Annotated in this window: 52 protein-coding genes, 1 tRNA gene and 1 pseudogene; 42 read left to right on the top strand and 12 right to left on the bottom strand. The window is 44.1% G+C overall.

All coding sequences use genetic code 11. From position 1 onward, the window contains the following. Nucleotides 1-198: 198 nt before the first annotated feature. From KSZ58_RS19095 to KSZ58_RS19050, 10 genes are all read left to right on the top strand, one after another. Nucleotides 199-681, top strand: coding sequence for a hypothetical protein (locus KSZ58_RS19095; protein WP_008818851.1), 483 nt, complete (start codon nt 199-201; stop codon nt 679-681). A 287-nt stretch (nt 682-968) separates the two neighbouring features. Next, the gene (locus KSZ58_RS19090) at nt 969-1,367 is read left to right on the top strand and encodes a hypothetical protein (RefSeq protein ID WP_008818852.1); all 399 of its coding nucleotides are present in this window, start codon (nt 969-971) and stop codon (nt 1,365-1,367) included. Nucleotides 1,368-1,511: 144 nt separating this feature from the next. Then, entirely contained in the window at nt 1,512-1,937 is a 426-nt protein-coding gene (locus tag KSZ58_RS19085; RefSeq protein ID WP_008818853.1) for a MarR family winged helix-turn-helix transcriptional regulator, read from the top strand. 16 nt (nt 1,938-1,953) lie between these two features. Then, nucleotides 1,954-3,381 carry an MATE family efflux transporter gene (locus tag KSZ58_RS19080; RefSeq protein ID WP_008818854.1) on the top strand — a complete coding sequence of 476 codons (1,428 nt, stop codon included), beginning with the start codon at nt 1,954-1,956 and terminating at the stop codon, nt 3,379-3,381. Between the two features lie 346 nt (nt 3,382-3,727). Next, nucleotides 3,728-5,092, top strand: coding sequence for a PTS mannitol transporter subunit IICB (locus KSZ58_RS19075; RefSeq protein WP_009270926.1), 1,365 nt, complete (start codon nt 3,728-3,730; stop codon nt 5,090-5,092). Between the two features lie 56 nt (nt 5,093-5,148). Then, nucleotides 5,149-7,254, top strand: a complete 2,106-nt coding sequence (locus KSZ58_RS19070) for a transcription antiterminator (protein WP_002607534.1) — start codon at nt 5,149-5,151, stop codon at nt 7,252-7,254. 13 nt (nt 7,255-7,267) lie between these two features. Next, nucleotides 7,268-8,035, top strand: a complete 768-nt coding sequence (locus KSZ58_RS19065) for a PTS sugar transporter subunit IIA (RefSeq protein ID WP_009270924.1) — start codon at nt 7,268-7,270, stop codon at nt 8,033-8,035. Beyond that, nucleotides 8,032-8,970 (top strand): 1-phosphofructokinase, encoded by a 939-nt coding sequence (gene pfkB, locus KSZ58_RS19060; RefSeq protein ID WP_009270923.1) that lies wholly within the window; start codon nt 8,032-8,034, stop codon nt 8,968-8,970. Before KSZ58_RS19065 ends, pfkB begins: the two co-directional genes overlap by 4 nt. A gap of 1 nt (nt 8,971) precedes the next feature. Further along, nucleotides 8,972-10,222: a zinc-binding dehydrogenase gene (locus KSZ58_RS19055; RefSeq protein ID WP_009270922.1), complete on the top strand. Its 1,251-nt coding sequence runs from the start codon at nt 8,972-8,974 to the stop codon at nt 10,220-10,222. A 450-nt stretch (nt 10,223-10,672) separates the two neighbouring features. Continuing rightward, entirely contained in the window at nt 10,673-11,512 is an 840-nt protein-coding gene (locus tag KSZ58_RS19050; RefSeq protein ID WP_009270921.1) for a hypothetical protein, read from the top strand. Nucleotides 11,513-11,800: 288 nt separating this feature from the next. Here the strand turns inward: KSZ58_RS19050 and KSZ58_RS19045 are convergent, their stop codons facing one another. Beyond that, nucleotides 11,801-13,516 (bottom strand): [FeFe] hydrogenase, group A, encoded by a 1,716-nt coding sequence (locus KSZ58_RS19045; RefSeq protein ID WP_008818861.1) that lies wholly within the window; start codon nt 13,514-13,516, stop codon nt 11,801-11,803. A 221-nt stretch (nt 13,517-13,737) separates the two neighbouring features. On the opposite strand from KSZ58_RS19045, the gene KSZ58_RS19040 reads away from it, so the two are divergent. The 5 genes from KSZ58_RS19040 to KSZ58_RS19020 all read left to right on the top strand — a co-directional run bounded on the left by KSZ58_RS19040 (nt 13,738) and on the right by KSZ58_RS19020 (nt 17,931). Further along, nucleotides 13,738-14,064, top strand: coding sequence for a PTS lactose/cellobiose transporter subunit IIA (locus KSZ58_RS19040; protein WP_002607523.1), 327 nt, complete (start codon nt 13,738-13,740; stop codon nt 14,062-14,064). Beyond that, a complete protein-coding gene (locus tag KSZ58_RS19035) occupies nt 14,054-15,433 on the top strand; it encodes a glycoside hydrolase family 1 protein (protein ID WP_002607522.1) in 1,380 nt (459 codons plus the stop codon). Before KSZ58_RS19040 ends, KSZ58_RS19035 begins: the two co-directional genes overlap by 11 nt. A gap of 17 nt (nt 15,434-15,450) precedes the next feature. Next, a complete protein-coding gene (locus KSZ58_RS19030) occupies nt 15,451-15,741 on the top strand; it encodes a PTS sugar transporter subunit IIB (RefSeq protein ID WP_002607521.1) in 291 nt (96 codons plus the stop codon). A 23-nt stretch (nt 15,742-15,764) separates the two neighbouring features. After that, entirely contained in the window at nt 15,765-17,066 is a 1,302-nt protein-coding gene (locus tag KSZ58_RS19025; RefSeq protein WP_002607520.1) for a PTS sugar transporter subunit IIC, read from the top strand. Nucleotides 17,067-17,136: 70 nt separating this feature from the next. Next, nucleotides 17,137-17,931 carry a Nif3-like dinuclear metal center hexameric protein gene (locus KSZ58_RS19020; protein WP_008818863.1) on the top strand — a complete coding sequence of 265 codons (795 nt, stop codon included), beginning with the start codon at nt 17,137-17,139 and terminating at the stop codon, nt 17,929-17,931. Here KSZ58_RS19020 and KSZ58_RS19015 read toward each other — a convergent pair. Then, nucleotides 17,928-19,805: a transcription antiterminator gene (locus KSZ58_RS19015; RefSeq protein ID WP_008818864.1), complete on the bottom strand. Its 1,878-nt coding sequence runs from the start codon at nt 19,803-19,805 to the stop codon at nt 17,928-17,930. The two genes, KSZ58_RS19020 and KSZ58_RS19015, sit on opposite strands and share 4 nt — an antisense overlap. A gap of 786 nt (nt 19,806-20,591) precedes the next feature. On the opposite strand from KSZ58_RS19015, the gene murI reads away from it, so the two are divergent. The 3 genes from murI to KSZ58_RS19000 all read left to right on the top strand — a co-directional run bounded on the left by murI (nt 20,592) and on the right by KSZ58_RS19000 (nt 23,172). After that, complete coding sequence (murI, locus tag KSZ58_RS19010) at nt 20,592-21,371, top strand: glutamate racemase (protein WP_008818865.1); 780 nt, start codon at nt 20,592-20,594, stop codon at nt 21,369-21,371. A gap of 78 nt (nt 21,372-21,449) precedes the next feature. After that, a complete protein-coding gene (locus KSZ58_RS19005; protein ID WP_009270920.1) occupies nt 21,450-22,826 on the top strand; it encodes an aminopeptidase in 1,377 nt (458 codons plus the stop codon). Nucleotides 22,827-22,983: 157 nt separating this feature from the next. After that, nucleotides 22,984-23,172: a hypothetical protein gene (locus tag KSZ58_RS19000; RefSeq protein WP_009587734.1), complete on the top strand. Its 189-nt coding sequence runs from the start codon at nt 22,984-22,986 to the stop codon at nt 23,170-23,172. Between the two features lie 60 nt (nt 23,173-23,232). Here the strand turns inward: KSZ58_RS19000 and KSZ58_RS18995 are convergent, their stop codons facing one another. From KSZ58_RS18995 to KSZ58_RS18960, 8 genes are all read right to left on the bottom strand, one after another. Then, nucleotides 23,233-26,487, bottom strand: coding sequence for an SNF2-related protein (locus KSZ58_RS18995; RefSeq protein WP_008818866.1), 3,255 nt, complete (start codon nt 26,485-26,487; stop codon nt 23,233-23,235). Between the two features lie 453 nt (nt 26,488-26,940). Continuing rightward, complete coding sequence (locus tag KSZ58_RS18990; protein WP_009270919.1) at nt 26,941-27,879, bottom strand: carbohydrate kinase; 939 nt, start codon at nt 27,877-27,879, stop codon at nt 26,941-26,943. Further along, nucleotides 27,876-29,180: a glycoside hydrolase family 32 protein gene (locus KSZ58_RS18985; RefSeq protein WP_008818868.1), complete on the bottom strand. Its 1,305-nt coding sequence runs from the start codon at nt 29,178-29,180 to the stop codon at nt 27,876-27,878. The genes KSZ58_RS18990 and KSZ58_RS18985 overlap by 4 nt, the downstream gene beginning before the upstream one ends. A gap of 4 nt (nt 29,181-29,184) precedes the next feature. Beyond that, nucleotides 29,185-30,075, bottom strand: a complete 891-nt coding sequence (locus tag KSZ58_RS18980) for an alpha/beta hydrolase (protein ID WP_008818869.1) — start codon at nt 30,073-30,075, stop codon at nt 29,185-29,187. A 1-nt stretch (nt 30,076) separates the two neighbouring features. After that, nucleotides 30,077-30,967 carry an alpha/beta hydrolase gene (locus KSZ58_RS18975; RefSeq protein WP_008818870.1) on the bottom strand — a complete coding sequence of 297 codons (891 nt, stop codon included), beginning with the start codon at nt 30,965-30,967 and terminating at the stop codon, nt 30,077-30,079. A gap of 60 nt (nt 30,968-31,027) precedes the next feature. Then, the gene (locus KSZ58_RS18970; RefSeq protein WP_009270918.1) at nt 31,028-32,425 is read right to left on the bottom strand and encodes a PTS transporter subunit EIIC; all 1,398 of its coding nucleotides are present in this window, start codon (nt 32,423-32,425) and stop codon (nt 31,028-31,030) included. Nucleotides 32,426-32,507: 82 nt separating this feature from the next. Continuing rightward, complete coding sequence (locus tag KSZ58_RS18965; protein ID WP_008818872.1) at nt 32,508-33,353, bottom strand: PRD domain-containing protein; 846 nt, start codon at nt 33,351-33,353, stop codon at nt 32,508-32,510. 5 nt (nt 33,354-33,358) lie between these two features. Further along, the gene (locus KSZ58_RS18960) at nt 33,359-33,841 is read right to left on the bottom strand and encodes a PTS glucose transporter subunit IIA (RefSeq protein WP_008818873.1); all 483 of its coding nucleotides are present in this window, start codon (nt 33,839-33,841) and stop codon (nt 33,359-33,361) included. A gap of 763 nt (nt 33,842-34,604) precedes the next feature. On the opposite strand from KSZ58_RS18960, the gene KSZ58_RS18955 reads away from it, so the two are divergent. Together KSZ58_RS18955 and gltX are read left to right on the top strand one after the other, a co-directional pair. Continuing rightward, a tRNA-Gln gene (locus tag KSZ58_RS18955) sits at nt 34,605-34,680 on the top strand. Nucleotides 34,681-34,796: 116 nt separating this feature from the next. Further along, nucleotides 34,797-36,257 (top strand): glutamate--tRNA ligase, encoded by a 1,461-nt coding sequence (gltX, locus tag KSZ58_RS18950; protein ID WP_002609395.1) that lies wholly within the window; start codon nt 34,797-34,799, stop codon nt 36,255-36,257. 129 nt (nt 36,258-36,386) lie between these two features. Here the strand turns inward: gltX and KSZ58_RS22940 are convergent, their stop codons facing one another. After that, the gene (locus KSZ58_RS22940) at nt 36,387-37,364 is read right to left on the bottom strand and encodes a PRD domain-containing protein (protein WP_224727311.1); all 978 of its coding nucleotides are present in this window, start codon (nt 37,362-37,364) and stop codon (nt 36,387-36,389) included. Further along, nucleotides 37,361-38,719: a hypothetical protein gene (locus KSZ58_RS22935; protein ID WP_224727310.1), complete on the bottom strand. Its 1,359-nt coding sequence runs from the start codon at nt 38,717-38,719 to the stop codon at nt 37,361-37,363. The genes KSZ58_RS22940 and KSZ58_RS22935 overlap by 4 nt, the downstream gene beginning before the upstream one ends. 397 nt (nt 38,720-39,116) lie before the next feature. Between KSZ58_RS22935 and KSZ58_RS18940 the strand changes: the two genes are divergently transcribed. The 22 genes and pseudogenes from KSZ58_RS18940 (at nt 39,117) to KSZ58_RS18840 (ending at nt 57,614) form a co-directional block, all read left to right on the top strand. Continuing rightward, nucleotides 39,117-39,884: a PTS sugar transporter subunit IIC gene (locus KSZ58_RS18940; RefSeq protein ID WP_002609399.1), complete on the top strand. Its 768-nt coding sequence runs from the start codon at nt 39,117-39,119 to the stop codon at nt 39,882-39,884. A 3-nt stretch (nt 39,885-39,887) separates the two neighbouring features. Further along, nucleotides 39,888-40,736, top strand: a pseudogene (locus KSZ58_RS18935) (PTS system mannose/fructose/sorbose family transporter subunit IID). Nucleotides 40,737-40,759: 23 nt separating this feature from the next. Next, the gene (locus KSZ58_RS18930; protein WP_009270914.1) at nt 40,760-41,413 is read left to right on the top strand and encodes a bifunctional 4-hydroxy-2-oxoglutarate aldolase/2-dehydro-3-deoxy-phosphogluconate aldolase; all 654 of its coding nucleotides are present in this window, start codon (nt 40,760-40,762) and stop codon (nt 41,411-41,413) included. 4 nt (nt 41,414-41,417) lie between these two features. Beyond that, nucleotides 41,418-41,894, top strand: coding sequence for a PTS sugar transporter subunit IIB (locus KSZ58_RS18925; protein ID WP_100933685.1), 477 nt, complete (start codon nt 41,418-41,420; stop codon nt 41,892-41,894). Between the two features lie 15 nt (nt 41,895-41,909). Next, complete coding sequence (locus KSZ58_RS18920) at nt 41,910-42,335, top strand: PTS sugar transporter subunit IIA (RefSeq protein WP_002609408.1); 426 nt, start codon at nt 41,910-41,912, stop codon at nt 42,333-42,335. Nucleotides 42,336-42,351: 16 nt separating this feature from the next. Next, the gene (gene dat / locus KSZ58_RS18915; RefSeq protein ID WP_009270912.1) at nt 42,352-43,242 is read left to right on the top strand and encodes a D-amino-acid transaminase; all 891 of its coding nucleotides are present in this window, start codon (nt 42,352-42,354) and stop codon (nt 43,240-43,242) included. 2 nt (nt 43,243-43,244) lie between these two features. Continuing rightward, nucleotides 43,245-44,390, top strand: coding sequence for an alanine racemase (gene alr, locus KSZ58_RS18910; protein ID WP_009588609.1), 1,146 nt, complete (start codon nt 43,245-43,247; stop codon nt 44,388-44,390). Continuing rightward, a complete protein-coding gene (locus tag KSZ58_RS18905) occupies nt 44,387-45,259 on the top strand; it encodes a YitT family protein (protein WP_009270910.1) in 873 nt (290 codons plus the stop codon). Before alr ends, KSZ58_RS18905 begins: the two co-directional genes overlap by 4 nt. A 6-nt stretch (nt 45,260-45,265) precedes the next feature. Continuing rightward, nucleotides 45,266-45,754: a hypothetical protein gene (locus KSZ58_RS18900; protein ID WP_008818882.1), complete on the top strand. Its 489-nt coding sequence runs from the start codon at nt 45,266-45,268 to the stop codon at nt 45,752-45,754. A gap of 198 nt (nt 45,755-45,952) precedes the next feature. Next, a complete protein-coding gene (locus KSZ58_RS18895) occupies nt 45,953-47,107 on the top strand; it encodes a hypothetical protein (RefSeq protein WP_008818883.1) in 1,155 nt (384 codons plus the stop codon). 252 nt (nt 47,108-47,359) lie between these two features. Next, entirely contained in the window at nt 47,360-48,007 is a 648-nt protein-coding gene (locus tag KSZ58_RS18890) for a hypothetical protein (protein WP_009270909.1), read from the top strand. 69 nt (nt 48,008-48,076) lie between these two features. Next, the gene (locus KSZ58_RS18885) at nt 48,077-48,517 is read left to right on the top strand and encodes a PaaI family thioesterase (protein WP_008818885.1); all 441 of its coding nucleotides are present in this window, start codon (nt 48,077-48,079) and stop codon (nt 48,515-48,517) included. A 96-nt stretch (nt 48,518-48,613) separates the two neighbouring features. Then, on the top strand, nt 48,614-48,736 hold the full coding sequence (locus tag KSZ58_RS22930; RefSeq protein ID WP_009270908.1) for a LysR family transcriptional regulator: 123 nt from the start codon (nt 48,614-48,616) through the stop codon (nt 48,734-48,736). A 3-nt stretch (nt 48,737-48,739) separates the two neighbouring features. Then, on the top strand, nt 48,740-49,531 hold the full coding sequence (locus KSZ58_RS18880; RefSeq protein ID WP_009270907.1) for a LysR substrate-binding domain-containing protein: 792 nt from the start codon (nt 48,740-48,742) through the stop codon (nt 49,529-49,531). A 135-nt stretch (nt 49,532-49,666) separates the two neighbouring features. Beyond that, nucleotides 49,667-50,197 (top strand): hypothetical protein, encoded by a 531-nt coding sequence (locus KSZ58_RS18875; RefSeq protein WP_008818888.1) that lies wholly within the window; start codon nt 49,667-49,669, stop codon nt 50,195-50,197. Nucleotides 50,198-50,298: 101 nt separating this feature from the next. Beyond that, the gene (locus KSZ58_RS18870) at nt 50,299-51,123 is read left to right on the top strand and encodes a signal peptidase I (protein WP_008818889.1); all 825 of its coding nucleotides are present in this window, start codon (nt 50,299-50,301) and stop codon (nt 51,121-51,123) included. Nucleotides 51,124-51,172: 49 nt separating this feature from the next. Next, the gene (locus KSZ58_RS18865) at nt 51,173-51,604 is read left to right on the top strand and encodes a hypothetical protein (protein ID WP_008818890.1); all 432 of its coding nucleotides are present in this window, start codon (nt 51,173-51,175) and stop codon (nt 51,602-51,604) included. Between the two features lie 112 nt (nt 51,605-51,716). Continuing rightward, complete coding sequence (locus KSZ58_RS18860; RefSeq protein WP_008818891.1) at nt 51,717-53,510, top strand: aminopeptidase P family protein; 1,794 nt, start codon at nt 51,717-51,719, stop codon at nt 53,508-53,510. Nucleotides 53,511-53,691: 181 nt separating this feature from the next. Further along, nucleotides 53,692-54,306, top strand: coding sequence for a CpXC domain-containing protein (locus KSZ58_RS18855; protein WP_009588567.1), 615 nt, complete (start codon nt 53,692-53,694; stop codon nt 54,304-54,306). 49 nt (nt 54,307-54,355) lie between these two features. Beyond that, the gene (locus tag KSZ58_RS18850; RefSeq protein WP_008818893.1) at nt 54,356-55,186 is read left to right on the top strand and encodes a hypothetical protein; all 831 of its coding nucleotides are present in this window, start codon (nt 54,356-54,358) and stop codon (nt 55,184-55,186) included. A gap of 480 nt (nt 55,187-55,666) precedes the next feature. Continuing rightward, nucleotides 55,667-56,740, top strand: a complete 1,074-nt coding sequence (locus KSZ58_RS18845) for a hypothetical protein (RefSeq protein WP_009270906.1) — start codon at nt 55,667-55,669, stop codon at nt 56,738-56,740. 256 nt (nt 56,741-56,996) lie between these two features. Further along, entirely contained in the window at nt 56,997-57,614 is a 618-nt protein-coding gene (locus tag KSZ58_RS18840) for a hypothetical protein (RefSeq protein ID WP_254884735.1), read from the top strand. Nucleotides 57,615-57,671: the final 57 nt, after the last annotated feature.

The following is a 57,671-nucleotide window of genomic DNA, read 5'->3' as shown; positions in this document are numbered from 1 at the left end:
ATATCGGTATGGTTATCAGCAGCTCGCAGTTCATGAACGTAAAAAGAGAGGACAGAAAAGCATGCTTCTGATACGATGTATGCAGGCATGAAGCTGTGTGGGATGGAGAAACAGAGGTGCGTATTTCAAAATTGGTAAGACGATTTAAAATGGCATCCATGATAACATGCCCGCACGCGGCGAATGGAGGAAGTATATATGTGTGGAGAATTTGATCTATTTGTGGATCGTGTGGATCCCCGCTATCAGAGCCATGTTTCGGAAATTCATTCAGAATTGATGAAGCGGGGATGCAGGCTTGAGATGAAGACAGCCAAAAGCGGTTTTGTTGTTTCCTATATACGTAAGGATACGAAAAGAACACTGGCTACCTTTGTTCAACGTAAATCAGGTATAAAGCTTCGAGTTTTCGCAGATCATATCGCTGAGTTTCAGGAGCTTTTAAATGCATTTCCAAGAAGAATGAAAACGGAAATCCGTAAGGCCTCAGTATGTAAACGGCTGCTGGATCCAAATGACTGCAATCCAAGGTGCAGGATGGGCTACACCTTTGTAATGGAGCGTGAGCAGTATCAGAAATGCCGCTACATGGCGTTCCTTCTGACCTTAAATGAGGAAAGTCATCCGTATATTTTGCAGCTTTTACATAAGGAACTCGACCGTGTGGACAGCGAAAGCTGAGGATAGGAGAGTGGCCTTTACCGTTTGTCGGTGAATGATCGGCAGGGGAGGATGAAACAGTATCTATGATAAGAAGTCACAGCCACGGACATACCCGACAGGCTGTGATTTTATCGTGCTTCAGTGTCTATGCGCTTGTCTGTTCTTTTTTTGCTTATACATGAACAGGTTAAGGCGATACCTAAGCGCTGAATAGAATTTCAAAATGTTGAATAAGATATTGAAGAAAAATAAGAATAGTAATATAATGAGGGTGTAAGAAGGGGAAACCCGGAAAGGAGAAGGCGATGAATCCGAAATTTACTCCCAGTAAAACTGTTCGCGATGTTATTCAATTTGATAAGGAGCATAAGCAGTTACGTTTTCTGATGGATGAGGAGAAGGTCATACCCTACCGGGAAATCAGCAGCTGTTCATTGAAAAATCAGTATTACAAGAAAAGCTCGGTATCTCAGCTTGCCAATCTGTTTACAATCAATGGGATCCTGGCAAGTGAAAATCAGGAGCTTCGGGTTTGCATTGAAGTGAAGCTGAAGGATGATACCAGGGTATACGGGTATGTTTCCAGGGACATCATACGTCCCAATCTTTCACCATATCATGAGGATGTAGCGACGGGGCGATATATTCTGAAGCTTATTCGCAAGGTCATCGCAAGAGAACAGCAGACAGCATCAGCCGCATGAAGCCATGCGGTTTTTTCTTTTTCGGCATGTGTCAGCTTGTGGAAAAGCCCTGCTTATCGGATTGGTAATATTTTATATAAATAGTTGCATGCGCAACTATTGTCTGCTATACTAAGGTAGTTGTTTTTTATGAGAGGTAGGACAATGGCACATATCAGTAAAAATGCTTCCATCGTATATCGCAGCTCACAGGCCTTTTTCGATGAAACGCTGGCGCCGTATCAAATTGGCTGCGGCCAGCAGTTTTTTCTGATGCGAATTTATGAACAGCCGGGAATCAGTCAGTTTGAGCTGGCGGAAACCGGAAGCTTCGATAAGGGAACCTGTGCCAGAGCCGTAAAGAAGCTGGAGGAGCTCGGCTATCTGCGGCGGGAAACAAGAAGCAGTGACCGAAGAAGCGTGCAGCTGTACCTGACAGGGCAGGGAGAGCAGCTGGTACCGGTGATACAAGGTATGCTTCTGGAATGGAATGCAATCCTTTGCCGTACCCTGCAGGCGGATGAAAAGGAACAGGCAGAAAGGCTGCTGGATGAAATTGCAGGAAATGCAGCAGCGTACATAAAACGATGAAAGGGAGTGCAGAATTATGGAACAGACCATGAAGGAAATAAGAACAAAGAATCCGCTGGGATATCAGCCGATTGGCAGACTGCTGATGAAATTTGCCATCCCGTCTGTGATTTCTATGCTGGTGAATGCAGTATATAATATCGTGGATCAGATATTCATCGGACAGGGAGTAGGCTATCTGGGGAATGCGGCTACAACGGTTGCATTTCCTATTGTTACGATTATACTGGCGGTAGGAACCATGCTGGGGGCAGGCGGAAGTGCCTATGCGGCAATCAAGCTGGGGGAAAAGAAGGAAGAGGAAGCGGAGAATACACTGGGAAATGTATTTATTCTGCTGGTGGGAATCGGGATTGTACTGACCGTGATCGGTTTGGTTTTTCTGGATCCGATTCTGACAATTTTCGGTGCAACGCCGAAGAATATGGGGTATGCGAAGGATTATGCGAGCATCATACTGCTTGGTACGGTTTTTAATCTGCTCGGTATCGGTCTCAGCAATATGGCGCGTTGTGATGGCAGTCCGAATGTTGCCATGTACAGCATGGTCGCAGGGGCATTGTTAAACTGTGTTCTGGACCCGATTTATATATTTGTATTTCACTGGGGTGTGCAGGGAGCTGCGATTGCGACCATCACCTCACAGATTATCGCAACAATAATCCTGCTGTATTATTTTACGCGAAAGGGAAATATGCGCCTGCGTCTGACACATACGCGGTTGAACCCAACCATTTGTAAAATGGCGTTTTCTCTGGGAATCTCCAGCTGTATCACACAGCTGTCCTCGACAATTCTGCAGATTGCCATGAATAATTCGCTGGTATATTATGGAAATCAGACAAGCGTCACTGGGGATGTTGCACTTTCCGCAATGGGCATCGTCATGAAGATATCCATGATCATCGTATCCATCTGTATCGGTATCGGTATCGGTGCACAGCCGATTTTGGGCTTTAACAGAGGAGCGAATCAGCCGAAGCGTATCAAGCGATGCTATCGGCTCGCAAGCAATATCGCAACAGCTGTCACAACGGTAGGCTGGGCGATGTTTATGCTGATTCCGCATATCATTCTGATGCTGTTTGGTAGTGCAGATGCCAATTTTACAGAATTCGCAATCAAGGCGATGCGTATCTTTGATCTGGGAGTATTCTGCGCAGGCTTTCAGGTAACCTCCACCTCCTATTTCCAGGCGACCGGACAGCCGATGAAGGCAAGCATACTGTCTTCTCTGCGACAGCTCGTACTGCTGATACCGCTGATTCTCCTTCTGCCGCTGCATTTCGGGCTGGACGGTATCCTGTATGCCGGACCGATTGCGGATATCACGAGTGCTGTCATCATTTTCTTCTTTATTCATCATGAAATGAAGAAGCTGGATGTGCAGATAGTACAGGAAAGCGGAGAAGAGCTTGGGGTATACAGTGAACCGATTGCATGATATAAGATAACTTACATATCTGGAAAAGACGCGGAATGCGTCTTTTTTAACAATCTAGGAGAAATCTAGTTGTTTTAAGTATATATAAGAACTGCAGACAGTAGTAAATAAGTGATAAAGTTGGAACATGTTTATCTTGTCAATACTATTCAGGATAGCGTTTTCATAGTATAATAACTATAATAAAATTCATGAAAACACGGTAAATACAGGCTTATTTTAAAATGTTAAAAATTGTCATACAAGGGTGTGCCAAACATGAATTTCATTTCGTTGTTTTTCCCCTCTCCCCCTTTTATACTGTAAGTGTAAAGAGGAAAGGTTTACAGAAAGAAGGGAACTATTTATGAAAGAAAACGTACAGAGGTCTGGCCGCTTCCTGAGTGGAATGGTCATGCCGAACATCGCAGTATTCATCGCCTGGGGATTTATCACTGCTTTGTTTATTCCAACCGGCTGGATGCCGAATGAAACACTGGCACAGATGGTTGCGCCAATGCAGCGCTTCCTGCTGCCGACACTGATTGCCTATACCGGAGGTAAAATGGTTTATGATGTGCGGGGCGGTGTGGTAGGAGCTGCCGCTGCCATCGGTATTCTGGCGGGAACAGAGGATCCGATGTTTATCGGTGCCATGATTGCCGGTCCATTGGGCGGCTGGCTCATGAAGAAGGTGGATGGTTTGTTTGCGGGGAAAATACCGGCAGGCTTTGAAATGCTGGTCAATAACTTCTCGGCAGGAATTCTTGGTGCACTGCTTGCTGTCTTCGGATGCCTTGCAATCGAACCGCTTTGTGTCGGTATCAAGGATGTTCTGGTAATCTGTGTTGACTTCCTGGTGAAACGCAGTCTTCTGCCGCTGACGTCTCTGTTTGTGGAGCCTGCGAAGATTTTATTCCTCAATAATGCAATCAATCACGGTGTCTTCACACCACTGGGAATGGACCAGGTTGCGGAAGCAGGAAAATCGATTTTCTTCCTGATTGAAGCTAACCCGGGTCCTGGTTTGGGACTGCTGCTTGCTTATAGCTTCTTTGGAAAGGGAGCTGCAAGAAGCAGTGCGCCAAGTGCAGTCATCATTCATTTCCTTGGCGGTATACATGAAATTTACTTCCCCTATGTACTGATGAATCCGCTGACTGTTCTGGCGGTGATGGCAGGCGGTATGTCCGGTGTCTTTATCAACAGTATCTTCAACTCCGGTCTGGTATCTGCCGCATCTCCGGGAAGCATCATCGCAATTTTGGGAATGTGTGCGAAGGACAGCTATATCGGTGTGATTCTGAGTGTAATCGTTGCAGCTGCCGTATCCTTTGTAATTGCAGCCTTCATCCTGAAATTCAGCAATAAAAACACAGACGACAATGCCCTGGAAGAAGCAAGTGCCGCCGTCAGCTCCATGAAAAGTGAAGCCAAGGGTGCAAAGCCTGCGGGTACTGTAAGCAAAATCGTATTTGCATGTGATGCCGGAATGGGAAGCAGTGCCATGGGGGCAACAACCCTGACAAAGAAGCTCAATGCGGCGGGAATGAAGGTAACGGTTGAGCATTTCGCGCTGGATGATGTTCCAAAGGATACCCAGGTCATCGTTACGCATAAATCCCTGGTGGAGCGGGCTGAAACCCGTTGTCCAAACGCTTTGATCTTCCCAATCACCAATTTCATGGGCGGGAAGGAGTACGATGAAATTGTAGCACAGCTTACAAAATAATATAACACCGGTATATCACTGACAAGTATACCGTTATAAGAAAGGAATTGATTGCTATGAGCTATCCGAAGGGCATGATCTATTCGTCACGGTTAAAGAAAATATTACAAATAATCATAGAAACAGACGGGTATGTCAAGGTGGAGGAGCTTGCCAAACGGCTGAAAACAAGCTCAAGAACCATCTTTCGGGAGCTTCGGCATATCGATGATGAATTAAAGGAATATCATGTCCGTCTGGTATCGAAGGCCGGTATGGGGATTCATATGGAGGGCTCGTATGAGGATAAGGAGGCGCTTCGTCAGGAGCTGAATACCGAGCAGATTCAGTATCTGAATAAGGAGGAACGCCAGCACCTTTTGATATTCGAGCTGCTGCGAAGCGATGAGGTTCAAAAGCTTTTGCATTACGGCGCATTGTTTCAGGTGAGTGAAGCTACCATATCCAATGATCTGGACAGTATAGAGCCGTGGTTTCGACAGCATGATCTGTCTCTGATTCGCAAGCCGGGCGTCGGTGTGGGTGTTCAGGGGGAGGAGGCTGTCCTGCGAAAAGCGATGACACAGCTTCTGCAGGAGGATTTACAGAGCAAGGAAAGCTATGAAAGTGTGAATTTTCTGGATTCCCAGACACTGCTTACCGAGATATTTCTCCATCAGGATGCAGGTATTCTGAATATGCTGAATCAGGATATTCTGAAGCGGATTCTGGACGTGTTTCAAACAAATCAGCATGAGCTGAATCTGGACCGCTATGCACAGGCATCCTATATCGGTCTGATTATGCATCTGGTGATTGCTATCGAACGCATCCTGAAAAACGAGGAGCTGAAGGATGGCGGTGATGTTGTAGCCATGGTGCAGGAGGATGCCAGCTATCAGCAGGCACAGCAGATGGCACATGTTCTGGAGCTGGAATTTGATATCGATATACCCGATGTGGAAATTGCATTTATCGCACTGCATATCCGGGGAGCTAAAATCAGCAGGGTCGAATACGACAGTCTGCAGGATGAACCGGCACGGCAGCTCCGCGATGTTCTGTATGCCATGCTGCAGACCTATGATGAGGAAAAACGCTATCTTCTTATGGAGGATGAGGAGCTCTTTCAGGGGCTGTTGACACATCTGTCACCGACGATCACCCGTCTGCAGCATGATCTGCCCATCTATAATCCACTGCTTTCGCAGATACAAACGGAATACCGGGAATTATATGAACAGACGAAGCAGGCATGCCGTGTTCTTGAAAATTACTGCGGCGTGTCAATCAGTGCGGATGAAACAGGCTTTATCACCATGCATATCGGGGCATCACTGGAGCGTATGCAGCATACTGCAATTCATCGCCGTGTGATTCCCATCGGTGTTGTGTGTGCGAGTGGAATCGGTGTCAGCGCCATGCTGTCCGCGCGTATTCAGAAAAGCTTTCATCCGGATGTAAGGCTGCAGATATTTTCCATGGAGGATGTCCAGCGCCATGCATATGACGATGCAGAGCTGCTGGTTTCCACCTTCTCGCTGGATGTTGCGGACCGGGAAGTGATTGTCGTAACACCGCTGCTGAATCAGCAGGATATTCACAATATACGAACGGCACTTACCTGCCGTCAGGAGCTGAGTGAGCCGATTCAAAAAGCAGTGCAGCCTGTCAGTGAATTTCGCGAACAGCTGCGCCTGCTGCATACCATCAGTGAGGAAAGTCTGCTTCTGTTGGACCACATCCGGCTGCATATCAGCGACAGTGACACACTGTCCCAGCTCCTGATTGAAAGTGCAGAATATATCGGAAAGGATGCAGCCGCAGTTGAGCAGATACGTGCCGATCTACAAAAGCGTGAGAGCATGGGGCCGGTGATTATGCAGGATTTGCAATTTGCCCTGCTGCATACCGCAACCAGTGCAGTGGATACGATGGAAATTCTTCTTCAATATCCCAGGCATGCATGGAGCGCAGAGGCGAAGAATCTGAAATTTGCCGTAGTTATGCTTGTGAATACACAGGCCGGCAGGGTTCGGAAGGAGCTGTTGTCCCTGTTCTCCAGAGGTCTTGTGGAATCTGAAACGCTGCTGGAAGCCGTCTGTACACAGGATATCGAACGAATAGAAGAGGCACTGAGTCAGCTGATCATGGAGTACATGGATACAGCGGTTGCATGGTAGAAAGGAGACTGTGATGGGCTTATTTCATAAACATAAAGAACGCGCGGCTCTGGAGGACCTGCATATCTGTTTTTTATGTGATGCAGGCATGGGAAGCAGCGCAATGGCCGCAGGTCAGCTGCAGAAAAAGCTGAAGGCACATGGTATCAGCTGCCGTGTGAAAAACTGTGCGATTGATGAAGTGGCATCGGATGCAGAAATTCTGATATCCCATCAAAACTTTGCACAGCGGATACAGAAGCAGTTTCCTACTGTACGTTACTACAGTGTACAGGGGTTTATGAACGATGAAGAATACGAAAACATAGTGGAGGATATTATGATATTCAGAAAGAAAAAGGAAGAGAAGAAAAACAACATACTGGAAAAGAGCAACATTCTGCTTAACTGCCGTGCAGATAACAGTGATGAAGCCATCGTGGCTATGGGAAAACTGTTACAGGGTGCGGGATATATCGACGAAGGCTATATTCAGGGCATGCTGAACCGCGATCACTCACTGACAACCTATATCGGAAACGACATCGCGATTCCCCATGGGGAATATGAGGTAAAGGACTGTGTTAAAAAGACAGGGATTGCTGTGATGATTTATCCGGATGGCATCAGGTGGGCGGATGGCAGAGCACGGATTGTGATTGGCATTGCCGCTAAAAATGATGATCATATGGCGATCCTTGCCAATATTGCAGAGAAGCTTGGAGAAATGGAAATGGTCGAAAAGGTTGTCGCTGGCGATGTTGAAACCGTGTATGAGATTCTGGCAGGTGATGCGGCATGATACTTACGGTAACCTTTAATCCGGCAATTGATAAAACAGCAGAGGTGGATGAACTGATTCCCGGCGGACTGAATCGACTGCGCAATGTTATGCAGGATGCGGGGGGAAAGGGCATCAATGTATCCAAAACCATACATGCTTTGCAGGGAAAAAGTGTTGCGACAGGATTTCTGGCAGGCTCAGCCGGTGAATATATCCGGAAGGTTTTAAACGGGCTTGCTATTGATAATGATTTTGTATGGGTGGAAGGTATGACACGTACCAATCTGAAGGTACTGGATCATGAAATGGAGCTTACCGAATTAAATGAAGCAGGACCTGTTATCACGGAAACGGAAATCAAGCAGCTGAAGGATAAAATCCTGTCGCTCCTGCATCCGAATGATTTCGTGGTTTTGAGTGGAAATGTATCTGCACAGGTTCGTAAGGATATTTATCGTGAGCTGATTGAGCTTGTAAAGCAGCAGGGAGCCCGTGTGATACTGGATGCGGATGGGGAGCTGTTTGCCCAGGGGATACAGGCAAAGCCGTATGTGATCAAACCGAATAAATACGAGCTTGCGACCTACTTCGGTGTTTCACAGGACTGTTCGAATGAGGAAATGATTTCACTCGCGAAAACACTGCTGAATGAGGAATGCCGTCTTGTTGTCGTATCCATGGGAAAGCAAGGCAGTATCTTTCTGAGTCATGAGGGAATCTATCAGGCAGAGGCTTTGCACATTCAGGCACATTCCAGTGTCGGTGCAGGGGATGCCATGGTGGCTGCCATCGCCTATGCGCTGGAACAGGATACTCCAATGGAACAGCTGATCGCTCTGTCAGTTGCCTGCAGTGCGGGAGCTGTTATGACGAAGGGAACACAGCCTGCGGAAAAGGCAGTTGTCGAAAAGCTGATGAAGCAGGTCACAATCAAGAAACTGGAGGAAAATTGATATGAAAACAAAAGCAGTACGCCTGTATGGCGTTGATGATATCCGTCTGGATGAATTTGAATTACCGGAAATAAAGGATGATGAGATTCTGGTAAAGGTTGTCAGTGACAGCATCTGTATGTCCACATGGAAAACAGTAAAGCAGGGGGCCAATCATAAGCGTGTTCCCAATGATGTGGCGGATCATCCGATTATTATCGGACATGAGTTTGCGGGGGATATTGTGCAGGTAGGAAAGAAATGGCAGGATAAATTTCAGCCGGGTCAGAAGTTTGCACAGCAGCCGGCTATTCCGGGACAGATGGAAAGTCCGGGATATTCCTATGCGTGGTGCGGTGGCGATACGCAGTACTGTATCTTCCCGAATGATATCATTGAAGCAGGATGTCTTTGGACATTTGAAGGGGACGGCTATTTCGCAAGCAGTGTGGCAGAGCCTGTCAGCTGTGTAATCGGTGGCTACCATACCAATTACCATACGGTACCAGGCACCTATCAGCATGTGATGGGAACCAAAAAAGGCGGTAATATCATTATCCTTGGCGGCTGTGGACCGATGGGACTGGGGGCAATCAGCTATGGACTTACCTTTGAGAATAAACCAAAGCGTATCGTTGTTACAGAAATCAATGATGATCGTATCAATCGTGCAAGAGAAGTCATCAGCGAGGAAGAAGCGGCAGCGCATGGAGTGGAGCTTATATATGTAAATACTGCCACTATGCAGGATCAGGTAAAGGAGCTCATGGCACTGACTGAAGGAAAAGGCTATGATGATGTCTTTGTGTATATTCCAAACCGTGCGGTTTGTGAAATGGGAAACAGTATCATGGCATATGACGGCTGTATGAATCTGTTTGCCGGACCGACAGATATGAAATTCTCATCCATGATCAATCTGTATGACTGCCATTATTCCAGAAGTAAAATTATCGGTTCCACCGGTGGAACGATTGATGATATGAAGGAAGCGATTGAAAAAGAGGCACAGGGGCTGATCAAATCTGCGGTCATGATCACTCATGTCGGAGGCTTGGATTCCGTAGTGGAAACAACAAAGAATCTGCCGGATGTTTCCGGTGGTAAAAAGCTTGTTTACACACACATCAATATGCCAATGACGGCTATCGATGATTTCGCTAAGCTGGGAGAACAGGATCCGTTCTTTAAGGAGCTGGATGCTGTATGTAAGAAAAACAGGGGATTGTGGAGTGCAGAGGCAGAGAAGATACTGCTGAAGCATTTCCGGTAAAGAAAAATTGAATATACGAAAGAGATTGATAAAGACTTCATATAGATAAGAACTTTATTATTTCATGTCACAAAAAGACAGCACAGTGCGGATGCTGTCTTTTGATGCTGGGGAAAAGAAAACAGCTTAACAGGCAGATTCTCATGGTAGTCTGTGGGTGATAGAATAACCGCTTATCCATGGATTTATAGGATATGCTCCTGCTGCTTTTTTATCGTTCCCGCTTTCAGAAATCGATGTAGATGCTATCAGAATAGCATATCTCCTGAAAAAGATTTGTTTTCGGAAAAGAAGACCTTGTTGAAAGGGGTTTCTCTTGTTTGTGCCTATCTTAAGTGGTAAACTGATGGTATATATCAAAGGAGGAGCTCACATGAGGTTATTAACAAGGTCGGATTTCGATGGATTGGCGTGTGCCGTGTTTCTGAAGGAAGCAGGCGTTATCGATCATTGGAATTTGTACATCCAAAGGACTTGCAGGATGGTCTGGTTGAGGTTACGAGGGAGGACTGTCTTGCGAACGTACCGTTTGTGGAAGGCTGCGGTCTGTGGTTTGATCACCATTCCAGTGAAGAGGAACGAAATGCATACAAAGGAAAATACAGGGGAGAGAGTCGAACATCTCCAAGCTGTGCGCATATCATATATGATTATTATGGCGGCAGAGAACGGTTTCCAGGATATGATGATTTACTGGAAGCAGTGGATAAGGTGGACAGCGCCAATCTAAGCATAGAGGAGGTGCTGCATCCCAATGACTGGATTCTGCTCGGTTTTATCATGGATCCCCGCACCGGTTTGGGACGGTTTCATGATTTCAGAATCAGCAATTATGCTTTAATGGAAGAAATGATTGACTGGTGCAGGACAAAGGATATCCATGAAATTATGGCAGAAGCAGATGTCAGAGAGAGAATTGAACTGTATTGGGACCAGAACGATAAATTTATCGACATGTTGAAGGCACATACAACCGTCGAAAACAGGATTATCATCTCAGATCTGCGAGGTGTAAATCCTATTTATACCGGAAATCGATTTCTGATTTACAGTCTGTATCCAGATGCCAATATCTCTGTGTGGATTGTGAACGGTAAGGGTGGGAAGGGCTGTTCTGCAGCTGTTGGCTACAGTATACTGAACAGAACCTGTACGATTGATGTCGGGGCATTGATGCTGAAATATGGCGGTGGCGGTCACCGTGTTGTCGGTACCTGCCAGTTTTCGGATGATACAATGGAAGAGAAGCTGGAAGAACTACTGAAGGATATGAAAAGGTTGAATGACTGAATGAATGCTTCTGAAGTGAGCAAAAAGGACCTGAGTGTCCTTTTTTTGATTTTAAGCATACTTCTTCTGCATGCCTAAAAGAGAAATTTATATATGCGTAGACAAGGGATATTCGATAAGAAACAGGGAATGCCCGCGTAATGATTTTTGTCATTACGAAGCTTCTGAAATAAGATACATTGGAATTATTCAACATCAGCTGCTTGATTTTTGTGTATAAATACTCTGCGCCTTACCGAAAAAAAGCAATACCTGTGTTAATGCACAGGTATTGCGCTCAAATAAACATTATACTTTTTCAAACATATCCTTTGGAACTGTACAGATTGGACATTTGTAATCATCGCTTTCTTTTGCGATATCGCCCTCATAGATATATCCGCAAATGGTACAGCGGTAGCGTACATCCGCAGCCTGCTCTTTGACGGGCTCCTGTGCAGATGCATCCTCCACCTTTTCAAACATATCCTTTGGAACTGTACAGATCGGACATTTGTAATCATCACTTTCTTTCGTGATATCGCCCTCATAGATATAACCACAGATGGTACAGCGATAGCGTACATCCGCAGCCTGCTCTTTGACGGGCTCCTGTACAGGTGCATCCGCTTGATACATAGCTTCATAGCGGGATGGATCCTCCTGTAAATCGTTTCTTGCTTCATAATTTGTATGCAGCAGAGCCTCAGCAAGGTCACTCAGCGGCTTTCCATAGAACTCTTCATATACCTGTTGTATATGCGGATTATCATGGGAGTTGCGCAGTGTAATGGTGCTGTCCTTATCATACAGGGACTGAATTCTTGCCTTCCGAACAGTATCCATATCCTCGCCGATATGCTTTGTCTGTCCGCCGCCTGAAATACAGCCGCCCGGACAAGTCATAACCTCGACAAAATCAAAATGCTCACCGCTCTCTTTTATATGATGCAGAAATTTTCTGGCATGATCGGTTCCATGAACAACCGCCACCTTCAAAGGCAGCTCCTGAATCGTCAGTTCAGCCGTTTTAACACCCTCTAAACCACGCACAGCCTGCAGCTGGAGAAGATCTTCCTGCGGCTGCTTTTTTGTCAGAAAATAATATGCGCTGCGAATCGCCGCTTCCATAACACCGCCGGTGTTTCCAAAGATAATGCCCGCACCGCTTCCTCTTGGCATTAAAGAATCATAATCGCTTTCCTCTACGCTTTCCAAATCCAGATTGCACGCTCGCATCCAGCTCGCCAGTTCCCTTGTTGTGACGACACGGTCGCAGTCCTGTCCTGGCTTGCGGTCCAGATAATTTGCGGCATCACTCAATTCCTCTCTCATGATTTCAAACTTTTTCGCTGTACATGGCGTGATGGCTACAACGTAAATATCATCTGCATCCAGACTTTCCTTCTCCGCAAACCATGTTTTGACGGTTGGCGCAAACATGGAAATCGGGGACTTGCTGGTGGATATGTTAGGCAGCAGCTCCGGGTAATAGGTTTCTGCAAATTTCACCCAGGCAGGGCAGCAGCTGGTAAACTGCGGCAGCGGCTGTTTCGTCTGTATACGCTCAATTAACTCACTTGCCTCCTCCATGATTGTTAAATCTGCGGCAAAGGTGGTATCAAACACATAATCGAATCCAAGTGCACGAAGACTGCCTACCATCTGCTTTTCTACATAGCTTCCCGGCTGCATACCGAATTCCTCTCCCAGAGAAACGCGGACACTTGGCGATGTGATGGCGATTACGGTTTTACTGCTGTCCTGAATGACAGACTGTACCTGCATCCAGTCCTGAATTTCTGTGATGGCACCGGTAGGGCAGACATTGGCGCATTGTCCGCAATGAATGCAGATAGCTGTGTCACCGGTTTTTAAAAGGTCGTAATGATGACCGACGGAAATCTGTTTCTGACATACGTCCCGGCACTGTCCGCATTTGATACAAAGACTTTCGATTCTGCGAATGGCCGGGTTTCCTTCCTCGATTGGAACCCGTACATCCATGGATAAATGTTTACTCATATGCTTATCTCCTCTATAACTAAATTAAGAATGATTCTTAATTGTAATTTAATTTTACCTTTTTCTGGAAAGGAAGTCAACTGTATTTTTATGTCTTTCGTGTAATCTGTAATCAGCTATTAAAATAGGTTGTGAATTTACCGCTGCACAGCGGCAAATGTAAATTTTTAATGAATGAAATAAAGGTGTAAGATAAAGGCAGTTAAAGAAGGAGTGAGATTATGATGATTGATACCGAGCAATATTCTTTTCAGCTGATATTACACAGCGGGAATGCGCGCAGCACTGCCTATGAAGCATTACAGCTTGTAAAAAGCAATGCATTTAAGGAAGGTGAAAAAAAGCTGAGCATAGCGAAAGAAGAAATGGTGGAGGCACAAAAGCTCCATGCGAAGCTGCTGCGCATCATGGCTAATCAGGAAGGTGAGCTGGATATGAATCTTCTACTGATTCACGCAGAAGATCACATTGCTTCCTCCTCCATCGCTGTGGAGATGAGTGGAGAGCTGATTGAGTTATATGAGAGGATGGAAAACTATGAGCGATAAATTTTTATGGGGTGGTGCGAGTGCCTCCTACCAATGTGAGGGGGCATGGAATCTGGATGATAAAGCAGAATCTATGTGGGATCATTACCTGCATGAAGAAGGGCTGGAAAACGGAGATATTGCAAGTGATCACTATCATCGGTTTGAAGAGGACATTCGTATGATGAAAGAGGGCGGGCAGAATGCATACCGTTTTTCGTTATCGTGGCCTAGAATCATTAAAAATAAAGCAGGTGAGATAAACGAAAAAGGAATTGCTTTTTATCACAGGCTGCTGGATGCCTGTCATACATATGGAATTGAACCGTTTGTAACACTGTATCATTGGGATCTTCCACAGTATTGGGAGGATTGCGGAGGCTGGCAGAATGAAGAAGTTTGTGAGGCCTTTGAAACCTATGCCAGAGTATGCTTTGACAATTTTCATGAGAAGGTAAATCATTGGGTTACGTTCAATGAGCCGAAATGGTTTATAGCAAGCGGTTATTTAATTGGTAATTATCCGCCATGCAGACAGGATCCACAGGCGATGATTCATGCGGCTTATCATGTTATGTATGCCAGTGCACTTGGTGTTCGTGCATTCCGTCAGGGAAAATATCCCGGAACGATTGGTATTGTGCACAGCTTTACACCGGTGAACGGGGTCGATGACACGGTAAATACAAGGATCGCCATGCGCTATGCAGATAATTATTGCAACAACTGGATTCTGGATACTGCCGCCAAAGGAGAAATTCCGGTTGATTTGCTTAGTGAGCTGTCTAAAACGTATGATCTTTCAATGATAAAGCCCGCACAACTGCAGATTATCAAAGATTACACCGTTGATTTCCTGGGATTGAATTATTACTCGCGTACGCTGGTCAAGCCGTATACAGAAGGAGAAACCACCTTTATTGTGAACAATAGCGGAAAGCAGGGAAAGGGAAGCAGCAAAGTGATTGTCAAAGGCTGGTTTGAACAGGTTATGCATGATCCTGCCAGTACCTATACGGAATGGGATACTGAAATTTATCCAAAGGGACTAAAGGATGGTCTGCTTGAGGTGAAGAAGAAATACAATCTACCTGTCTATATTACAGAAAACGGAATCGGAATGTATGAGGATGTTACAGTGAAACAAGTGGAGGATGATTATCGTATATCCTTTATGAAGGATCATTTGCAGGCAATGCATGAGGCGATGGAGGCCGGTGCTGATGTACGCGGATATTTCGCATGGAGCTCCTTTGATTTGTATTCCTGGAAGAATGGTTGTGAAAAGCGGTATGGCCTGGTTGCCGTAGATTTTGAAAACGGGTTGCAGCGCAAACCGAAGAAGAGCTATTACTGGTTTAAAAATATGATTGAGCAGCAAAAGAGCTGAGACAGGGAGGAAAGACTATGAAAAAGATTATGCTGGTATGCAATGCGGGAATGTCAACAGGAATGCTGGCGAAACGTATTCAGGAGGCGAGTGAAGGTACGATGGAGGTTCATGCCTATGGGGAGGCAGAGTTCATCAATTATATGGATGGAGTGGATTTGATTCTGGTGGGTCCGCAGATTCGTCATCAGATTCCGACAATAGAAGCACAGGTAGCAGTTCCGGTTAAAGCCATTGCACCACAGCATTACGGGATGATGGATGGCAAGGGTGTATATAAAGAAATCAAAAAAATACTGAAAGACTGATGTATAGAAGGAGGAGAACAGTTATGAGTTTCGCTACATTTAACGAGAAGATAGAAAAACATATTCTGCCGCTGGCTAATAAGTTAAGTTCACAAAGGCATTTAAAAGCAATACGTGATGCATTCATTTCCTTAATGCCGATTACACTGATGGGTGGGGTGGCTGCCGTCATCGGTGCAGCACCGGTTACAGAGGAGACAACAAACGGCTTTCTTCTGGCATGGGCATCCTTTGCACAGGATAATGCTACGCTGCTGTCATGGATCAACGCATTAACACTGGGGGGAATGGCGGTTTATGTATGTATTGGTATTACCTATTTTCTGACGAAGCATTTCAAGCACGATGTATTGATGCCTACCATGCTTTCTGTATGTGGGTTTCTAATGCTCGTACTAACACCGCAGCAATTAGGCTGGGATGGAAAGATTGCGGAGATTTCCTATATGGATGGGCGCGGTCTCTTGCCGGCGATCATCATTGCGATTTTCACAGTAGAAGCATACCATTTCATGCGTTCCCATAATTGGGGAAGGATAACCTTACCGCCAAGCGTACCGGCATCATTATCTGAAACATTTGCATCACTGGTACCGGGCTTTATCATCATTTCATGCTATGTGGCAGTGTATGCTGTATTCCATGCGTTTAACACAACCTTTCCGGGGTTTATATACGGGGCGATGGCTCCTTCTTTCCAGGCAGCGGACAGTCTCCTGTTTACAGTGATTATGACCCTGCTGGTACACTTCTTCTGGTTTTTCGGTATCCATGATGCTGCCTTAGCTGGTGTATTGGGACCGATTCGTGATGGAAATCTGTCAATCAATGCAGCGGCGAAAGCTGCCGGAGAAGCTCTGCCACATGTATTTACAACACCATTCTGGGTATATTTCGTCATTATCGGAGGCTGCGGTTCTCTATTAGCATTAGCGATTCTGCTTGTCCGCTCAAAATCAAAGCAGCTGAAAACAGTGGGGCGTATTGGCATACTCCCATCCTTCTTCGGTATTGGTGAACCGATTATCTTCGGTGTGCCGATTATGCTGAATCCGTTTTATCTCATACCGTTTCTTATGACATCAACAGTGAATGCAGTCATAGCTTTTACCTTGATGAAGTATAACATCATAGGAAGAACATTTGCCATGCTTTCGTGGCAGATGCCATCCCTTCCGGGAGCATTTCTGTCAACGATGGATATTCGTGCACTGTTCCTGATTATTGCTCTGATTATTCTTGACATTGCCATGTATTATCCGTTCTTCAAGGCACATGAAAAACAGTGTGTTCGTTTGGAAGCCATGGAAGAAACAGAAGAATAAAACTATGTGAAAAGCACATCTCTGATGTGTTTTTTCGATATCTGAAATTTATGAAGAGGAGACTATTGCTATGAAGATATGTGAAGTTACAGCACTGCTGGAACAGGAGGGCACCTGGGTGCGCCGCAATATGAAAACAAGAGATCATCTTCTGTTTGGAGATGATCAGCAGGAAGTGGGACGAATCGGAATATGCTGGGTAGCGAGCAAAGGCGCGATACTGGCAGCAGTGAAACAAAAGGTCAATTTCATCATAACGCATGAAAATCCGTTTTATCAATGCTCTACACAGATGCATACAGCTGCAATCAAAGCGGCAGAAGAAAAGAAAAGGATATTGCAGGAGCATGGAATCAGCGTTTACCGCTGTCATGATGTGTGGGACTGTATTAAGGAATACGGCGTTGCAGATCAATGGGCTTTCAGGCTTGGATTCAAATTTGAAGAGCGTATTGTATCCTCTTACTATCAGGCGGCATCCATACCTGAAATGACTGCGGAGGCACTGGCACATCATGTCGCTAAAGTCTTACGTCAGGATGGTGAACAAGGAGTTTATATGTTTGGGGATCCACAAAAAAAGATTCATCGAATTGCCATCGGATGTGGCGCCGCAACGAATCTTTATGAGCTTCTGGAATTTTATCCGGATGCGGTCATCGTTAGTGACGACGGCATCAACAATTATGATGCTGCACAGTATGCAATCGATCAGCATATTCCAATGATTGTTGTAAATCACGCAGGCTGTGAGATAGCGGGATGCAAGGCTATGGTGCCATGGCTGATGAGACATTTACACAGCAGTTCCATCTGTTATCTGGATGAAGGTTACACGATTCACTATTATACAACAAATAGCTAAAGTGAGCTGAAGGTATCCAGAAAGCCGGATAATGTGGTCTGACGCAGCAGCAGCTTGACGTTGCTGACATCATTGAGAAGACTTACCAGCTGTTCAAAGATATCCTCGAAATCACGATTATGCCCGGGACATAAGGAGAATAGAAAAATGATACGAACCTTCTTACTCTGCCATACAATAGGATGCTTAAGTGTACATACGGCAATAGCATTGCGAAATGCACATTTCTCAATGGGATGAGGTATCGCGAACAGGTTCCCATATGCTGTGGGGGCGATCCGTTCTCTTTCTATGACTTTGTCATAGAATTCTTCATCACAGCAGCCTGCTTCCATGAGTCGGTCGCATAAAAAACGGATTACATCCCGATCACTGGTAAAATCCATTTCTGTAAAAAAGAGCTGTTCATCAAAAAACTGTCCAAGCTGCTGCAACCGCTTGGAGGGATGTTCTTCCTTTGATAGCAGCATGAGAATCTGTTCGATTTCCGCATCATGCAAGAAATTACTGCAGGTGTATATCGGGATATCTGTATGCAGCTTCATAGGCATGGTTGAAACGATTAGATCTGCTGTAAGCTCGTCAATCTGAGATGTTTCAAAGATGGATACACATCGAATGACCTCAATAAGAAAATGACTGGTAGCATTTGTCAGCCTTGATATCAAATATTGATTTTGTGCTCTGCCCAAAGAGGTGATCAATATGATTTTTCTGGTCAGTTTCTGCTGGATTTTTTCTACCGCATTCATGAGGTGCAGTGTCAGATAACCTATTTCATCCTCAATCAGCGCACAATGAAATTTTTGCTGTATACGGGATGCTACATAAACACTCATATCATATAAAAGTGGAAAATGCTGTTTTGTATCCTGAATGAGAGGATTGCTTAAAAAGGAATTGGTTTTTATACGTGCATCAAGACCCAGTAGGTGAACAAGCAGGCTGTCACGGAAGGATTCGTTCTGTGACAGGTCGATATCATAAATCTGCTTGATATCCCTTATAATATCCTCAATAAACTGTTCGTAATCCTGAATTTTTTCTGATGTAATCCGAGATATTTTCCCTGAAAACAGCAAGGCTAGATAATTTAATTCCGAGGAGGACAGGATGATATGCTGCTGTTCATATAAGCCTTTGTAAAATTCTTCAGCCAGCTTTTGTGATTTTTCTTCTGCTTGTTCTTTGGGGTTATTGATGTCCCAGCCCTTTGCAATGCGTTCCATCATAACAGCGATATGAAGAATAAATGAAAAAATCTCAAAATCCCGCATGCCCAGATGGTGCTTTCGATTAAAGCTTACGATGTAGCTTTTTAATTCTAAAATATTGCAGGAGCTGAAGAAGCCTGTGTAATTGCGGATATCAAAATCATATTCCTGAATCTCATGAACGAGGAAGCAGGAATATACAAGTCTTCTCTGTTTCTCATCACAGTCTATCTGTACCTGACTGTTGATTCGCTGAATGCTAATGTTTTCGTATCGTGTATGTATGATGTGATTCAATTCCTGCAGGGTTTTATCCAGCGTTGATTCGCTGATGTAGTATGCATCTGCCAGTTCATAGTAATTCACCTGATCGCAGGAAAGCAGTTGCTTCAGAATATGAAACTTTCGGCTGCCACTATCAGACTCTACATCCATCACGTCGTCTGGAAGCTGATTATTTGGATTTAATTGATAGCCTTTTCCCTTCCAGGAGAGTATGAACGGTTCGTCGAACAGATCATTGATCTGCCGAATTTCATTGCGAATGGTACGCTGCGATAGCTGCAGATCCTTTGCTAAATCGTCCGCTCTGCGGAATTCACTGGGATGATTGTGCAGACATGCAACCAGTTTTTTCTGTCGTTTTGTCATTTGTAGCATTTATGCTCACCTCATATGTCCATTATACCGATTCATATATCTTTACACAAGCTATATTCCGCTTATCTGGGATAAGAGGGTGGAGAAGGCGGTAGTTCACTTTGAAAGAGATGCGAACACGTGAAAAAGATAGCTAGTTCATGCCTCTACCTATAATCATAGAAAGCGGATATACTGCAGATTAAACAATTATGAAGAAAAATATAAAAGCGTATTGACTTGGTGTTTGCCGTGCCCTGATGCTGGAGGATATTCAGCACTGCTTATTTATGAAGAAAAGTATCATGAATTTAAGCTTGCTGTCATACATTTCGTCTGGAGGCCTTCCCATCCCTGTACAGCGTATGCGTAAGGATAGGAATCGTCAGATTGAATAGGTGCTGTCTTCCATTGATGAAGCTCCTGTAAAAAGGAAATGTCACTCGCTCTGTCTGGTTTTTCCTTTCATAATATTTCTATGGATAAAGGAACCAAGATGGTATGGCTTTGAAAATACTATCCGGTTTCTTTTTTCATATGTTCTGTTTCTGTGTGCGGGAATGTTTCTATTTGTAAGAGCACCTTGCGGCTGTCTTTCTAACTGTATCGCATACAGCTGCTTTTTTCTTTCCATACAACCGCTGATACAATGAACTGTTTGCCGGCTGGCTCTATGCCGAAAGAAGCGTGTTCTACCTGACTATCGTTACTCCTTTGCAAACGTGTCTGATTTTCTTCAAAACAGATGCAAGCTTTCCAAAAAAAGGGTATAATGTTTATTGTATATGATTTTGGAGGTTGATACATATGTCCAGCATAGACAAGGCGATTGGTGTCTTTGACTCAGGTCTGGGAGGAATCAGCGTGTTGAAGGAACTGCGTTCTCTTATGCCGCAGGAGGATTACCTCTATTACGGTGATTCCAGCTTTGCTCCCTATGGTGTAAAAACAAAAGAGGAAATAACGAAGCGTTGTCGCAGCATCTGTGCGTTTTTTATCAGCCAGGGTGTCAAGGCCGTTGTCATTGCCTGCAATACGGCAACCAGTGCCTGTGTGAAGGAGCTTCGCACCCTGTATCCCGATCTTCCGATTGTCGGAATGGAACCGGCATTAAAGCCCGCTGTAGATGGCAGACATCAGCAGCATGTTCTTGTACTCGCAACACAGTTTACACTGAAGGAAAAAAAGTTTGAACAGCTGATGTCCCGCTTTGATGAAGATAATACCATTTACCGGCAACCGTGTCCAAAGCTGGTGGAGCTTGTTGAGGCGGGCAGACTGGAGGATGAAGCAGCGGTAAACAGTGCGCTTCGTGAATACCTAAAGCCCTACGATATGGAACGCATGGACAGCATTGTCCTGGGCTGTACACATTTTGTGTTCTACCGCAGCCAGCTTCGAAATCTCATCGGTGATCATATCGCACTTGTGGATGGCAATGCAGGTACTGCACGTCATGTGCAGGAGCTGCTGCAGGAACGAGGCGTTTGCAGAAAGCCTTCCTCTGCCGCAGGTGAGGTACGCATATACAATTCCCTGAACAAGGAGGCTATTCTGAAGCTTTCCCGCGAGCTTCTGGAAAGATAAGGTAAATCGGCAGTATTGGAGTTGTCTTTATCATGAATACGAATTATAATAGAAGACAGTGAACAACGGAGGTAGACTATGAGAGAAAATGCTTGGAAAAAGTATGATGAAGCAGGATTGAAGGAAGTATTCGAATATTGTGAAGGATATAAAAAATATATTTCCGACTGCAAGACTGAACGTGAATGTGTAAGTGAAAGTATCCGGATTGCGGAAACCTACGGATATCGCAATCTGGAGGATGTCATCAAAAACAAAGAAACGCTGAAAAGCGGTGATAAGGTGTATGCCAACAATATGGGCAAGGGAATTGCACTGTTTCTGATCGGTGAGGAGCCGATGGCTGCCGGATGCAATATTCTGGGAGCACATGTGGATTCTCCGCGTCTGGATATCAAACAGAATCCTTTGTATGAGGATAAGGAATTCGCAATGCTGGATACGCATTATTACGGCGGTATCAAAAAGTATCAGTGGGTAACCCTGCCGCTGGCGCTGCATGGTGTAGTCGTGAAGAAGGACAAAACGGTTATCGAGCTGAATATCGGTGAGGATGACAGCGATCCAATCGTAGGAATCAGCGATCTGCTGGTACACCTGTCAGCGGATCAGATGAGCAAAAAGGCAAGCAACGTCATCGAGGGTGAAGACCTGAATGTAACCATCGGAAGCATGCCGCTGGATGGTGAGGAAAAGGATGCTGTCAAGGCAAACATTCTGAAGCTGCTGAAGGAAAAATATGATTTTGAAGAGGATGATTTTGTATCTGCGGAAATCGAGGTCGTACCTGCCGGAAAGGCAAGAGATTACGGTCTGGATCGCAGTATGGTGGCCGGATACGGACATGATGATCGCATCTGCGCCTATACCTCTATGATGGCACAGCTGGAAACAGAATCCGTTAAACGCACGGCTGTGACACTGCTGGTTGATAAGGAAGAGGTCGGAAGCATCGGTGCTACCGGTCAGCATTCCCGCTTCTTTGAAAACACCGTGGCAGAGGTTATGGATCGTCTTGGTGAGTACAGCGAGCTGAATGTGCGTCGTGCACTGAAAAATTCCAAGATGCTGAGCAGTGATGTTTCTGCTGCGTTTGATCCGAATTATGCTGCAGTAAACGAAGAGAAAAACTCTGCATTCATGGGACATGGTCTGGTATTCAATAAATATACAGGCTCCCGCGGTAAGGGTGGCTGCAATGATGCCAATGCTGAATATATGGCAGAGCTGAGAAACATCATGGATTCTGAAAATGTAACCTTCCAGACTGCAGAGCTTGGTAAGGTTGACCAGGGCGGCGGAGGAACAATCGCCTATATTCTGGCACAGTATAACATGGAGGTCATTGACAGCGGTATCGCACTGCACAATATGCACGCACCATGGGAGATTGCCAGCAAAATTGATATCTGGGAAGCGACTAAGGGCTATAAGGCATTCCTGAAGCACGCATAAGCTTTCTATATACCGTCAATGCTGTATGGATGATATACACTTGTATACTTCATCTGTACAGCTTTTTGTTACTCCATAATAGCGGATAAGAATACGGCAATTACCTGCCGGGGGATGAAGGAGCTATAAGGAGCGGTGGTTCCAATCAGAGCATACTATGAATACGGCTGATATGGTTCCTGCAGTATGTATTGACGATGCATTAGGGGACATGGTCATGAATAACCGGTTTGTAACATCTGATAGATACGCTTTGCTTTATATTCGCTATAAGATTATCTATGGTGGCGTGCCTTCAACAGAGCTTATGCCGCAAAGAAAAACGGCTGCTTTGACAGCCGTCTGATTTTCTATATGTATTATTGTATAAAGGAAGCTTTCCTGAACCCGCAAGAAGGGAGGGATGTTAATCGGCATAGGCTTCATCAAAATCCGCTTCCTGTACAAAGGGCTCCATCGTAAACAAATCCATGATTTCGTCCTTGCTCATGCTGGTAATGCTTGATTCACTGCTGCTGATGAAGGTGTCGCTCAGGATATGCTTTCGCTCCTGCAGCTTCATGATCTTTTCCTCGATGGTATCCTTCATAATCAGCTTATATACCTGTACATCCTTCGTCTGACCGATGCGATAGGCGCGGTCGGTTGCCTGATTCTGGGCGGAAAGGTTCCACCACGGGTCATAATGAATGACGATTTCTGCATTGGTCAGATTCAAGCCGGTGCCGCCTGCCTTTAATGAAATCAGGAAGACGTCAGCTTCCCCGTTCTGAAATTTTTCCACATAGGCATGCCGCAGCTCCTTTTTTGTTTCCCCTGTCAGCTTCAGATACCGTATATTTTCTACACGCAGCTGTTCCTCAATCAGCTCCAGCATGGAGGTGAAGCTGGAAAACAGCAATACACGGCGGCCGCTGTTTCGGGCGTTTAGCAGCAGATCCATACAGCCGCGAAGCTTGGTAGAGGGCAGCGTGACATTTTCATACAGCAAACGCGCATCACAGCAGATTTCCCGGAGTCTGGTCATCATGGCCAGTACCTGAAATTTATCAACCTCCTCCATCTGCATTTTCTTTTGTAAATCCTGATTGATGGATACCAGATTGGCATAATAGATTTTCTTTTCCTCTGCATTGAATTCCTGAAAATATACCTGTTCCATCTTATCCGGAAGATCCTGCAGCACATCCTTCTTGATCCTTCGCAGAATAAACGGCTCCACCATACGCTTCAGCTGTGTCTGTGCCTTCTCATTCCCGTTTTTGATAATTTCACGTTCAAACAGCTCACGGAAGCGATGATAGTTATACAGATAACCCGGCATTAGGAAATCAAAGATACTCCACAGCTCGGAAAGGGAATTTTCAATCGGTGTTCCGGTTAATGCAAACCGGTAGGAGCCCTTCAGCTGCTTCACTGCAATCGCATTTTTGGTTGTATGGTTTTTGATATACTGCGCTTCATCCAGCAGAATGGCGGTAAAGGTGTGCCCGTCATAGCGCTCATAATCTCTGCGCAGATAATCATAGCTGGTGATGATGACATCATATCCGTGCAGCTCTCTGATTTTCTGCTGGCGCTGCGTATTGGTTCCCTGTATGCAAAGGGCACGCAGATCAACGGCAAATTTCTGAATCTCATCCTTCCAGTTGTAAATCAAAGAGGCAGGGCAGATGACGATGGAGCAGGGAAGATCATGATCCTGATGCATGCTTTCCAGCCATGCAATGACCTGAAGTGTTTTTCCCAGACCCATATCATCAGCGAGGATACCGCCGAATCCATAGGCGCTCATTGTTTTCAGCCACTGGTAGCCTGTTTTCTGGTAATCGCGCAGGATGGCATCATAATGCGGGTTCAATGGATAGGCTCCGGCTTCCACACTGCGCAGCTGTTCCATCATCGTATGGAAGGCAGTTCCCCGCATGACCTCGACATGATCGCTGTGCTCTGCGAAATCATCCAGCTGAAAGGCATGGAACGTATCCACCTGCAGGGTATGATTTTTTAAATCCTGCGGTGTCAGATGCAGCTGCTGCAGCAGCTCGTCGGTTTCCTGCAGACCCTCGGATTGCAGATAAATGAGGTCGCCGTTTTTGAGTCGGTGATATTTTTTCTTTTTACGATAAGAACGCAAAACACTGTATAATTCATCTCTTGGAATATCCACACTCGTGACATCCAGCTCCAGCAGACGGTTTTTCATACGGACACCAACATTCATATGTACCTTTTTCGGTGCCTCCATCTGCTTCAGCGCATCACTGATATATACAGTGCACATCTGATTCAGGTATTCCAGCCCCTGTTTGACAAATGCCTGTGCATATACGGCATGCTCATCAATATAGGCTATATGGGAATCCGGATCCAGACGTGTTGCATAGGTTTCGATATACTGGCGGATATGATCCAGCTCCAAAGAGGAATCGGCATGCGGTGCAAACGCATTCTGGGAGGGGCTGTCCTCGTAATGATAGAGCAGGCGGATGGAGATATCACCGTTATCCTCCAAATCGACATAGCAGTCAATCTCCATTGGATACGGCATAAAGGTATCCAGAGAAATACCTTCAAAATGCACGTATTCCCGTATTGCCGGAATGACATAGGTACAGAAGCGGATCATATCATCCTTATGTATCAGAATCTGACGATCCTCACGCAGCTCCTCCAGCATATCATGCAGCTGTTCGCTCAGCACCGAGGAAAAGCGCTGCAGAACACCGTCTTCCATATAATACCAGCGGTTTTCTCCACGCAGAAGCTGATCGAGGGACAGCAGCGTGGTGATGACAAAAAAGTCCTCCTGCATATCGATGCGCAGTCCGATTTCCTGCCGGTCTTCATCCGCAAACTGCAGATCGATGCACTCCGTGGCATCATTGCTGTAAAGCTCATAAAAATCATCCATCGATTTTGAATCAATTGTAATCTGCTTGCGGCTGGAGCCGTAGCCATAGGAATACTGTGTTTCATGCTCCTTGACATACTGCTTTAAAAAATTGATCTGTGCCTGAGCAGCTTCATCAAAGGCCTGCATGTGATGAGTGAATTTCAGCTGGCGCCCGTAATCAACTTCCAGCTGCCTGTCTATGGCATCAAGAAATCCGCTGATGCTGCGTATGACATATTTTCGTTGAATACCAATCTTAAAATCCAGTGTAAGCTCATGGTCATATACGGCATGAGCGTGCAGCTGTACCTTCTCAAGAAGAGTGTTCGCCTGAAATTTCGCCAGATCCTTTCGGGCGTAGCGGTCGATAAAGGAACGCGAGCGCTCCAGCATCTGCTGCTCCAGATAGCGGCGAAAGGCATCCTCCCTCTGGTTCAGCGGGCTGTAGGTGAAGGGGAAGGACTCCGGCTTTAGATCGTACACAATCAGCAGGACAACACCGATATGTCCACAGGCAAGCTCCTGCTGCTCGCAATACGGACATTCACAGGAGAAATCCAGAATTTCACCCGCACTATTCAGCAGAACGGTGCAGTGATTCTCGTATCCGTACACGTTAACGACAGCATTTATTTCATATAGAAAGCCAGGAATGCTTTCCTTAATCACAATTTCATCCACAACATCCTGATCATGGTAACGCAATGCGATCTTCCAGTTTTTGGTATTGAAAAAACGCTGAATTTCAGAATCAAGTATCTTCATGAGATCCCTCCTGTATCTTCTGCTATTGTACCAGAAAACACAACTGTACGAAAGTATGGAAATGTGGTTTTATTTGTTAATGGGGATTGCACAAAGATACGAACCCCATATGAGAACCTTACCTTGCCAAGAATATGTCAAAAAGCATATAGTCAACATGTCATTCAACTGCGATCTGCAAGCTGTCAGTAAATGAAAGCACATCCTCGCGAAAAGAGGGAGGATGCGTTCATATTTTGTACCGCTATATCCAGCGCAAAGTATGTTCAAGCAAATGAGCATGCATAGTGAAAGCCTTCTAATTCCAATGGAAAAGAACTGTACGTTATCAATGGAATCGGCTTTTCGTATATTGTAAAAAGCATCCTGTAAAACAGATACCACAGAAACACACAACGCTGTGTGGGCGGGTTTTGCTTACAGGATGCTTTTGATGATAGCCTAACGTGAATCCTACCGGGATGGATAGCTTGCGATAGCACCTTCCTTTGTTACAGAAATACTGCAAAATTTATTACACATATCCAAGTAGCTTTTTAATTGGTGTTCGCTTAATCCATCCAAATCAGAAGCATGAATATCATCTTTGGATAGATGATACAGTAAACATCCGATAAAACCATCTCCTGCACCGGTGGTATCAACTGCTTTTACCTCAATACCATCCGCGTATGCCGTATTGTATTTCGTATAGGCAGCTGCACCGTCTTTTCCGGCAGTGTAAATCAGTAATTTTACACCGGAATCAAATATATATTGTACATGTTCTTCTATATGATCGCTTCCAAATATAAAGGAAACCTCTTCATCACTGATTTTTAAGATATCAGCAAAGTGCATATATTCGTGAATCGTTCTTCTCAGATATTCGTGATCGTCGAATAAAGGAAGACGGACATTCGGATCAAAGGATACAAGTAGATTTTTCCTCTTTGCCAGTTCCAATGCTCGATTATGAGCTTTTTTCATAGGGAAATCACCAAGGGAAACCGAACAGAAATGCAAACCATAGCAATCTTCAAACCAGCTTTCCTCTATATCCTTCTCTGATAAAAGCATATCCGCACCCATATTCCGATAAAATGAAAACTCTCGATTTGCATGTTCGTCCAGGGCTACAAATGCCAAAGATGTATTTGCGGCATTCGTTTGTTTTATATACTCTGTATGAATATGGAATCGTTGTATTTCCTTTACGATTTTTTCACCAAAGGCATCCTTGCCAAGCATGGTAATCATAGCGCTTTCTCCACCTAATGCGGTATATGCTCCGCATACATTCAACGGAGCCCCTCCGACTTTTGGTTGAAAGCCTTCTACATCCATAATTCTTCCTGTATTGCTTGGAATCATATCAATCAACGCTTCTCCGATTGCTAATAATTTTTTCATAGTATATTGAATCCTCTCATGTTGTATGTTACAAATCGCTTTATATTCTCGCTTGTTACGTGTAAGCTGTGCTCATCATCATAAAATCGTGAGGTCATTGTGTATTCACCTTCATTGATGAAAATTTCCAATACAGATTCATCAATGAATACAGAAACATGACGGATTTCTATGGGCGTAATGCATCTTTCCTGCCGATTGCAGCTGCATGCAGATAAATCCAGTGTGAATTTATGATTTCTATACACGCAGCGTATCGCATTCATTTGTAGCGAAAAATCGGAGTCTGCATCCCATTCGATATTGCAGGATTTACCGATTACAAAATCATTCGTATACAGCTTCCTATCTGTTCTCAAATCCAGGATTTCCTGTATCGGCTTTTGGATGATTCGCTTATCAAAGAAAATGGAGCGGGGCATCGTCAGGGTCTGATTCCATGCTTCATAACGATCGATATATGCATTATCCGGCATCCCAATCCAGGCAATCAGTATATTACGATCTGCGTTGTAAAACGTTTGCGCTGCGTAAAAATCAAATCCATAATCAAGTGTCTGATAATCAATCAGTTGCCGATTGCTGATTTTATAATATCCGCAATCATATACATTATGAAATTCATAGCCCTGCTTTTTTAAACCCTGCGGACTGCATAAAAGGAATGCTTCTCCTTGTAATTGCAGGTAGTCCGGACATTCTATCATGAATCCTGTATCTTTTGCCGGTACATAGCGATGAGCATACTTCCATGATTCTAAATCATCACTCACATACTCCAATACACAGCCGGTGTCATTTTTCAATCTTGCACCTAAAATTAAATGATAGCGGCCATCCTTCATAAACAGCTTGGGATCTCTGACATGCCTTGTACAATCCTTTGGAAAGTCACTGTTTCGCAGTAAACATTTTTTATGTTCAAAGGTTATTCCATCACGGCTTTCCACTCGCATTACATTATGCTCTCTTCCCTCATGAATAAAATCATAGGGGCCCTCATATTTTACATTACCGGTATAAAATACATACAGTATGTCATCTCTGATGATTGCACTTCCTGAATATGCGCCGTTCTTATCGTATTTGGAATCCGGAGAAACAGCCGTAGCATGACGTGTATATGTTTGAAAATCCTTCGTTGCATAATGACCCCATGCTTTATTGACACTTCCATCCATACTGTTTTCATCTGCCTGGTAGAAAATGTGATAATTTCCTTTAAAATAAACCAAGCCGTTCGGATCATTCAGCCAGCCCCTTCGAGGCATTACATGATAGTTTAAGTTCTTCTGCGCCATGCTTCTACATTATCCCTCTGATAAATGCTGCCATCATATTCCATGCTTTTTCGGATTCCTCTGGCATAAATTCATCAAACCATTCATGGGTGAAGCCATGGCGGCAATTTGCAAATTCAACATAGGTTACATCTCCTCCCGCCTTCTGCATTTTATCTGCATATGCCTTTTCTTCATTTTTTAAAGAATCGTATTCCGCACTCAGGATCAGGGTTTTCGGCAAATCATGCAAATCAGCGAGTAGGGGAGAGGCGAGTTCATCATTCAGCTCATCAAAGCTATTATAATACCAGTTGATATACTGCAGCATTCTATTTTCGGATATCGCCTTTGAAGGGTCCTTCGCTTTTCTGAATTCTGCACGGATTTCCTGTCGCAATGGCGGATAATCTAAAATGGCTCCTTTGATACCGAGTTCTTTTCTGTCTCGGTCAATCAGTGTCAAGCAGGCGGAAATATAACCGCCTGCACTATGTCCCATTACGACAACATGCTCTTTATCAATCCTTACTTCATCACAGCGTTTTCGTATTTCAGCGATTGCTTCATAGCTGGAAAATAAAGGCTTTGGATATTTAAATTCCGGGGCAACAACATAGTCTACATTAAAGATAGCACAGCCGGTTAAATCCGCCAATAAACGGCAATATTTTCCATCCTGCTCATAGTATCCCAATACATTGCCTCCACCATGAAAGTTAAATACCGGCTTTAAAATCTGCTTCCCATCCCAACTCAAGGGACGATAAATCGACATATCCACATATCCTGCGGTTTTTGTTTTTACACAGACTTTTTCGAATATACCATTCATTTTTTCATTATAAATCAGATCAGCATATTTTATTTCTTTGCTCATTCGATATTCAAAAATCGTATAGTCTTCTTTTCTCATCTTACTTTTCACCTATCCTGTTCATCCAATAATCTGCCAGAGAAATCCAACTGTTCAAATGATGATCGATCATCTCATCCCTTTTATGCGTTAAACTGTTTTCCAATGCTTTTCCATGCTCGCCATGACCAAATAAATGATACTCCGCAGATATGCCATATTCCAACAGCTTTGAAATAAAGCGTGTGGAATTTCCAGCATCAATGACTGGATCATCAATGGAATGCCAGAGAAACATCGGTACGGTATCCTGTGAAATATAATTTATCAAATTCACTTTTTCGACATCCTTCTGTGATGGAAAATCTGATTGATAAAGAACATAATTCATAATATGCTGTACCTTTTCGACAGCTTTTAAAGGATGCTTTTTGAAAAATTCATCACTATTCGGAACCAGGAACGGATAGCCTAAAACAATTCCGGCTGCCTTCAGTTCATCTTTTTTCGGGCGAAAGCTTAATTGCTTTACGATTGCGGGGTCATTCCATCGTACACCACAAGACGCACACACATGTCCGCCTGCAGAAAATCCCATTAAGAAAATTCGGTTTTTATCTATGTTCCATTCATCGGCATGCTCTTTTACAATATGTAAAGCTTCCAGCATTTCAACAGCTTGCAGCGGATATACTGCGGATTTTATAATGCCTTTTTCCGGTCGCGAGCGATCTGAGCCTACCGAATATTTTAAAACAAATACCTGATACCCCATTTGCATGAATTGAATAGCCACCGGTTCACTTTCCTTTGTCGCATGAACGGCATACGCGCCACCCGGTGCCACAAGGATTGCAGGTCGCTTTCTGTATTCACGATAATTGATTTCCGAATCCATAATATACGTATCAGCATACGCACCACTCGGTAATGTAAGCCTTGTATTTATCATAGAACACTCCTTTGTGTATCTGAGCTATAGGAAGAAGTTCCTTCTCTAATCGCATTGATATTAACGTTGGATATCCTTTTCGTTTTTATTAAATCCGAAAAAGTAAACGAATAAAGCGGTTGATATAAAAGCGATTGCACATGCGATGATACCGTTGATTACATTTGCCTGAGAGCCTCCTAAAAAGCATAATGCTGCAAATACATTGGAGGATGGTACCAGTGTCGCATCGACAACACCGGTTAAACCGGCATATGCTCCACCTAAGAAACCACCTGCCAAAAGTCCGATAAATGGCTTTTTGTATTTTGTGCAGATACCGTAAATCGTCGGCTCCGAGGTCCCTGCGACGATGGCGGTTATCCCATAAGACAGGGCAAGTGCCTTTTGTTCTTTATTTTTCAATCGGAAGAAAGCACCGATTCCTACCCCCATAATAGAGAAGCTGGAGACGGAAACAGCTACTGCGGCGAATCCATCACTTCCATAGGTAGCAAAAATTTGAAATAATGTTGTAATCAGTACCATATGCATACCGGTCATTACCAGAACAGGATACAATGCCGCAATCAATCCGATCCCGATGAATCCTGCAATTCCTTCCAACGAGAATAATGCATCTACTACATATTGCCCGATGAATGCTCCTGCCGGACCGAAGACACATAATGCAATCGGCAGCATGGCAGCGATTGTCAGTGCTGGTGCAAATACAGAACGGATTGCCCCCGGAACGATACGATCGAAGAATTTAGCGATATAGGACATTACCCAGTTTGATAAAATTATCGGAACAATGGAGCTTGCATAGCTTTGAACATTGCAGGGAATACCGTATACAGTAAATGGTTTACCCACCAGACCGACAAATGTCGGATGTATCAAAATTGCGCCCATCAATATCCCCATTACCGGATTTAGATTGAATTTTTTTGCACTTGTATAGCCGACAATTACCGGAAAGAAATAAAATGCAGCGTCTCCCACGAAGGTGAATAATGTATACAGATCGTTTCCTTCACCAATGACATTTAACAGCTCTGGACCTAAAATAGCTGTCAGCATTTTAAAGAATGCGGAGGCGACGATGGCTGGAATCGCAGGTCCCATGCTTCCGGAAATAGCATCTAAAATTCCATTTCCGATAGATTTCAGTGTGATTTTTTCTTTTGCGGCAGAAACAGGTTCTCTGTCCGTGTTATCAAAATCACCCAGCTCACACAGTTCGTTATATACATCCTTTACCTCTGGACCTATTACGATTTGTACCTGTCCACCGGCTCTTACAACACCTAAAACACCTTGTACCGCTTCTATTTTTTCATGATTTGCAATGCTTTCATCCTTTAGATTGAAGCGAAGACGTGTTTGACAATGCAACACCTTCGCAATGTTTTGTTTTCCACCGACTTGTTCTAATACACTTTCTGCAATTTTTAAAGCTTTATCTTTTTTCATAATAGTTTTATCCTCTCTGATTTTCTATAAAATAAAAACCTTTACACGATAAGCATCAGATGATGTTTATATTGTGCAAAGGTTATGCCGACTCATTCGTTACACCCTCATGGGAACACAATCGATTTACATGGAGTATTAAATATAAGGATTCTTCATCCTCAATACTCCAGCTAAATTTATGAAATATCATTTCTTTGATCAACAGCACACAGGCAAAGGTATCTGGATATTCCTTTTTCAAAACTTCAAATAATTTTTTATTGGTGCTGCTGATTTCACTGTACTGGCTTTTTCTTCTGAATAAATACTGCATATGAGAAGCAAATCTGGAATAATTAAATGAATTTGTATCAATCGAAACCTTCATCTGTCCTTCGATAATCTTCACGATTTCCTGAATGAATTCTGCTGTAAGGCTGATTTGATTATTCCGTGTGTAGGTCTCCTCAGAATTGATAATATTCATGGCAATTGCATATATTTCGGATTCCGGTAATTGTACATTTAAATTTTTATGTAATAAATTTAACGTATATTTTGCGATTTTTACTTCTACCGGATACAAATCTCTTAATTCATTTGCTATCGGTGTTGTAAATATCATTCCGTTTTTCAGACGAACAAGAGCGAAGTTTAAATGATCCGCCAATGTAAATACAGCGTTTTGTTTTAAGGGAACACTGAGCATGGTAACTGCCAAATCAATAACATCGGCAGAAATACGAAAGATTTTTGAATCAATATCTTCAAACAGACTTAGATATTCCGCATCAACGTTATAAAACGTGCGGTCAATTTTACTCAAATCATCTAAGATATAAGGACATTTTGGAAATCCAATGCCCAATCCGATCGCAATCAGTTCTCTGCCACTATGATCCCTGCATATAGCCGCGTTATTTCCCAGCTTTTTTATAACTTCCATATGCTCTACTTCTTTTCTATCGATATGACTGCAGCCGTGTTTACAGTAACGGCATCAGCCTGATGAATCGTAACATGGAATTCATTTGCATTTGTGATAATCATAGGTGTATCGATGCTATACCCTTGCTCGAGGATTGCTTCGATATCAGCTTCTATAATCAAATCACCTTTTTTTACTTTGTTTCCTGCATCTATCTTTTGATGGAAACAACTTCCTTCTAATTGGACAGTATCTATTCCAAAGTGAATTAGTATTTCGGCTCCATTCTCTGCCTTTATTCCAATCGCATGCTTTGTGGGAAATACAGTCATCAATTCACCATCACATGGGGAACATATGTTTCCGTCGTTGGAAATAAAAGCAACTCCAGGGCCCATCATTTCAGATGCAAAAACTTGGTCCGGTACATCACGTAAGCGTATCATTTTTCCGTTAACCGGTGAAACCAATTCCACTTTTCTGCTTTTCTTTTTCAATCCGAACATAATCGCTCCTAATCTAGAAAACAAATATCTTCCTTGCTTCCTTCATTTACTGCGTAGTACTATGCACAAATCTCTGGTTAAGCCTCAGGTGAGTTACTCTCATCGATTTCGTCAAAATTATCCCACGATTTTGAAGTGCTGTCAAGCATCGCGTGAAAAGGGAGAATGTAAAATATAATAGGATAACAAAATGCAAGAGACCCAGCAGGGTGATATACACCGTATGCGAGTATGGCTTTCCTGCATTTTATCGGTTTCTCTTTTGAGAAAGTCTGCATACTCTATTTGTTGATAATCGTCTTTTTTTAGATTCCTTATACAGATATTATGGATAGCTTTTCAGAGGATGCGTTTCAAGCGGCTGTTTGCATAAGGATATGTCATGCGGAAAGGTAATTCTTTTTGCATTGTATTATCAATTTAGCGATGATAGTGCTCTACTATATATACAAGTCATGAAAACCGATCTCGTGCTATATCTGTATTTGATTAGCCATTTTCCTGCTTTTAACCTTTCGGTGAGCAGCTCCTGTTTCAATTTATCGAAAGATAACAAATCAATTAAGGATACCATAGAGGGGACTTCTTTATGTATGAGACAACTGCTATGCGATAGTTTTGTTTTTTTACCTAATATAAGCTGTTTTCTATACTATAAATCGGTGAATAGGGACCGTCTTCTGAAAAAAATTGAATTTTTTAAAATAAGCTATTGACAAAAGCATGGAAAACAAGTAGAATAATGTCGTTGCCGCTGAGAGATTGGGGTATAGCCAAGCGGTAAGGCACCAGACTCTGAATCTGGCATTTCCTTGGTTCGAATCCAAGTACCCCAGCCAATAAAAAACGAGAGTCGCTTCGGCGACTTTTTTGTTTTATTGCGGGGAAGCACCCTGTGTGGAAATGCCAAGCTGCTGCTATATATAGAAACCAATAAATGGAAAGGAAGGCCCGTATGAAAAAAGTAAGAACAAGATTTGCACCAAGTCCTACCGGGTATATGCACATCGGAAATCTGAGAACAGCATTGTTCGAATATCTGATTGCCAAGCATGAGGACGGAGATTTTATTCTGCGTATCGAGGATACCGATCAGGAACGTTACGTGGAAGGCGCTGTCGAAATCATATACGATACCATGAAGGAAGTCGGTTTGCATCATGATGAAGGACCGGATATCGGAGGGGATTTCGGACCGTATGTACAGTCTGAGCGACTGCCGATGTATAAGGAGTATGCCGATCAGCTGGTTGATCTGGGAGGCGCACATTACTGCTTCTGCGGTGAGGAAGAAATAGAAAAGCAGAGAAAAGAGGCGGAAAGTCTGGGAATCTCTTTCAAATACGATGATCCATGCAAGCATGTGTCTGTGGAAGAAGCCAGAGAACGTATTGCCAAGGGAGAAAAATATGTTGTGCGTCAGACGATTCGTCACGATGGAGAAACGTATTTTGATGATGAGGTGTATGGCCGCATTGAGGTGGATAACAGTATTCTGGATGAATCCGTGCTGCTGAAAAGCGACGGCTATCCAACCTATAATTTTGCCAATATCGTGGATGATCACCAGATGGGTATCACGCATGTTGTGCGTGGAAACGAGTATCTGTCCTCCACTCCAAAATATAATCTGATCTATCAGTCCTTCGGCTGGGATATTCCAACCTATGTGCATGTTCCACCGGTTATGAAGGATGAACAGCACAAGCTGAGTAAGCGTAACGGGGATGCCAGCTTTCAGGACCTTGTGAAGAAAGGGTATCTTCCGGAAGCGATTCTGAATTACATCGCTCTGCTTGGATGGTCACCGGAAACAGAGCAGGAAATCTATACACTGGATGAGCTGATCAAGGTGTTTGATATTAAGCGTATTTCCAAATCACCGGCTATTTTTGATATTGACAAGCTGACATGGATGAACGGTATGTATCTGCGCGCGATGAGCACGGAAACATTCTGTGAGCTGGCAAAGCCGTATATCGAGGAATCCGTTCACAGACCGGTGGATATTATGGCGGTTGCACGCATTCTGCAGCCAAGATGTGATATTCTGACCTCTATTCCGGAAAGTCTGGATTTCATTGACGAGCTGCCGGAATATGATAATGCCATGTATATTCATAAGAAAATGAAGACGACCTATGAAATTGCATATAAGGCATTGCAGGCGGCACAAAGTGCCCTGTCAGAGCTGAATGACTGGTCGAGCGAAGAAAATCTGCATGAGCTGCTGCTGTCTTTACCGAAGCAGATGGAAATGAAGAACGGGCAGATTTTATGGCCGGTTCGTACTGCCATCACCGGAAAGCAGTTTACACCTGGCGGTGCCATTGAAATCGCTCATATCCTTGGAAAAGAGGAAACCCTGAAGCGTATTGCAAAGGGGATTGAAAAGCTCGAGGCTGAGCTTGCCTGATTTTTCCATCCATACATAAAGAAAACGGACAACTGCCGGTATAGCGCAGCGGTCCGTTTTTTTTGTGATATGAAATAGGAAAGTATAAGCCGGAAGCGGGGAATGAAAGGGTGCACCTGATTTTATTGATTACATATATTCCAGAAAGATCTGTGTAATCGTGGCAATTTCAGCTTTGGATATACTGATGTTGAAAATATTGTTCAATTCATTCAGCTCAAGACTGATCGTATTGTACACATCGGCATGGGAATTGATAATCTCCCGTGTTTTTTTGTTTGGCAGGGGATCGCTGCGGATGGCACGCTCGATGACGAATGCACCGTGTATGATAAAACGGATGGTAATTTCATCACTATAACCGAGCTTCAGCTTTTTCAAAATATTTAACAGGACAACCATCAAAGAGGAAGAAGCCTTGTTCGCATCCAGAAAGACCAGGGACTGCTGGAGTATCTGACGGGAAATACGGTCAATCAGTGTTCGGGAATTCTCACTGAGAGAGGAAGCAGGAAAGCTTGGTGTCTGCGGCTGGCTGTATTCCTGTGCATGCCCGTGCTTCATTGCGGATATGGTATTGAGAATGAGCGGAAGCGAGATAGGGGCATAGCTGTGTACATCGATATGCAGACGGCTGCTGATCTGTTCGCCAATCTCTGTTAACGGAGCGATATCACTAAACAGCAGCAGGGTCTCATGATTATCGATCTGCTGAATCCTGTCGCATACGTGATCGAGGAAGAGGTGAAATTCCTTTCTTCGCCAGGCTTCGGAATAATCGAGCGAATGACAGTTTTCATAAAGATTGGCTGAGCGTATGTATTTTTCATAATTTGCGGCGATATCCTCCCCGTGGCATACAAACAGTATCGGAGTTTTGGCCTCCAGCTTTTGAATGGCCAGCTGCAGGTAGGTACTGATCAGAATGCGCTCATCCTGCGGCAGCACAACCTCCATCTTGGATTGAATGATCTGTGCGATATCCTCCGTAACAGCATCCGTGCGCTTTGTCCCAAGACCGTGTGACGGTGTAAAGCTGCGGGTATAGGTGTTATTCTTTAATTCCGTTATGAGATTTTGCAGATATTCAAATAAAACGAAGATCATCGTCTCCTTCTGCTTGAGCGGGGTGGATGCCAGCAGCGGTCCATCAGATCGTAAAGCTCTTTCACAAAGATGGAGCGAATCGTATTGATCTCTATTTTCTCTGTCTTTTTCAGCATGGAATTACAGATGGAAACGATCTGCTCATCATCGTTGCTGTCAATCAGATGCTGTTCATTCAGGACGGCATGATGCAGTGCGGTAAAGAAGCGGCAGGAGGTCTGCGGTATGAAATAAAGCACATCACCGTCAAACAGATCGAGGATACTGTGCAGCTGTGCAAAGCGGGAGGATACATCCCGAATGCTGTTCAGCATACCATCGGACAGATGCTCGAAGGTGATATCGATGACATTGGCCTTGCGCTGAATAAAGCTGTAATGTGCCCGTATGATGGAACGGCGCAGCTCCTGCAGGGAAATGTGTGTGGTATATGCTTTGTCTGCAAGTGCCATACAGGTGATTACATTTTTATGCAGACAGATGGTTTGATTCAGGATATCGGACTGCCGCTGTATTTCAGCGAAGATGATTTCCAGACGTTCCTTCAGCGTACGCATCTCATAGCTGGGAAACACCATCGGATAGTCTATAAACCGCTGCAGCTGTGCGATATCCGCATTTGCATCATGAAACAGGTAACATACTTTCCAGCTGCTGTGTAAGGCGGCATGCTGCTTCTGCAGCTTTTTTGCCACCTGCTGTACAATGTGCATATCACTGCATTGTACATCCAGAATGAGGAAGGCGGGGGTCTCCGGATGCATGTTATAAATCTGATTCTGCTCATCTGCCGCATCGCTTAGCACATGCTCCAGTATTTGTGTATGCCTGCCAAGCAGCTGCAGCTCCTTCGCCTTTTCTATAAAAAATTTCAGAAAATGATGCTTGCCTTCTCCATAGGGGGCACAAAGCGCCAAGCTTTGAAGGGCTTGGGGATACATGAGAATCGCCAACAGCTCCTGATACAGGGAATGCAGAGATTCGTTCGCATGAATACCGGTGTAGGTGAGCGTTTGCCTGCTGCTGTGCTCCCGCACGCGCACAGGCTTATCCTGATGCAGGTATTCCTGAATATCTCTTCCCACCGGCAGTGTATACGGAACCGGCTCTGTAGAAAATGAGTGAATGACACCGGCGTCGAGATACAGGGTAGGGCGTCCCTGCAGCTTGATGAGCCGGTTTTCACGATGCAGCTGATTGAGAACACGGGATACATTGGTTCGATCAATTTTCAGAATCAATGCGATGTCATGCGCATTACAGCTGCTGAAATCATAGGTGTGTGCTGTAATGCCGTTTGCCGTATAGCTGGCAATCAGGTTTTGAATATCCTTCATTCGAGGTGCTTTTTTCATAGTTTCCTCCACTCCCCGCGTTTTGCACGCGGACACAGGCATTGCATGAAAGACGTTTCAAGCTACTTGTCTTTTTACAAATTTGATTTTCTTTCACACTTCCACCACTTTTTGGTGCTGAATTTCCGGGCTGCAGAATGCACGCATGCCGTCTGCTTGCACACTTATTATAGCACGGATATAGTTTGTGCGGGTAATGAAAGCACACATACGCGGATATCGGAATAATTTGCATATATTGGAAAATATCACCGTCTTTTTCTATCTTTTAAGTGACACGAATGTAAAAAAAACTGTGCTTTTGCGTTATTTGACGGGAGGTTTTTGAGCGATTATAGTATGTGTGTAAACAGTCAGTAGCTACTAGGTTTTCAAACAACATGAGAGGAGAAAAAACATGGAAATTAACTTTTTACAGGCAGCGCTTATCGGAATTTTGTATTATATGACGCTGTGCTCACCACCCTGGCTTACAGGAATCGTACACGTATCCATTCGCCAGCCGCTCGTATCCGGCACCATCGTCGGTCTGATTCTGGGGGATCCGCAAAATGGTCTGATCATCGGTGCGACGATCAATACCGTAGTTCTTGGGTTTCTGAATGTCGGAGGTGCAATTCCAAGCGATCCCGGCATTGCAGGGGTTGTCGGAACATCTCTGGCTATAGCAACCGGAGCCACTCCGGAGGTCGCAGTTACGATTGCCGTATCCTTTGGTCTTGTCGGGACCATCGTATGGAATCTGCGAAGCACCATCAACTCCGTATTCGTACACATGGTGGACAGTGCCGCCGCACAGGGGGATATGAAAAAGATTTACTTTGTACAATTTGTACTTGCACAGATTGCAACCTTCTGTATCTCTGCGGTACCGGTCTTCGGAATCCTGTATTTCGGAACAGATGTCGCTACACAGGTGCTGGACGCCTTAAAGGGAACGCCGATGCAGATTCTTACCGTAATCGGACAGATACTGCCGGCGATGGGTATTGCGATCATCCTGCGGCTGCTGTCCAACCGTCCGAATATTATTCAGCTGTTTATGCTGGGCTTCGTGCTTTCTATCTACGGCAATGTGCCAATGATTGTCATCGCAGTTGTAGCCTTCATTATTGCATCCCTGTATGCTGATCTCAAATTCAACCGAGCAAAGGAAGAGGTGTAGAGTATGGAACGTCAGATAACAGATACCAACGTACAGACTGAGAAAAAGCTGACAAAGACCGATTTAAATAAATGCTTTCTTCTCTGGCATCTGCTTGGAGAAGCAACGCTGAGCTACGAGCGTCTGCAGACGCCCGGTGTGCTGGGCTGTCTGGGACCGGTGCTGAAGCGGCTGTATGGCGATGATAAGGAAGAATTTGTGAATGCATGTCAGCGGCACATGGAATTCTTTAATACAGCCGGGTATTAAGGCGGCTCCATCATCATGGGGCTGGTATGCTCCCTTGAGGAGGAGCGTGCGAACGGGCTGCCGATTGAAGGCGAGGACATCAGTGCAATCAAAACCGGACTGATGGGACCGCTGGCAGGTGTATTTGATGCTCTGCGCCAGGGAACGGCAATCCCTATCGTTGCCTCCATTGCGATTGGTATGGGAATGGACGGCAACTTCTTCGGTCCGATCTTCTATATGATCGTTACCGTTCTCTATGTCATGGTGCCCTGCTACTGGATGTTCCAGACCTCCTATAAAAAGGGAAAGGAAGCTGTCAACGGTCTGTTTGCGAGCGGAAAGCTGGAGCGCTTTATGACGCTGGCTATGGCAGTTGGAGCCATTACCCTGGGAGGGCTTGAGGCCACGACGGTAACGGTCACTTCTTCCACGGTGCTGCATCTGGGAAGCTCGGACATGGTCCTGCAGGAAACCATCTTCGATGCGATATTCAAGGGCTTACTGCCGGTTGGCTTTGTCTTTCTCTCTTACTTCCTGCTGCAGAAAAAGCTTTCAACATCTAAGATCATACTGATTCTGATTGCCATCGCTATTGTCGGTGTGCTGATTGGATTCTTCTAAAATGAACGAAGAAAGGAGTTTATATGGATACAATTCGAGCCATGCTGGAGGAGCATAAGCTTATCGTGATTTGCAGGGGTGTCTATGGTGACACCCTCCTCAAGACGATGGAAGCACTGTATAAGGGCGGCATCCGTCTGGCGGAGGTCACCTTTGATCAGAAAAGCAGGGATTATAAGGAAACACTGGATGCAATCACCATGCTGGAGGAGCATTTTCGAGGCCGTATGGCGATCGGGGCAGGGACGGTTGTCAATCCTGCACAGGTGGAGCTTGCCTATCAGGCAAAGGCTGCCTATATCATTTCACCGAATGTCAATGAAGCGGTCATTCGTAAAACAAAGGAGCTGGGCATGCTGTCCATTCCGGGAGCACTGAGCCCCAGCGAGGTACTGGATGCACATGAATACGGGGCGGATTATGTTAAGCTGTTTCCGGCTGCCAGAATGACAGCCTCTTACATTAAGGATCTGATGGGACCTATTTCCCATGTGAAATTCATTGCGACTGCGGGAATCACCGAGGAAAATATCGCAGAATTTGCGGCTGTCGGCTGCACCGGCTATGGTATCAGCGGACGCTTGATGGATAAGCGTGTGATTCAGGAAGGCCGCTTTGAGGAATTGCAGCACCGCGCAGAGGCATTTATCGCCTGTCTGCAGAAGGAAGAGGAATAATTGTATGAAAAATATTGTATATGCACGCGTTGATGACCGGCTGGTACACGGGCAGGTCATGACGGCCTGGGTCTTGCATACCAAAGCAAGCAAGGTGATTATTGTGGATGATAAGGCCGCAAAGGATTCCTTTATGAAAATGATCATGAAATCCGCAATGCCGAGCAGTCTGGAGCTGGAGGTGCTTTCCGTAAGCAGTGCCATCTCCTATCTCAAGGAAGCAGGCAGTGAGGATGAACGAATCTTCCTGCTTGCGAAAACACCGATGGTTTTCGCGGATCTGCATGATGCGGGTGTTCCGATACAGGGAGTGGGAATCGGAGGAATCGGTGCCCGGGCAGACAGACGAAAGCTGTATCGCAACATTGCGGTGAATGAGGAAGAAATGAATAGCATCAAGGCTATGCAGAGCAAGGGCATGGACGTCTATATTCGAGTCGTACCGGATGATAAGCGAATCGAAATCAAAGACGCAGCCTAGGGGAGGACACGTCGTATGATAGGACTGGTACTCGCCACACATGGACCCCTGGCAGAAGCCTTTGTCAGCAGCGGAAAGCTGATTGTCGGAAATATCGGGAATGTTGCACATCTGGGACTGTTTCACGGAGACAGCATTGAACAGTTTGAACAGAAGGTATACAAGGCAATCGAACAGGCGGATGAAGGGGACGGTGTGATCGTTTTGACAGATTTACTGGGAGGCTCCCCCTGCAATGTCACAGCAAAGGCAATCGGCAGACTGTATAAAGAGAAAAAGCTGGAATGCTTTTACGGTATCAACCTTCCGATTTTTCTGGAAGCTGTGACCTCCCGTAAATTCATGAATTTTGATGAGCTGAAGGAGCACATGGATGAGGTGTTCAAAGAAACATACGGGATGCTGAGCGGGAAAATAAGCTATTCGGCATGCAAGGAATAGAAAGAAGGATATAAGGATGAATGGAATAGAAAAAAAAGGAATCGGGGAACGATATTTATGGAAGGGAGCTATGGTCAAAGAGCAGGATATCCACATTTCTCTGCAGGACCGCGGCTATGTCTTCGGAGACGGTCTGTATGAGGTCGTCCGTGTATACAATGGGAAGCTGTTTGGTCTAAAGCGGCATCTCGACCGTCTGTTTCAGGGGGCGGATGTCATTGATTTCAATCTGCAGTATACAAGGGAGGAATTCGAAGGCTTCTTTCAGCAGCTGGTTGAGGAGAATGATCTGCACAGCGGTTATGTGTATATGCAGCTGACAAGAGGGGATGACGGCATCCGAAACCATCTGTATCCCGGGCGTGAGGATCAAAGGCCGGTGCTGTCCGGCTTTGCGGTACATGCTCCCCGCAATGTGGAGAAAATCCAGGCGGGAACAACTGCGATCAGTGTGGAGGATATCCGCTGGAAATACTGTCATGTAAAAACACTGAATCTGATTCCAAACTGCATGGCGCGCTCTGAGGCAAAGAGAAAAGGGGCAGGGAAGGCGATTCTGGTAAAGGACGGTATTGTCACGGAAGAAAAATCCGGCTCAATCCTGATTGTTCAGAACGGCTGTATACTGACACATGTTGAAAATGAGGATATTCTGCCCAGTACGACGAAGAAAATACTGGAGGCACTGTGTGAGAAGGAACAGATACCATTTCGTGAAGGCAATTTTACACTGGATGAGCTGTATGCCGCAGATGAGGTCATTGTCGCTGATACGAATACGGAATGCAGTGCAGTTTTAAAGGTGGACGGGCATACGATTAGGGATGGAAAGCCGGGACCGATTTTGAAGCAGCTGCAAAAAGCATATGAAGCCGCCATCATTGCGGAGTGCGGCAAAGCCGAATAGGTATGGAAGAAAACATCAGCTGCCGAACCTATGCTGAAATCCATACAGAGCGAATTCGGGAAAACGTGATGCAGCTGAAGCGGCATCTCACAGCAGGAACGAGGTTTATGGCAGTCGTAAAAGGGAATGCGTACGGTCATGGAATCGAGCCGTGTGTACAGGCGATGGACGATTTATGCGACTGGTATGGGACAGCCACCATGCAGGAGGCGTTGCGTGTGCGAAGCGTATCAGGAGAAAAGCCGATTCTTGTTTTTGGCTATGTATCGGATGAGGAAATACATCTGGCTGCGGAAAACAACATCACACTTAGTGCCTTTTCCGCAACGTTTCTTTCCCATATTTCCGAGTGCTGTGCAGGCATGAACCTGAAGGCTGCCGTGCATTTGAAGCTGGATACCGGCTTTCACCGCATGGGAATCGACTGCTGTAGTTCTATAGCAGACTGCGTGGAGCAGCTGCTTCCTCTGTTTTCACTGCCGAATATAGAAATAACAGGGATGTATACCCATCTGGTATACGGTGCCGGCAGCAATCAAAGGGAGCTGGCGTTTACCGAATTGCAGTTTCAGCGCTTTCAAAGCTGCATCCGGGCGTTGCAGGAACGAAAAATCGATACGGGCATCTGTCATATATGCAACAGTAAGGCAGCGATACATGCACCAGATATGCATATGGACATGGTGCGTGTCGGTGCCTATATCTTTGGTCTTGCCTCAGCCTCGGAGCAGCGCTTGATACCATTGCGGGAGGTGCTTGTCTGGAAAGCGAGAATCGTCCTGCTGCGGGATATTGCAGCGGGAGAAGGGGTGGGCTATGGTCATGCATTTATCGCAAAACAGCCTGTCAGAATCGCAGTGCTGGCGGCAGGCTTTGCGGATGGCTACCGACGCTGTATCGCACAGTCCCCGCAGAGCTATGTTTCCATACATGGCAGGCCGGCACCTTTGATTGGAAAGGTATGCATGGATATGTTTATGGTGGATGTGACCGATATAGAAGCAGTGCAGGTCGGGGAATATGCGCTTTTGAGTGGTGATGATGGAACCGGGGCAGTCAGCAGCTATCTGCTTGGCCAAATCATACAGGGGACGGCAGGAGAAATCGCGGTGGGAATGAGTGATCGCGTACAGCGCTATATCGTATGAAGACAGCACAGGACTGGCTGTACTGTATCAGCGGAGCTTTGCTGTTTTCCTTCTCGATGAATGTGTTTCTGGTTCCGCTGCATATCTACAGTGCCGGGTTTTTAGGAATCGCCCAGCTGCTCAGGGACCTGCTGCTCCATATCCTGCCCTATCGACTTTCCTTTGATATCGCCGGGATTATAAATCTGATCCTGAATATCTTCATGATCATTCTCGCTGCCAGGGTGCTGGCGAAAACATTTGCCGTGCATACGGCAATCGTCATACTGTTTGAATCTTTGTTTTTGTCTTTGATTCCGGTGCCCAAAGCGTCTCTGGTTGAGGATGTCTTTATCTCTGTCCTGCTTGGCTCCTTTCTATGTGCATATGGTACACGGCTGTTCTTCAAGGGGCGCGGGAGCGGCGGAGGTATTGACATCATCGGACTGTATCTGACAAAAACAGGAAAAGGAAGTGTCGGCAGTATCTATCTGCTGGTCAATACGGTGATTTATCTACTCTGTTTTCTCATTTACGACAGTCAGGTAGCCTTATATTCCATCGTACACAGCTGTATCCTGTCCTTCGTGCTGGATCGCATTCACGAGGATAATGCAGAATCGGCTGCTTTGATTATCACGGAAAATCATGAACTGAAGCAGCAGCTGATCCTGGATGTGGGGCGTGGTGTTACTGTCTGGGATGGAACAGGCGGCTACAGCGGACGCAGGAAGGAGGTCATGATGGTGGCAATTACGAGAGGACAATACGGTCATTTAAAAAAACAGGTGCAGGGCTGTGATGAACAGGCCTTTGTGATCTTCTTCGATCATGTGCGTATCAGCGGTTATTTCCCAAAGCTGATCAATGAAAAGAGAAAGAACAGGTGAAGCAGGATGCAAACAGAAAAACAGCAGGTATATCACTGCCGGGGAATCGTAAAACAACTTAACGCCTATATCAAAGCGGATAAGCTTTTGATTCTTTGTGAATCCGATGTACCGGCGGAAATAAAAAAGGACATCACAGCGCAATTTCCTGAAGCTGCATGCTATACTGTTCCCGGTACAGCACATATCAAGACCTTTGATAATCTGGAGGCAATCGTCCGATTCCTGTATCAAAGCGGATGTCAAAAGGAAAGCAGCCTGCTGATTATAGGGAATCAGCAACTAAAAGAGCTGGGAGGCTTTATAGCATCCGCTTACTGCTGCGGTATAGCCTATCTGTATGTACCCCTCACAGGAAACGCCGCACTGCATGCTGCATCCCATTTCTGCGGTGTGGATTTAATGGGGATTCCGGATGTATTGCAAAGCTGCCATGAACCGCGTATGGTATTTCTGGATGAAGATATTTTTGAGTCTGAGCACAATGCTGCTTAAGGCTGCCTTGCGACTGCTTGTCGGAGGCTTTTTTTTGTAAATCTTAAGATAAAAACACAAAGTTATGTTTACGCTGAGATTTGCGGAAAGAAATTGTAAAAACCTTATAAATAAGGACTTTCTGGGCGTTTTATAAGCTGGAATCTATGATAGAATAACGGTAGACAATACAGCAGTGCAAGCAGGAGTGGATACGATATGAAGCAAAAACTGTCATGGATTCTGGAAGGCTTTTTTCTAATACTTTTACTGTTGGTAACGATTCTGATTTATGTTCCAAAACAGAGCGAGCATCTTCTGCATATCCGGATGATACAGGTTACCGGTAAAAACAAGGAAAAAGCGATCGAACAGGATTCTCTCATCTTTGTAAAGACCTTCAAAGATAACGAGGAACCAAAAAATAACACGCTGATCAGCTTTCGGGCAGAGCGGTTTGGGGAATTGGTTATCTTAACGCATATGTTTGTGAAAAGTGAAGTTCGAAATCAGGAAACCTTTTACATTACGCAGGCCCCTGACAGCAGCTATTATGATACCTATGAAACCAGACATGAGGATCTGGTAGGCTCCTATCTCTTTCATATGAAGTATATGGGCAGGGTGTATGAATTTCTGCAAAGCAGCTATGGAAAAATCACGTATGCCGTGGTGCTGGGCGTTTGTATACTGAGCACCATGCTGCTGTTGATAAAGGGTGTGCTGCGGGAGCGAAAAGGAAAAGCGGGTATAGAGGTATCTGCGAAAAAGAATGCTTTGGATCCTGATCAACGCTTCGTGGATGAAAAGAAAGAGGATACGCGCGGGCAGGAAGTGAAGCCAGATGCAGAGAAGCCGCTGCTAAAGACTCCAAAGGAAGATATTTCAAGACAGGCAAAGGGAACAGAAGATAAGACTGCGAAAGCCAAACAGCAGGCAGCTACCGACAGTATTTTACAAGAAGCAGGCACGGCTTCAAAACAGCAGATTCCGAAACAGACCGGAAAGCAGCGCTTACGCAAGCGCCATGCACTGAAAACAGCACCGGTGGAACAAAGGAAAGCGGCTGATGATGAGGAGCTGCTGCCGATTGTGTACAAGCAGAAGCATCAGAAGCCGGCAGGCCCAACGAAAATCCAGCAGGAAATCCAGGAGCACCCGGATGCACAGGGGAAGCATGTACAGAAATCAGAGATTACGCAGGAGTCTCTGGTTCAGCATACATCCTCTGGAAAATCAAAGCCAGAACAAACGATTGATCTGCGAGAGGGGGGAGCTACATTTACACAGGCTGAGCTACAGGATATACTGATTGCAATCAATACAAACGAAGAGGAATCGGATCAGGATACCGCTACGGCAAGTCCTGCGTAAGCTGTCAAAGAAAAAAAAGAGCAGTACCAACTAAATGAGCATCCGGTAATCGATACACCGCATCATGTCGTTCCACAGGTTGTACGGTATCCGAAGGATACGCAAAAGGATATAGAGGGACTGTATAACTCCGGTGCGACAAAATTCGAAAAGAAAATACCAAATGCCAATCAACTGCATATTCAGGCAATCGGTATTCTGGAACCGATAGTAACCAGTATACAGGAAACACTGCAAGAAGGACAATGTCCTGTGGTAGAAGAAAATCCGGAGGAAACAGAAGATCCATTCAGCGATCCAGACGAAGTAATGATGGAAAATGATGAAATTGCAGAGAAGGAACCTCATGAAGAACAGGTAACAGCAAATGATGTTTACACTGCGGATGCCGGTGTAGATAAGGAACTGCTGGAGGAAGTCCGAAAAGAGGTGCAGGAGCTGCTGCACGGTGTGAAAGCACCACAGCGGGTAGAAGCAGAACAACAGGAATATCCGGACTTCAACAGAAAATATGATATCAACAAGAGCAGGCAGACGGATGAGCAGGAGGAAATGCCTGAACCTGAGGAAATAGAAAAACCAAAGGTGGAAGAAGCACCAATTGTGGAAACGCAGGAAGAACAGGGAATCCTTTTAAAAGATATGGAATTTGATTGCAGCAGCAGATTTGCTGTATTAACCGGCAGAGTAATCAATAAAACACCTGTTCCTGTACGGTATATTAAAGCGGAAATTGAATTGTATGATGATTTCCGTAATGTGATAAAGACAATGAAATGGTATCTTTGCGGCAGAGATTTTTTACAGCCGGAAGAAACAAGAGAATTTTCCTATACAGCTTATGAAGTATATGGTGTTTATGATTACAAAATCCGGATATTGAACTGGAAGCAGAAATGATTTCATTGTGCAAACTGTGTGAATTCTTTCCTGTAAGGAGTATAATAGGCAGGTAAGGATGTGATATATATGGATAAAAAACAGTTCCATGAACGTATTCAGTATTTTGTAAAGCAGAGAGTACGCGATGAAGGTACGATAAATTCCATGATGGATATGGAGCTGGTAACCGCGGATTTTCATACAAAAAGTGTGGTTCTGGCTTTTCCGGTGAAAGACTGGCAAATGAATCCGGCGGAAAATCTGCATGGAGGCATCATTGCGACAGCACTGGATATTACGATGGGATGTATATCGTATGTGAGCGGGAATGCAGTGTTTACACCAACGATACAAATGGCTGTTAACTATGTTGGCGGTGTGAGCAGTGGCGATACGCTGCTGGTGGAAGGAATTTGTGATCATGCAGGAAGCAGAATGTCACAGACCAGAGCTATTGCACGCTCAAAGAAAAGCGGCAAGGTGGTCGCAACAGCGAATGGTTCCTATATTATGAATACAAAACAATAATTTTACAGAAAAAGGCAGAATCTGCATACGTAGAAATCTGTCTTTTATGTTATCATAATAATGAGCATAAATGTCCACAATTAGGGAGAATGAGAGATGAAAAACCAACAATTACGCTACTTCGTTGAAGTGGTCGACAGTGGAAGCATCAACAAGGCTTCGGAGAAGCTGTTTGTCAGCCAGCCAAGTCTGAGCAGAAGTATACAGTCATTAGAGTAAGAAATGGGGAAAGAGCTGATTATCCGCAGCAATAACGGAGTTACGCTGACACCGACCGGTAGACTGATGTACTATTATGCACAGTCAATCCTCTCGCAGTTTCAGGTGCTGGAGCGTTTAAAGGATGTCAGTGAGGTAAAGCTGTATAGCAAGCTGACGGTATCCGTGGATTCTGTATTCCTACGGGATGATTTGATTTTACAATTTTACAAGCATATGAAATCAGCAACTACAGAGATTCATATGGTAGAAACAACGGCGGAGCAGGTGTTGGCCAATGTCAGTGAAATGAAGTCGGAAATCGGAATCACGATTCTAAATGATTATCAATTGAGTATTTATCGTAAGATGGCGGATGCCAAGGAAATTGAATTGAATATTCTTGGAAAAGGACCGCTGTACGTTCATATCAACGAGAAGAATCTGGATGAGCTGGTGGAGGAGAAGGAGGCAAGGGATTTTCTGGATTTCACACTGATTCATCTGCCATATGATTTTTTCTCGAATCTGAATATGTCGTTGACAATGGATGGTGTGCAGCTGAGCAGCTTTAAGAAAACGATCACAATGAGCAACTACCATGCGATTATCAACATGCTGAATCATACGGATGCCTTTATGCTGGGGAATAAATGGCAGATTGAGGAATTAAAGCATTCACATATCCACAGCATGCGCATCAGAAACTGTGATATTCAAAAGTATTTTGTTATCATCCGAAGAAAGCGCGAAGTGCTGAGCGAAGCAGGAAAGGTGTTTCTTAATATTATTCATGAAACCTATGCAGATATGTAGCTATACCTAAAATGCATAACCGGCTTGCGGGTTATTGGTATTATACAAAGTTTCCCAAAAGGATTACAATAATAGTGTAAAAGGTAACAAAAAATATTACCTATTCTTAAAACCATTGAAAAGGAGAACAATTATATGAAAAAGAGTACACTATTATCGTTATTAACAGCAGGTGCTGTTATCGCTACATCCGCAGGAACATTCGCTGCATGGGATCAGACAAAAGGTACTGCAACATCAGAGGTGTTGAATTTCCGTGCAGGAGTTACGACAACAGTTACTGCAGCGAATTTTACTGAAACAAATGCAGTAATAGGAGAAGATCCAAAGTTCACATCAACACCTACAATAGAAGTAAAGAACATACCAGATAGTGTTGATCCAACTGCTTATAATATCAAGGTTTCGGCATATGCTTTTGATACAGTTGCACATGCTAATGATGCAGCTAAAGTTTCAGATCCGTCTACTTCTACGGGATACTTATCATCGGTTACTACCACAGTTACAGATTCGGAGAAAAAGCTTTCTGAGGCCACCAATGGCAAGATAACACCGACAATTACTGCAACTACTACAAATGATACTGAAAATACAGCTGGTACTGCAACAACTGCTTACATCTTAGTTGTTGCGGAATTAACTCCTGATAACAGCGCAGCTTAGAATATTAGAATCAGCCGTCATTCGACGGCTTTTTTAAAAAAATCTTTTCACCCCTCCAAAAATCTTATAAAATATAGAAGATGAGGAAAGTAGGATCGCATATGAGAAACGTAATCAAGCGCATTGCAAATATTGTGTTTGTGGTTGTTGTGTTATTACTGGCAGCCTATACTTTTCTTATGGCAAAATATCCGGAGGAAACAGCACAGATTACAGGCTATCGCCTATATGCTGTACTAACGGACAGTATGGAGCCCCGTATTCCCACCTTCTCGCTTGTGTGTACGAAGGTACTTGATCCTGAAGAACCACTGCATTTGAAAAAAGGTGATATCATTACCTTTAAAGCAGACCGCTTTGGTGACGATATTCTATTAACACATCATTTTAATAAAACAGAAAAAGATTTCCAGGGAAATACCATATACCGCACCAATGCAGAGGGTAAGGATAACCTGGACATGTATAAGACACTGCGCAAGGATATTGTTGGAACCTATGTGTTTCATATCCCCTTTATCGGTAAAATCTTTCTCTTTCTGAAAAGCAAATTCGGTATTTTGTTATATGCAGAGCTTGCCGTAATCTGGCTGTTCAATAAGACCATACGCACAAGATGGGCAGAGAAAGAGCAGGTACTGAAAAAACAGAAAACACTCTATGTGGATGCAGTGGAATTTGAGGAGTTGGAGGGACATTGCGTTTTGAATGGGGAGCTGCATAATGATACCAAATTTGCAGTGCGTTTTGTAAAAGCGGAAATTCAGCTGTATGATGAACAAAGGAACCTGATAAAAACTGATAAATGGTTCTTAACCGGAAAGGACAGCATTCCTGCAGGAACTCATCAGCAATTCAACTATACTATTTATGATGTAAAGGATGCTAGATACTACAAAATTCATATCCTGAGCTATAAAAAATAAGAAACCGGTCATACTCTAAATGACTGGTTTTTTTTGGGAGGATATGGCTATGAAAAGAGATATGGTATATATAAGAATCGCGACTGCGCTGTCTGTGCTGTTGATTACGTTTTCAATGTTTCGCTTATGGGAGAACAGTATCGCGCTGAAAGAGGGGATACGGGTCACAACCGATGCCTTGCATATGGAAATGAAGCAGAAGCTAAACAGCATTCTGACCTACAAGGGCACAACCTGTGTTCATGTGGAGGGTGATACTGCCAATCTTGAAAATACATATCTGGATATGAAGGTAACGGCATATGATACACAAACCAAACAGGATGTCAGTGACACACTGGATACGAAAATATACGACACCGGCATGCAGCTGAAGGGGGCACATCCCATCGTTATCATCATGCAGGGAGATGCTGACAGGCTGAATGACAGGGAAATCATGATCCAGCTCACTGCACAGCTGGAACAGGCAAACTTTTAATGCGTACCATACGATAACAGAGAAACAAACCATAATTTTTCAGGTGAAATCTATATTCAATTTCCTTCTTTTGGAGTACAATGGTTACTAGTGATGATTGAAGGAGGAACTTATGACGGTAATAGAGAAACTGAAACAATTAAGAACATTGATGAATGAAAGAAATATGGACGTATACATGATTCCAACATCCGATTTTCATGAAACGGAATATGTCGGAGAGCATTTTAAGGCGAGAAGCTTTATGTCCGGCTTTACCGGTTCGGCAGGAACACTGATCGTATGCAGGGACTGTGCTGCCCTATGGACAGATGGAAGGTATTTCATTCAGGCGGCAAATCAGCTGAAGGACAGCACGATTGATTTGATGAAGCAGGGAGAGGAAGGCGTGCCTGAGATTCCTGCATATATCCGTGAGCATATGAGGGAAAACGGTGTGTTTGGCTTTGACGGACGTGTCATGAACACCAGACTTGTACATGACATTATGGAGGAGCTGAAGGACAAGGATGTTACTATTTCCGCACAGGAAGACCTTGTCGGTATGATCTGGAAGGACCGTCCGCCGCTGCCTACGAAAAAAGGCTTCTTTCTGGAAGAGGCATACAGTGGAAAAAGCACAAAGGATAAGCTGGCGGATATCCGTACAGTAATGCAGGAACAAAACGCAACACATCACATCGTAACCTCTCTGGATGATATCGCATGGATGATGAATATGCGCGGCTGGGATATCAGCTGTTTCCCTGTCATGCTGTGTTATCTGGTAATCACCCACAATGAAAATCATATCTTTATTGATGAGAATAAGCTGGATGAGCAGATGCTTGCGAACTTCAGGGAAAATGCTGTAGCGGTACATGCATATGATGATATTTATGCGTTTGTGAAAACCATTCCGGCAGATGCGTGCGTTATGCTGAATACAGGTGTTGTAAACTATGCAATCACACAGAATCTGAAGAAGGAGATTCGCATCATAGACTGTCCGAATCCTTCTCAGCTGATGAAGGCAAGAAAAAATGAAATCGAGCTGGAGAATAATCGCAAGGCGCATATCAAGGATGCTGTTGCCATGACGAAATTCATGTACTGGCTAAAGAATAACATCGGCAAGGAAACAATTACGGAAATCAGTGCCAGTGATTATCTGGAAAGTCTGCGTCGAAAACAGGAACACAATCTGGGGTTGAGCTTTTCTACAATTTCCGCATACAAGGAGCATGCCGCAATGATGCATTACAGTGCCAGTGAGGAAACCAATGTCGAGCTGAAGCCGGAGGGGATGCTGCTGGTTGACAGTGGAGGACAGTATCTGGAGGGCACAACAGATATCACCAGAACCTTTGTCCTCGGACCGATCTCCGATGAAATCCGTACACACTATACATGTGCACTGCGTGGCATGATTCAGCTGAGCAGGGCAAAATTTCTTGAAGGCTGCCGCGGTATGAATCTGGATATTCTCGCAAGAGGTCCGTTATGGGAAATGGGAATTGATTATAAATGCGGAACAGGGCACGGTGTTGGTCATCTGATGAATGTACACGAGGGGCCAAACGGCTTCCGCTGGAAAGTGGTACCGGAAAGAAATGACAGCTGTGTTCTGGAGGAGGGGATGACCCAGTCCAATGAGCCCGGTGTTTATGTGGAAGGCTCCCATGGTATCCGGCATGAAAATGAGCTGGTGGTACGCAGAGGTGAGAAAAACGAATATGGACAGTTCATGTATTTTGAAACGATCACATTCGTACCATTTGATCTGGACGGGCTAGATGTTGATCTGATGACGCGCTATGATATTGCGTGGCTGAATGCATATCACAAAGAGGTGTATGACAAGGTTTCTCCTTATCTGAATGAAGCGGAAAAGGAATGGCTGAAATACGCAACCAGAGAAATTTAATAAACAGGACAGGGCGGTCGCTCTGTCTTTTTGATGTCAGGAAGCTTTTTGGATGTGGTAGCGGAACAGGAGCACTGATATCGTATTGCTGGCGCTATTATAGAATGGAACAATCATCCTTCCTGTGTTTTGTTATTGCAATATGCCCGCTTACAGGTATAATGTTACATATGGTGATATTATGAAATCTATATTGGTGGAGCTTACCTGTCCCCGCTGCTTTTACAAAACACATAAAAAGAGTGAAACCTTGATCATGCCGGAGATGGAGCCGCAGTTTCGGAAGGAGCTGCTGGAGGGGGTATTCTTTAAAAAAGCCTGCCCAAGCTGTGGAAAAATCAATACCTTTCTCCATACGATGATATATGTTGATAAAAAGCATCGCTTTGTGTTGCTGGTTAAGCCAAAAAGTGATTTGACAGATAAGGACTTTTCTATTTTTCAGTCTGAAAAAAATTGTATCCGCCGCTACCTTTGCGATCCGTCGCAGGTCGCAGAGAAAATCAGAATGCTGGAGGATAAGCTGGATGATCGGGCGATGGAGCTTCTGAAATTAAAAATCATTCTGCGGGAGAAGAAAAAGGGAAGGCTGCCGAAGAATGTTGTCTATCAGGATCAGGAGACAGATACGATCTGGTTTCATGTACAGCATGATGAAGAAGAGGATGTGATTGGAATATGGAAGACATCCTATGATGCAATCTGTTCGAAATTGCCGCCGCAAAAGAATCAGTTTGAGGAAATTGACAGTTACTGGGCAGTAGATTATCTGAAACAGTCGAACGAAAGTCATTGAGTAATATAGGGAACTGGCATATAATAAGGGAAATGATGAGGGACTCTATATGAATCATATTTCAGATACAACAGATATCGGCATTACCTTCCAGATGACACTGGATGCCTTTCTGGATGAAACACATCCGGTAAAGGATACAAATCAGAATACGTATCGCGACGCACTGAAAAAGCTGGAGGAAGCCAATCACTGCCGCAGCTCGCAAAAGAAACAGACGATTGCAAGAGAAGCGCTGGGGATTTGCACAGACTGTATCGAGGCTTACCTAGTGCTGGGAATCAATGAACAGAATATGTACAGAAAGCTCGGTATGCTGAAAGAGGGCATGGAGCTGGCAACTATGAATCTGGGAAAGGATTTTTTTCTGCGGGATGCATCTGATTTTTTTGAATTTGATGAAGCAAAGCCGTTGTTTCATATCAAGTTCGCTTATGCGGCATCTTTGTACGAGGCCGGATATATGAGGAAGGCGCAAAGACAGTTTCAGGAGATTTTAAATCTGAATCCCGAGGATCTGTTTCAGGTGCGGCACTATCTCATGAGCATTGCGTTGTATTTTGAGGAGCTGGAGTCCTGCAGAGAGCTGCTTGATAAATATCGAAGGAATGATGCGTTTTGCTGTTTTATTCGATTTCTTTATCTTATGAAGGAGGAGGATTTTGAACAGGCAAAGCAGATGATTTCGCTACTGAAGGAAAAGAACAGCTTTCTATATGATATATTGACATACAGAAGCATGAATGCAGTTGTAACACAGGGGCTTCCCCTGGAAGGCAGTCTGGAGGAAGCCGGTTATATATACCGTATCATTTCCAAGGTTGTACAGCCGATGGAGTATTTGCATATCTTTCTGGTAAAAAATGAAGCGAATGGTTAAAACAAGACTGCGAACGTATATTGGCATCCAGGTGGGTGCTTTTTTTACAGAGAGGCAGAAAACTAGCTTTTCACTTCTTTTATGACGTAGAGATTTTATAGAATTTTCTGTATTTCCGACAGGATTTATGCTACACTGTAAATACAAAAAAAGGAGAGGTCGGTCTATGAGAAACTATATAAATAATACATTGCATTCACATGGTATTCATCCGCAAAAGCCCCGGCCTTTCGGTAGCTCAACCGCTTGCTAGAAGCGTTTTTTCTTATGCTTTCATTCCTTCTTTACAATTATTAAGTAGCTTACAGCAGCTGAACACCGCTTGTCGGCGGTAATGACTGCCTTGTTTTTGTTGCATCCGTTCCTGCGTATGATACGAAACAGCAGATACTTCTATTTGCTAATAAAAACAACAGCAGAACAAGAGCACCACCAGATCATATCCTTGAAGTACAGATAGCAATAGGAGAAAGAAAGGATATGATTATGACAACAAAAATGAAAACAGAAGCAGCATCTATGATTAGCTGCTATGATCATAAAAAGAAATATGACATGTACTGTAAAAAGCTATTATCAAACAAGCAGATTCTCGCCTATGTGATGAAGGGCTGTGTTCCGGAATACGCAGATACTCCATTGGAGGACATACCGTCCTATATCGAAATGTCTTCCATAAACACAGCAGACTGTGAATATATCGATGATCATCAGGTTGAGGTCACGGATGAAGCTATACCGGGGGCACAGATCAAATACGATATTCAGTTCGAGGCGACAATCCCCATGAAGCAGAAGGAAGCCGATAAGAGCACACCTGCGGATAAGAAAGTTCGCATGATCATCAATCTGGAAAGCCAGGCAAAGGATGATCCAGGTTATCCTCTGATCAAGCGTGCTTTGTATTATTGCAGTAGATTGATGGCAAAGCAGAAGCATCCAAAGAACGGATTTCAGCATTCGGATTATGACAGGATCAAAAAGGTCTGTTCCATCTGGATCTGTATCGGACATAACAATCAAAAGAATGATGTCATTAACACCTATAGGATACAGGAAACATGTGAAACAAAGATATGGCATGCCGCAAAGGAGGACTATGATTTGCTCACAGCAGTCATGGTGTATCCGAAGAAGGAAGGCATACGAAAAGCGCAAGATATTCCGAATGCGGTAGAGCAGCAGGATGAGAACAAGCAGAGACTGCTGGAGCTGTTAAAGATTTTGTTTATAAAAAATCTCGTTATAGAGGATAAAAAGGAACAATTACAGAAGACGTATGGTATACTAATGGAGAAGGAGATAGATCAGGAGGTTATGGATATGTGCAACTTTAGCGATTTCATTGAACAAAGAGGGATTGAAAAGGGTTTGGAGCAAGGACTGAAAAAAGGCTTATTACAGGGAAAAGCGGAAGGCAAAGTGGAAGCAACACTACTCCATGTAAAAAAACTGATGCAAAGTATCAACGTCAGTGCGGTCGATGCTATGAATATGCTGGATGTTGAAGATGATATTCGACCTGCGATTTTGCAATCTCTACAACTATCCTAAAAAGCTATACCCACAATATTTTAAAGGGCTGTTTCATCACAGCTCTTTTTCTGCATACATTACAGAAGCGATAAGAGGCATTAGCTAACCTTTAATGATCATCGATTTACTATCTTTTTGACGATAATCTGTGAAAAGCTATAGTAAAGAAGTAAGAATGTGACATTTATGTGATTTTAACTTCCAAATATTGGAAATTACCTCTATAATATATGAGTAGCATTACTAGAGAGTGAAGTTAAAGGCAGGGATATATATGAATGTTAGTAGAGATAGATTATCAGTTATCGGTAAACTGATTGGCATTTACAGAGAAGAACGGCGGATGAATACACAAAATAGTTTTACTCTGAAGAAATTTTGTGATGGTATTTGCAGTATAAATACATTAAAGAGTATAGAGGCTGGCGGACTGAGCAGATCCGAGGATGTTTATATTGAATTGTTGGATAAGCTGGATTTGAAATTTGGTGAGTTTCCTGTTATAGATGAGGCTTTGAGAAAAGTGATATCAAATTTATATGATGCAATAGAGTATTATGATAGTGAATTAATTGATGTTTTAACCATCAAAATAATTAATATTCTTAACAAGGTTACTGATTTTGTATTTTATTCTGAAATAGCAGTTTTAATTGAATCAGTAAGGAATTATTATGTAAATGATGAATATATTGATTATAAGACAGCTAATCGTTTGATAATGATGCTGCCTGTATTAGGACATTTATTTTCAGATTTAATTAAAGTGCTTGTTTTCAGTAAAATGAAAAACGAATCTGTGTGTGATAAAGTCACATATAAAGGCTATCCAAATTTTTTAGGGGTTTTCGCCAGAAATTTGGGGGTCAACTTTGGGGGAGAGAAAAAATAAAGGCTAAAAATTAAGACCCCTAAAGTTAAAATCAAGAGAATCAGTGAAAAAACATTC

It is taken from the genome of Erysipelatoclostridium sp. DFI.2.3, from assembly GCF_019132535.1.
GTDB classification, from domain to species: Bacteria; Bacillota_I; Bacilli_A; order Erysipelotrichales; family Erysipelotrichaceae; genus Clostridium_AQ; species Clostridium_AQ innocuum.
Note: the sequence above shows the minus strand (reverse complement) of the source record. Positions and strands in the feature narration are given on the sequence as shown.

Coding starts and splice junctions, on each gene's coding strand:
- KSZ58_RS19095 (WP_008818851.1), top strand. CDS start 199: ATGTGTGGAGAATTTGATCTATTTGTGGATCGTGTGGATCCCCGCTAT.
- KSZ58_RS19090 (WP_008818852.1), top strand. CDS start 969: ATGAATCCGAAATTTACTCCCAGTAAAACTGTTCGCGATGTTATTCAA.
- KSZ58_RS19085 (WP_008818853.1), top strand. CDS start 1,512: ATGGCACATATCAGTAAAAATGCTTCCATCGTATATCGCAGCTCACAG.
- KSZ58_RS19080 (WP_008818854.1), top strand. CDS start 1,954: ATGGAACAGACCATGAAGGAAATAAGAACAAAGAATCCGCTGGGATAT.
- KSZ58_RS19075 (WP_009270926.1), top strand. CDS start 3,728: ATGAAAGAAAACGTACAGAGGTCTGGCCGCTTCCTGAGTGGAATGGTC.
- KSZ58_RS19070 (WP_002607534.1), top strand. CDS start 5,149: ATGAGCTATCCGAAGGGCATGATCTATTCGTCACGGTTAAAGAAAATA.
- KSZ58_RS19065 (WP_009270924.1), top strand. CDS start 7,268: ATGGGCTTATTTCATAAACATAAAGAACGCGCGGCTCTGGAGGACCTG.
- pfkB (WP_009270923.1), top strand. CDS start 8,032: ATGATACTTACGGTAACCTTTAATCCGGCAATTGATAAAACAGCAGAG.
- KSZ58_RS19055 (WP_009270922.1), top strand. CDS start 8,972: ATGAAAACAAAAGCAGTACGCCTGTATGGCGTTGATGATATCCGTCTG.
- KSZ58_RS19045 (WP_008818861.1), bottom strand. CDS start 13,516: ATGAGTAAACATTTATCCATGGATGTACGGGTTCCAATCGAGGAAGGA.
- KSZ58_RS19040 (WP_002607523.1), top strand. CDS start 13,738: ATGATGATTGATACCGAGCAATATTCTTTTCAGCTGATATTACACAGC.
- KSZ58_RS19035 (WP_002607522.1), top strand. CDS start 14,054: ATGAGCGATAAATTTTTATGGGGTGGTGCGAGTGCCTCCTACCAATGT.
- KSZ58_RS19030 (WP_002607521.1), top strand. CDS start 15,451: ATGAAAAAGATTATGCTGGTATGCAATGCGGGAATGTCAACAGGAATG.
- KSZ58_RS19025 (WP_002607520.1), top strand. CDS start 15,765: ATGAGTTTCGCTACATTTAACGAGAAGATAGAAAAACATATTCTGCCG.
- KSZ58_RS19020 (WP_008818863.1), top strand. CDS start 17,137: ATGAAGATATGTGAAGTTACAGCACTGCTGGAACAGGAGGGCACCTGG.
- KSZ58_RS19015 (WP_008818864.1), bottom strand. CDS start 19,805: ATGCTACAAATGACAAAACGACAGAAAAAACTGGTTGCATGTCTGCAC.
- murI (WP_008818865.1), top strand. CDS start 20,592: ATGTCCAGCATAGACAAGGCGATTGGTGTCTTTGACTCAGGTCTGGGA.
- KSZ58_RS19005 (WP_009270920.1), top strand. CDS start 21,450: ATGAGAGAAAATGCTTGGAAAAAGTATGATGAAGCAGGATTGAAGGAA.
- KSZ58_RS19000 (WP_009587734.1), top strand. CDS start 22,984: ATGAATACGGCTGATATGGTTCCTGCAGTATGTATTGACGATGCATTA.
- KSZ58_RS18995 (WP_008818866.1), bottom strand. CDS start 26,487: ATGAAGATACTTGATTCTGAAATTCAGCGTTTTTTCAATACCAAAAAC.
- KSZ58_RS18990 (WP_009270919.1), bottom strand. CDS start 27,879: ATGAAAAAATTATTAGCAATCGGAGAAGCGTTGATTGATATGATTCCA.
- KSZ58_RS18985 (WP_008818868.1), bottom strand. CDS start 29,180: ATGGCGCAGAAGAACTTAAACTATCATGTAATGCCTCGAAGGGGCTGG.
- KSZ58_RS18980 (WP_008818869.1), bottom strand. CDS start 30,075: ATGAGAAAAGAAGACTATACGATTTTTGAATATCGAATGAGCAAAGAA.
- KSZ58_RS18975 (WP_008818870.1), bottom strand. CDS start 30,967: ATGATAAATACAAGGCTTACATTACCGAGTGGTGCGTATGCTGATACG.
- KSZ58_RS18970 (WP_009270918.1), bottom strand. CDS start 32,425: ATGAAAAAAGATAAAGCTTTAAAAATTGCAGAAAGTGTATTAGAACAA.
- KSZ58_RS18965 (WP_008818872.1), bottom strand. CDS start 33,353: ATGGAAGTTATAAAAAAGCTGGGAAATAACGCGGCTATATGCAGGGAT.
- KSZ58_RS18960 (WP_008818873.1), bottom strand. CDS start 33,841: ATGTTCGGATTGAAAAAGAAAAGCAGAAAAGTGGAATTGGTTTCACCG.
- gltX (WP_002609395.1), top strand. CDS start 34,797: ATGAAAAAAGTAAGAACAAGATTTGCACCAAGTCCTACCGGGTATATG.
- KSZ58_RS22940 (WP_224727311.1), bottom strand. CDS start 37,364: ATGATCTTCGTTTTATTTGAATATCTGCAAAATCTCATAACGGAATTA.
- KSZ58_RS22935 (WP_224727310.1), bottom strand. CDS start 38,719: ATGAAAAAAGCACCTCGAATGAAGGATATTCAAAACCTGATTGCCAGC.
- KSZ58_RS18940 (WP_002609399.1), top strand. CDS start 39,117: ATGGAAATTAACTTTTTACAGGCAGCGCTTATCGGAATTTTGTATTAT.
- KSZ58_RS18930 (WP_009270914.1), top strand. CDS start 40,760: ATGGATACAATTCGAGCCATGCTGGAGGAGCATAAGCTTATCGTGATT.
- KSZ58_RS18925 (WP_100933685.1), top strand. CDS start 41,418: ATGAAAAATATTGTATATGCACGCGTTGATGACCGGCTGGTACACGGG.
- KSZ58_RS18920 (WP_002609408.1), top strand. CDS start 41,910: ATGATAGGACTGGTACTCGCCACACATGGACCCCTGGCAGAAGCCTTT.
- dat (WP_009270912.1), top strand. CDS start 42,352: ATGAATGGAATAGAAAAAAAAGGAATCGGGGAACGATATTTATGGAAG.
- alr (WP_009588609.1), top strand. CDS start 43,245: ATGGAAGAAAACATCAGCTGCCGAACCTATGCTGAAATCCATACAGAG.
- KSZ58_RS18905 (WP_009270910.1), top strand. CDS start 44,387: ATGAAGACAGCACAGGACTGGCTGTACTGTATCAGCGGAGCTTTGCTG.
- KSZ58_RS18900 (WP_008818882.1), top strand. CDS start 45,266: ATGCAAACAGAAAAACAGCAGGTATATCACTGCCGGGGAATCGTAAAA.
- KSZ58_RS18895 (WP_008818883.1), top strand. CDS start 45,953: ATGAAGCAAAAACTGTCATGGATTCTGGAAGGCTTTTTTCTAATACTT.
- KSZ58_RS18885 (WP_008818885.1), top strand. CDS start 48,077: ATGGATAAAAAACAGTTCCATGAACGTATTCAGTATTTTGTAAAGCAG.
- KSZ58_RS22930 (WP_009270908.1), top strand. CDS start 48,614: ATGAAAAACCAACAATTACGCTACTTCGTTGAAGTGGTCGACAGTGGA.
- KSZ58_RS18880 (WP_009270907.1), top strand. CDS start 48,740: ATGGGGAAAGAGCTGATTATCCGCAGCAATAACGGAGTTACGCTGACA.
- KSZ58_RS18875 (WP_008818888.1), top strand. CDS start 49,667: ATGAAAAAGAGTACACTATTATCGTTATTAACAGCAGGTGCTGTTATC.
- KSZ58_RS18870 (WP_008818889.1), top strand. CDS start 50,299: ATGAGAAACGTAATCAAGCGCATTGCAAATATTGTGTTTGTGGTTGTT.
- KSZ58_RS18865 (WP_008818890.1), top strand. CDS start 51,173: ATGAAAAGAGATATGGTATATATAAGAATCGCGACTGCGCTGTCTGTG.
- KSZ58_RS18860 (WP_008818891.1), top strand. CDS start 51,717: ATGACGGTAATAGAGAAACTGAAACAATTAAGAACATTGATGAATGAA.
- KSZ58_RS18855 (WP_009588567.1), top strand. CDS start 53,692: ATGAAATCTATATTGGTGGAGCTTACCTGTCCCCGCTGCTTTTACAAA.
- KSZ58_RS18850 (WP_008818893.1), top strand. CDS start 54,356: ATGAATCATATTTCAGATACAACAGATATCGGCATTACCTTCCAGATG.
- KSZ58_RS18845 (WP_009270906.1), top strand. CDS start 55,667: ATGATTATGACAACAAAAATGAAAACAGAAGCAGCATCTATGATTAGC.
- KSZ58_RS18840 (WP_254884735.1), top strand. CDS start 56,997: ATGAATGTTAGTAGAGATAGATTATCAGTTATCGGTAAACTGATTGGC.